The organism is Marinovum sedimenti (assembly GCF_054052205.1).
Genome location: NZ_JBSWBT010000002.1, coordinates 171,016 through 228,686, shown reverse-complemented (window position 1 = coordinate 228,686; position 57,671 = coordinate 171,016). Strand labels below are relative to the sequence as shown.

Annotated in this window: 44 protein-coding genes and 1 pseudogene (2 of these 45 only partly in view); 29 read left to right on the top strand and 16 right to left on the bottom strand. The window is 62.9% G+C overall.

Features of this window, described 5'->3' with window-relative positions; genetic code table 11:
* Together gspM and gspD are read left to right on the top strand one after the other, a co-directional pair.
* Positions 1–50, top strand: partial view of a type II secretion system protein GspM gene (gene gspM / locus ACW9UO_RS18395; RefSeq protein ID WP_457088780.1) — the final stretch only. Its footprint begins 550 nt before the window's first position; the window shows 50 of its 600 coding nt (coding positions 551–600); its start codon lies off the left edge, out of view; the stop codon is at positions 48–50.
* A gap of 178 nt (positions 51–228) precedes the next feature.
* Positions 229–2,313: a type II secretion system secretin GspD gene (gspD, locus tag ACW9UO_RS18390; protein WP_457088779.1), complete on the top strand. Its 2,085-nt coding sequence runs from the start codon at positions 229–231 to the stop codon at positions 2,311–2,313.
* Between the two features lie 81 nt (positions 2,314–2,394).
* Here gspD and ACW9UO_RS18385 read toward each other — a convergent pair whose 3' ends face one another.
* Genes ACW9UO_RS18385 through ACW9UO_RS18375 form a run of 3 tightly spaced genes read right to left on the bottom strand, consistent with a single transcriptional unit; the run spans position 2,395 to position 5,331 of the window.
* Positions 2,395–3,063, bottom strand: coding sequence for a YdjY domain-containing protein (locus ACW9UO_RS18385; RefSeq protein ID WP_457088778.1), 669 nt, complete (start codon positions 3,061–3,063; stop codon positions 2,395–2,397).
* Positions 3,060–4,070 (bottom strand): methyltransferase, encoded by a 1,011-nt coding sequence (locus tag ACW9UO_RS18380; protein WP_457088777.1) that lies wholly within the window; start codon positions 4,068–4,070, stop codon positions 3,060–3,062. The genes ACW9UO_RS18385 and ACW9UO_RS18380 overlap by 4 nt, the downstream gene beginning before the upstream one ends.
* Positions 4,063–5,331, bottom strand: coding sequence for a radical SAM protein (locus tag ACW9UO_RS18375; RefSeq protein ID WP_457088776.1), 1,269 nt, complete (start codon positions 5,329–5,331; stop codon positions 4,063–4,065). The genes ACW9UO_RS18380 and ACW9UO_RS18375 overlap by 8 nt, the downstream gene beginning before the upstream one ends.
* A 413-nt stretch (positions 5,332–5,744) precedes the next feature.
* Between ACW9UO_RS18375 and ACW9UO_RS18370 the strand changes: the two genes are divergently transcribed.
* On the top strand, positions 5,745–6,194 hold the full coding sequence (locus ACW9UO_RS18370; protein WP_457088775.1) for a pentapeptide repeat-containing protein: 450 nt from the start codon (positions 5,745–5,747) through the stop codon (positions 6,192–6,194).
* Between the two features lie 44 nt (positions 6,195–6,238).
* Entirely contained in the window at positions 6,239–11,275 is a 5,037-nt protein-coding gene (locus ACW9UO_RS18365; RefSeq protein WP_457088774.1) for a PKD domain-containing protein, read from the top strand.
* 148 nt (positions 11,276–11,423) lie between these two features.
* Here ACW9UO_RS18365 and ACW9UO_RS18360 read toward each other — a convergent pair whose 3' ends face one another.
* From ACW9UO_RS18360 to ACW9UO_RS18340, 5 genes are all read right to left on the bottom strand, one after another.
* Complete coding sequence (locus ACW9UO_RS18360; RefSeq protein WP_457088773.1) at positions 11,424–12,818, bottom strand: carnitine 3-dehydrogenase; 1,395 nt, start codon at positions 12,816–12,818, stop codon at positions 11,424–11,426.
* The gene (locus ACW9UO_RS18355; protein WP_457088772.1) at positions 12,815–13,738 is read right to left on the bottom strand and encodes a beta-keto acid cleavage family enzyme; all 924 of its coding nucleotides are present in this window, start codon (positions 13,736–13,738) and stop codon (positions 12,815–12,817) included. The genes ACW9UO_RS18360 and ACW9UO_RS18355 overlap by 4 nt, the downstream gene beginning before the upstream one ends.
* Before the next feature lie 62 nt (positions 13,739–13,800).
* Positions 13,801–14,586, bottom strand: a complete 786-nt coding sequence (locus ACW9UO_RS18350; RefSeq protein ID WP_457088771.1) for a carnitinyl-CoA dehydratase — start codon at positions 14,584–14,586, stop codon at positions 13,801–13,803.
* Positions 14,583–16,613: an acetate--CoA ligase family protein gene (locus ACW9UO_RS18345; protein WP_457088770.1), complete on the bottom strand. Its 2,031-nt coding sequence runs from the start codon at positions 16,611–16,613 to the stop codon at positions 14,583–14,585. The genes ACW9UO_RS18350 and ACW9UO_RS18345 overlap by 4 nt, the downstream gene beginning before the upstream one ends.
* A complete protein-coding gene (locus ACW9UO_RS18340) occupies positions 16,613–17,773 on the bottom strand; it encodes an acyl-CoA dehydrogenase family protein (protein ID WP_457088769.1) in 1,161 nt (386 codons plus the stop codon). Before ACW9UO_RS18340 ends, ACW9UO_RS18345 begins: the two co-directional genes overlap by 1 nt.
* Before the next feature lie 75 nt (positions 17,774–17,848).
* Here ACW9UO_RS18340 and ACW9UO_RS18335 point away from each other — a divergent pair, with 75 nt between their 5' ends.
* From ACW9UO_RS18335 to ACW9UO_RS18280, 12 genes and pseudogenes are all read left to right on the top strand, one after another.
* A complete protein-coding gene (locus ACW9UO_RS18335) occupies positions 17,849–18,793 on the top strand; it encodes a GlxA family transcriptional regulator (RefSeq protein ID WP_457088768.1) in 945 nt (314 codons plus the stop codon).
* A 610-nt stretch (positions 18,794–19,403) separates the two neighbouring features.
* Positions 19,404–19,853, top strand: coding sequence for a pentapeptide repeat-containing protein (locus ACW9UO_RS18330; protein WP_457088767.1), 450 nt, complete (start codon positions 19,404–19,406; stop codon positions 19,851–19,853).
* 10 nt (positions 19,854–19,863) lie between these two features.
* Complete coding sequence (locus ACW9UO_RS18325; RefSeq protein ID WP_457088766.1) at positions 19,864–24,567, top strand: PKD domain-containing protein; 4,704 nt, start codon at positions 19,864–19,866, stop codon at positions 24,565–24,567.
* Between the two features lie 108 nt (positions 24,568–24,675).
* Entirely contained in the window at positions 24,676–25,350 is a 675-nt protein-coding gene (locus ACW9UO_RS18320; protein WP_457088765.1) for a hypothetical protein, read from the top strand.
* Positions 25,351–25,378: 28 nt separating this feature from the next.
* Positions 25,379–26,440: a prenyltransferase/squalene oxidase repeat-containing protein gene (locus ACW9UO_RS18315; RefSeq protein ID WP_457088764.1), complete on the top strand. Its 1,062-nt coding sequence runs from the start codon at positions 25,379–25,381 to the stop codon at positions 26,438–26,440.
* A gap of 12 nt (positions 26,441–26,452) precedes the next feature.
* Positions 26,453–27,766 carry a hypothetical protein gene (locus ACW9UO_RS18310; RefSeq protein ID WP_457088763.1) on the top strand — a complete coding sequence of 438 codons (1,314 nt, stop codon included), beginning with the start codon at positions 26,453–26,455 and terminating at the stop codon, positions 27,764–27,766.
* Positions 27,763–28,236 carry a hypothetical protein gene (locus ACW9UO_RS18305; protein ID WP_457088762.1) on the top strand — a complete coding sequence of 158 codons (474 nt, stop codon included), beginning with the start codon at positions 27,763–27,765 and terminating at the stop codon, positions 28,234–28,236. The genes ACW9UO_RS18310 and ACW9UO_RS18305 overlap by 4 nt, the downstream gene beginning before the upstream one ends.
* Positions 28,215–29,177 carry a hypothetical protein gene (locus ACW9UO_RS18300; protein WP_457088761.1) on the top strand — a complete coding sequence of 321 codons (963 nt, stop codon included), beginning with the start codon at positions 28,215–28,217 and terminating at the stop codon, positions 29,175–29,177. Before ACW9UO_RS18305 ends, ACW9UO_RS18300 begins: the two co-directional genes overlap by 22 nt.
* Before the next feature lie 12 nt (positions 29,178–29,189).
* Positions 29,190–30,197, top strand: coding sequence for an AAA family ATPase (locus ACW9UO_RS18295; protein WP_457088760.1), 1,008 nt, complete (start codon positions 29,190–29,192; stop codon positions 30,195–30,197).
* Entirely contained in the window at positions 30,194–31,060 is an 867-nt protein-coding gene (locus tag ACW9UO_RS18290) for a DUF58 domain-containing protein (protein WP_457088759.1), read from the top strand. The genes ACW9UO_RS18295 and ACW9UO_RS18290 overlap by 4 nt, the downstream gene beginning before the upstream one ends.
* Positions 31,061–31,064: 4 nt before the next feature.
* Positions 31,065–32,225 (top strand): hypothetical protein, encoded by a 1,161-nt coding sequence (locus ACW9UO_RS18285; protein WP_457088758.1) that lies wholly within the window; start codon positions 31,065–31,067, stop codon positions 32,223–32,225.
* Positions 32,194–33,597: pseudogene (locus ACW9UO_RS18280) on the top strand (VWA domain-containing protein); the annotation flags it as partial. The gene ACW9UO_RS18285 and the pseudogene ACW9UO_RS18280, both read left to right, overlap by 32 nt.
* A 988-nt stretch (positions 33,598–34,585) precedes the next feature.
* Here ACW9UO_RS18280 and ACW9UO_RS18275 read toward each other — a convergent pair.
* Positions 34,586–35,341 (bottom strand): prepilin peptidase, encoded by a 756-nt coding sequence (locus tag ACW9UO_RS18275; RefSeq protein ID WP_457088757.1) that lies wholly within the window; start codon positions 35,339–35,341, stop codon positions 34,586–34,588.
* 78 nt (positions 35,342–35,419) lie between these two features.
* Between ACW9UO_RS18275 and ACW9UO_RS18270 the strand changes: the two genes are divergently transcribed.
* On the top strand, positions 35,420–36,313 hold the full coding sequence (locus ACW9UO_RS18270; protein ID WP_457088756.1) for a hypothetical protein: 894 nt from the start codon (positions 35,420–35,422) through the stop codon (positions 36,311–36,313).
* Here ACW9UO_RS18270 and ACW9UO_RS18265 read toward each other — a convergent pair.
* Together ACW9UO_RS18265 and ACW9UO_RS18260 are read right to left on the bottom strand one after the other, a co-directional pair.
* Positions 36,290–36,802, bottom strand: coding sequence for a hypothetical protein (locus ACW9UO_RS18265; protein WP_457088755.1), 513 nt, complete (start codon positions 36,800–36,802; stop codon positions 36,290–36,292). The two genes, ACW9UO_RS18270 and ACW9UO_RS18265, sit on opposite strands and share 24 nt — an antisense overlap.
* Entirely contained in the window at positions 36,799–37,878 is a 1,080-nt protein-coding gene (locus tag ACW9UO_RS18260) for a PilN domain-containing protein (protein WP_457088754.1), read from the bottom strand. Before ACW9UO_RS18260 ends, ACW9UO_RS18265 begins: the two co-directional genes overlap by 4 nt.
* Before the next feature lie 333 nt (positions 37,879–38,211).
* Between ACW9UO_RS18260 and ACW9UO_RS18255 the strand changes: the two genes are divergently transcribed.
* The 5 genes from ACW9UO_RS18255 to ACW9UO_RS18235 all read left to right on the top strand — a co-directional run bounded on the left by ACW9UO_RS18255 (position 38,212) and on the right by ACW9UO_RS18235 (position 46,555).
* Positions 38,212–39,099 carry a LysR family transcriptional regulator gene (locus ACW9UO_RS18255; RefSeq protein ID WP_457088753.1) on the top strand — a complete coding sequence of 296 codons (888 nt, stop codon included), beginning with the start codon at positions 38,212–38,214 and terminating at the stop codon, positions 39,097–39,099.
* Positions 39,100–39,238: 139 nt separating this feature from the next.
* Complete coding sequence (locus tag ACW9UO_RS18250) at positions 39,239–40,912, top strand: alkaline phosphatase family protein (RefSeq protein ID WP_457088752.1); 1,674 nt, start codon at positions 39,239–39,241, stop codon at positions 40,910–40,912.
* On the top strand, positions 40,902–43,022 hold the full coding sequence (locus tag ACW9UO_RS18245) for a TRAP transporter permease (protein WP_457088751.1): 2,121 nt from the start codon (positions 40,902–40,904) through the stop codon (positions 43,020–43,022). The genes ACW9UO_RS18250 and ACW9UO_RS18245 overlap by 11 nt, the downstream gene beginning before the upstream one ends.
* 29 nt (positions 43,023–43,051) lie before the next feature.
* Positions 43,052–44,023: a TAXI family TRAP transporter solute-binding subunit gene (locus tag ACW9UO_RS18240; RefSeq protein WP_457088750.1), complete on the top strand. Its 972-nt coding sequence runs from the start codon at positions 43,052–43,054 to the stop codon at positions 44,021–44,023.
* A 228-nt stretch (positions 44,024–44,251) separates the two neighbouring features.
* Entirely contained in the window at positions 44,252–46,555 is a 2,304-nt protein-coding gene (locus ACW9UO_RS18235; RefSeq protein ID WP_457088749.1) for an Orn/Lys/Arg family decarboxylase, read from the top strand.
* Between the two features lie 45 nt (positions 46,556–46,600).
* Here ACW9UO_RS18235 and ACW9UO_RS18230 read toward each other — a convergent pair whose 3' ends face one another.
* A complete protein-coding gene (locus ACW9UO_RS18230) occupies positions 46,601–47,347 on the bottom strand; it encodes a FadR/GntR family transcriptional regulator (protein WP_457088748.1) in 747 nt (248 codons plus the stop codon).
* A 236-nt stretch (positions 47,348–47,583) separates the two neighbouring features.
* On the opposite strand from ACW9UO_RS18230, the gene ACW9UO_RS18225 reads away from it, so the two are divergent.
* From ACW9UO_RS18225 to ACW9UO_RS18215, 3 genes are all read left to right on the top strand, one after another.
* On the top strand, positions 47,584–48,339 hold the full coding sequence (locus ACW9UO_RS18225) for an SDR family NAD(P)-dependent oxidoreductase (protein WP_457088747.1): 756 nt from the start codon (positions 47,584–47,586) through the stop codon (positions 48,337–48,339).
* 141 nt (positions 48,340–48,480) lie between these two features.
* Entirely contained in the window at positions 48,481–49,230 is a 750-nt protein-coding gene (locus ACW9UO_RS18220; RefSeq protein ID WP_457088746.1) for an SDR family oxidoreductase, read from the top strand.
* Positions 49,230–50,327, top strand: coding sequence for a CaiB/BaiF CoA transferase family protein (locus tag ACW9UO_RS18215; RefSeq protein WP_457088745.1), 1,098 nt, complete (start codon positions 49,230–49,232; stop codon positions 50,325–50,327). The genes ACW9UO_RS18220 and ACW9UO_RS18215 overlap by 1 nt, the downstream gene beginning before the upstream one ends.
* Positions 50,328–50,353: 26 nt before the next feature.
* Here ACW9UO_RS18215 and ACW9UO_RS18210 read toward each other — a convergent pair whose 3' ends face one another.
* The 3 genes from ACW9UO_RS18210 to ACW9UO_RS18200 form a co-directional block, all read right to left on the bottom strand.
* On the bottom strand, positions 50,354–51,529 hold the full coding sequence (locus ACW9UO_RS18210) for an acyl-CoA dehydrogenase family protein (RefSeq protein ID WP_457088744.1): 1,176 nt from the start codon (positions 51,527–51,529) through the stop codon (positions 50,354–50,356).
* A 12-nt stretch (positions 51,530–51,541) separates the two neighbouring features.
* Positions 51,542–52,621 carry a phosphotransferase family protein gene (locus ACW9UO_RS18205; RefSeq protein ID WP_457088743.1) on the bottom strand — a complete coding sequence of 360 codons (1,080 nt, stop codon included), beginning with the start codon at positions 52,619–52,621 and terminating at the stop codon, positions 51,542–51,544.
* Positions 52,622–52,734: 113 nt separating this feature from the next.
* Positions 52,735–53,136, bottom strand: a complete 402-nt coding sequence (locus tag ACW9UO_RS18200) for a rhodanese-like domain-containing protein (RefSeq protein ID WP_457088742.1) — start codon at positions 53,134–53,136, stop codon at positions 52,735–52,737.
* A 111-nt stretch (positions 53,137–53,247) separates the two neighbouring features.
* Between ACW9UO_RS18200 and ACW9UO_RS18195 the strand changes: the two genes are divergently transcribed.
* From ACW9UO_RS18195 to ACW9UO_RS18185, 3 genes are all read left to right on the top strand, one after another.
* Positions 53,248–54,522: an NAD(P)/FAD-dependent oxidoreductase gene (locus ACW9UO_RS18195; protein ID WP_457088741.1), complete on the top strand. Its 1,275-nt coding sequence runs from the start codon at positions 53,248–53,250 to the stop codon at positions 54,520–54,522.
* Between the two features lie 272 nt (positions 54,523–54,794).
* A complete protein-coding gene (locus ACW9UO_RS18190) occupies positions 54,795–55,544 on the top strand; it encodes an SDR family NAD(P)-dependent oxidoreductase (protein WP_457088740.1) in 750 nt (249 codons plus the stop codon).
* Between the two features lie 186 nt (positions 55,545–55,730).
* Positions 55,731–56,018, top strand: coding sequence for a DUF2933 domain-containing protein (locus ACW9UO_RS18185; RefSeq protein ID WP_457088739.1), 288 nt, complete (start codon positions 55,731–55,733; stop codon positions 56,016–56,018).
* Positions 56,019–56,173: 155 nt separating this feature from the next.
* Here ACW9UO_RS18185 and ACW9UO_RS18180 read toward each other — a convergent pair whose 3' ends face one another.
* Complete coding sequence (locus ACW9UO_RS18180) at positions 56,174–56,761, bottom strand: L,D-transpeptidase (protein ID WP_457088738.1); 588 nt, start codon at positions 56,759–56,761, stop codon at positions 56,174–56,176.
* Between the two features lie 358 nt (positions 56,762–57,119).
* Here ACW9UO_RS18180 and ACW9UO_RS18175 point away from each other — a divergent pair, with 358 nt between their 5' ends.
* A protein-coding gene (locus ACW9UO_RS18175) for a L,D-transpeptidase (RefSeq protein WP_457088737.1) crosses the window boundary here: on the top strand, positions 57,120–57,671 show its 5' portion. 12 nt of this gene lie beyond the right edge of the window; 552 of the gene's 564 nt are visible here — the first part of the coding sequence; the start codon lies at positions 57,120–57,122; its stop codon lies off the right edge, out of view.

Below are 57,671 nucleotides of genomic sequence, written 5' to 3'. Positions count from 1 at the left end.
AACTCCAAGCCACAAGTTTCTTACCGCCGCGTGAGAAAAATGCTGGCTAGATGATGCGAAATTGAAACGTTTTGGCCGTTCCGTCAAAAAAACGTTAAAAAAAATGCTTTGATTTGGCTTACATAGGTTAAACAATAGGCAAAACGACAAGCAGACCATAATAATAATCGAGTAGGGCAGGTCGTGCGAATTAAAGAAAAAAGTGCCGTTGGTCGGCTGACCAATGGCGTGTGGCGTACCGTTGTGGCTTGGCTGTGTGTCGGGTTGCTGGTGTCTTGTTCCGGAACAAATTTACAAGAGGGCGCGCTGGTCAAAAAGGCGTCTCTTCCGGCACCGCTGACACGATCCCACAATTCCTTTGACGGTGCCCCCCAGCGGCAATTTCGCGGCGATCTGGTGACGGCCGATGCGCAGGGCAATGCCCTTAGCCGGGCGGAATACTTTGACGGCACCGAATGGGAACAACGGCTCGGGGTGCAGGGGCAGGGCGTGGCCGCGGGCGATATCGCCGATACGGTCAGCCTTAATTTCGTTGATGTCAGCATCCGCGAAGTGCTTGACGTGATCCTGACGCAGACGCTGAAAAAGAACTTTTTCCTTGATGCCCGCGTGCAGGGCAAGGTCACGGTGCGCACCTCTCTGCCGATCCAGCGCAGCGCTTTGTTGCCGATGCTCGAAAACATTCTGGCGCTGAATTCTGCCGCTATTGTCGAGGCGCAAGGCGTGCTCAACATCGTGCCGGTCTCGGCTGTTCCGGTGCTGTCAAAACAGATCGTGGTCGATCCGAGCGACGCAGCCCTGCGGCCCGGCATAGGCGTTTACCTGTTCCCAGTGCGTTACGCTTCGGTTGAATCGGTGGCGGAACTGATCACCACACAGGTCAGCTCGGGCAACGACCTTAAGGTCGACACCGGGCGCAACATCCTGATCTACACCGGCTCAAGCGTCGAAGCCTCGGTGATTGCCGATCTCGTCGATGTGCTGGACGTCGATGAATTGCGCGGCATGTCCTTTGCGCTGTTCCCGCTGCGCTCCGCCGATCCTGATGAGGTCGCCGGGGAGTTGCGCAGCCTGCTGAGCAGTTCCGGCCTGAACGGCGTCGGCAAGGCGATTGATGTGGTGGCGGTGAAACGCATGAACGGCATTCTGGTCATCGCACAGCAGCCCTCGCACCTGCGTCAGATCGCGGCCTGGGTGCGCAAGCTTGATAAATCCAACGCCCGTACCGGCAGCCGGGTCTATGTTTATTACGCCCGCAACACCCGCGCCAAGGATCTGGTCGAGGTGCTGTCCGAAGTGTTTGAGGCCGACAGCCTGCCGCAGGCCGCCGAGTCCTCGCTCTCGGTTGCGCAGCAGGGCGATACCTCTGCCGAACTCGGCAGCGCGCCGACCGTCGCGGACGCCGGGCGCACGGTAAACACCAGCGACGAGCGCATACGGATTGTCGCGGACGCCAAGCGCAACGCCTTGGTCATCGTCGCCACGGCCAAGCAGTTCGAGCTGGTGGAAGCGACGCTGTCACGGATCGATATTCCGCCGCTTCAGGTGATGATCGAGGCCACCATTGCCGAAGTCACCCTGACCGATCAGCTGAGCTATGGCCTGCAATGGGCGTTCAACCATGGCAACGTCGGGGCCTCTCTGATCTCGGGCGCGGGCCCCTCGCCAGCCGAAACCTTCCCCGGCTTCAATCTGGCGTACCGAACGCCGAATGCCCAGGTCGTGCTCAGCGCGCTGGCCGATGTGACCGAGGTCAAGGTCGTGTCCTCGCCGCAGGTCATGGTGCTCGACAATGAAACCGCGCGGCTTCAGGTTGGCGACACGGTGCCGATCTCGACCCAGACGCAGCAATCCTCGACCAACGCAGGCGCGCCCATCGTCAACACCATCGAATATTTTGACACCGGTGTGGTGCTTGAAGTGACCCCGCATGTGAACGCCAGCGGTCAGGTCACAATGGAGATTGCGCAACAGGTCAGCGACGCTGTCGCAACCAGCACCTCGGGCCTGAATTCGCCGACCATCAACCAGCGCAGCTTTCAAAGCACGGTGTCGGTTGCCAGCGGCTCGACTGTGGCGCTTGGCGGGTTGATCCGCGATGCGGCAAGCGAGAGCGAGTCGGGCATTCCGCACATGCGCAAAATTCCGGTGCTCGGCAATCTCTTCAAATCCAAGCGCAACAAGTATGACCGCAAAGAGCTTATCGTGCTGATCACGCCGCGTGTGGTGCGCAATCCGCATCAGGCCCAAGCGGTGACGGCCGAACTGCGCTCGCGTCTGCGCGGGATCAATGATTTGGGAACCAGCTACTGATTGGCCGGGCCTGAGGTGTCCGCGTCCGGGCGGTCCAATGCAAACTGGCGCGCTCGGAGTGGCCACCTAAATCCGGAGCTGTCAGGATCGGGGCAGGGCACTCACGCGCAGCTCGAACAATGCCGGGATTTCGCCGGTTTTGGGCGACATCTGCACCATGCCGTATTGGTCCAGCCCCAGCCCGGCCCCGTGCTGAATAATGCTTTCGGGGTCATGTGAGAAGCCGACGATCAGCTGCATCACATCCGCCGCATAAGCACCGTCTTCAAACAGGAACGACCCGGCATAGACCCAGTCATCCGTCGCGCCTTTGCCCTCGCCAATCTGCATGAATTCGGAGATCGGCGCGCTGTGTTCGGTGCCGCTGTCGTCTTGCCACACCAAGTCGAGCGCGACCGGATCGCCCTGCGCCGGGGTCGGGTCGAAGACACCTTTGCCAGGCACGCCATTGGCCGGATCAAGCCCGATCAACAGGCAGGCCACGTTGAACTCGGACGGCAGGGCCATCACCTCGATCAGCGACTCATAGCTTTTCGCCGCGCCAAACGGGACAATCAGAAACTCCATCGGCACATCCGCCGCAGGGTGCGGGATGAACCGGGCCTGCACGCGAAAGCTTCGGCTCTCGCGGTCGACCTTGAGGCCGCCAATCCGCAGGTTTTCGTCCACCCCGTCTGCCGCCTGTTGCGCCACCAATGGCCCCGATGTCAGACCGGCCATTGCCGCCAAGATCATCGCGCGGCGGTTCATGGCAACTGTCCGATGGCAAGGCTATGGGGCAGGGGCGGCGGCAGCGCGGCGGTTTCAATCCCACCAAAGCCCGCCGCTGTCATCCAACGACAGATATCCTCAAGATCATGCACACAGCCATCGGGCGCGGTGAGCGCCATGTTCAGCCCGAACAGCGGCGCAAACGCCCGGCTCGCCTCGTCCTCGTGGCGCAGGAACACATCCGCAAGGATCAGCTTGCCGCCGGGGTTCAACGTGGCCTTGGCCCGCGCGATCAGCTCCTGACAGAAGGTGCCGCTTTCACGGTGCAACACGCCCGAGATCAGCACCGCATTCTGCCCCTTGGGAAAGTCGATTGCGTGGAAGTCGCCGGGCAACCCGGTGACCGCCTCGGGGGTGCCAAGGCGCGCCATGATGTCGGGCAGATGCGCCACCACGCCGGGCAGGTCCAGCACCGTGGCCCGCAGGCCCGGATTGGCCTGAACGAACATCGAGGCATAGGTGCCCGGCCCGCCGCCCACATCCAGAAGCGTCGCCGCCCCGCGCAGATCAACCAGATCGACCATCGCGGCGGCAATCCCAAGCGCGCGATCATGCATCGCATAAACGAATTCGCGGGTCTGCCGGGGATCGTCGCCGGTATAGACTTCAAACGCCATCTCGGGTTCGCCGGTTGTCAGGGTTTTGCCCAATCCACCCCACGCGGAATAGAGGTTTTCGGCGTAGTGAATGGCGTTGCCCATATATCCCGGCTGACCGGGAACAAGAAACATCCGCGCCTCGTCGGATGTGGCATAAGCTGTGTCCTGGCGCTCTAATAGCCCCTGACCGACCAGCGCATCGAGCAGCATCTGAAGCACCCGCAGATTGCACCCAAGGCTGGCGGCCAGATCCGGCGCGCTTTGCGCTTTGGTCAAAGTTTCAAACAGGCCCAAGCGGTTGGCGGCAAACAGCGCCTGACTGCGCCAATAGGCGGTCGCCAAGTCCATGACATTGCGCGGCGAGGGTGTGCGGGTCCCGTCATGCATCGGCGCTCTCCCGAACGCGGGCGTCATCAATATCGCACTCCACTTGCATATAGGCGCATTTGCGGCACATGAAATCGGGGTTGAAGTGCAATTTGTGCCGGGCGCGAATATCGGCGTATCCATTGCTCAGCCACTCGAAATATTGCCTGAGGTTGCGCAGATAATCCGGGTGGTTGCGCCCGCCAACCGGCCAGTACAGCGAATAAATCGGGATAACGCCGCGGCTGCACAGCGCCTCGGCCCCCTCTAGCGCCAGTTCGACAGCGGCCTCGTGGCTCATCTCATGTTCCGGCTCAAGCTCGATCCCGGCCACCATCGCGGAATAGACCCGCCCGCGGCCAAAAACGGATACCGCCTTTTCCAGCGAGGCGATCCAACGGTCATAGCCGACAAACCGGTCCTTGCCGGGGCAGATTTTCTGAAACAGCGGCTTGGACCAGATTTCCAAGTTAAAGCTCACGTTCTGCACCAGATCTTCGCGGTGCAAGGTCTCAATCACATCATCGGGCAGCGCGCCAGACCCGCAGGTCATCGGCACCCGCCGTTGCACCACCTCCTGAAGCTGTCGCGCGATTTCGACAAAGCGTGCGCCTTCCTGCGCCCAATCCGTCAGCGAACCGCCCACCAGATAGATGTGGCTGATGCCGCCTTCTGCAAGCGCGGCGGCCAGCGCCTCTTTGGCCTTATCATAGGTCGCGGCGGGCAGTTCGACCTGCCACAAATCCTGCCCCAGATTGATCGCCCGCATGTCGGGCGCGCCATAAGTGCAAAAGCTGCACCGCAGGGATTTGCCGACTTCCTTCTTGTCAGCAAGGAAATACTGGCAGCCGGGCGCGATGTTTACCACCGCCATATCGGCGTGCAGGCTCACCCCGCATTGTGCCAGTGGCGTGCCGTCGCTGGCCGTGGCGCGCATCCAGTTCGGCAGCGGCTCAAACGACACCGGCATCGCGCGGCCGTCATCGTGATGGAGCGTATAGCCCGCATCGAGACTGCCGGAAATCTGCCAAGGCGCGGCGCTGTTGCCCTGAATGCGAATGTGGGTCTCGTCCTCGAGCACCATCATATAAGGAATGCGCGCAGTGGGCTGGCCGGTAGGATTGTCCTCGCCCTCGGCAAATCGGTAGGGCGCAAAGTTCGGGTGGGCGTGGGCAACGGCATCACCCAAAGCCTGGGAATATCTCACGCCGTCGAACATGATTTCAATCTTCAACGCGGCTTGACGCGGCAAAGCCCGGCCGCCGGAAATCTGGTCGTGCATGCAAAATTCTCCCCTAATCGGCAAGAGGTTGGGCGGCGGTTTCAACAAAGTCAACTATTCGATTTATGCACACGATACTGCGGCGCAGCGAATCTGGAAATTGAATTGGGAGGATGCTGCAAGTGAACTAACTTATAAGGTGAATTAAATTAGGACGATCAATCTCAAGGATGTGCGTGTGATGATTCTTTTCCGTTTGCGCGGAGAGTCAATTCCCAGAAGCTGAATATTCTTCGTCAGTTATGACAATTTTGCGTTATCATTCCGCAATATATCACCGAGCGGGTTTGCCCCACGTTTTATAGCACTTGTATTGATTTTTATCGCTGAGGCTGTTCCGCCCAATTTAACCATATGCCCCCGTTTTATTTCGAGGGGATGGCAATTGTTTTAAAATTCGGAGGAGAGCCGAGATGGCTGCGCTATGGAAACACCCGAAATCATTTTTAATTGGAAGTCTGGCTTTATTATGCGCTGCAACCAGCGCGCCAGCCGCGGACGATGCATCAGTTGAGGCGGTCATCGCTGGGAACGATTGTTCCGGATGCGATCTGACTGGGGCCGTTCTGATGGGGATTCACGGAGATGACCGCAACTTCAGTTTTTCCAACATCTCAGGCGGCGATCTTTACCGTGTGATCCTTCCGGGGGCGAATTTCGCCGGCGCGGTGCTCACAGACGTCAATTTCAGAAAGTCGGACCTTGGCAATGCTGATTTCCAAGGGGCCATGTTGAGTGGCGCGAACCTTGAGGGGGCCAACCTCGAAGGGGCCGCTCTTGGTGGAGCTCTGACCGACGAACTTACATATTCCGACGAGACCACGATCTGCCCTGATGGCAGCTCTGGTCCCTGCGACTTTTGAGAGGGGGGGATATCACAATGCTTTTCCGAAATAATCTATCCCGCATGTTCCGGGCGATATCTGCAGCGACATTGCTGCTGATCCTTCTGCCGCTGTCCGCGATGGCGCAGACGACGGTTGCCACGGTGCCTTGGCTCGGCGATCCGAACAATCCGCATCCGGCTGTCTCGGGCGAGCCGATCTTTTTGCAAGGCTCCGCCTATGACGCCAACGGCAATGCCGTCGCGCTGTCCTCGGCCAGTTGGGACCCCGGTGATGGCAGTGGGGCCGTCGCGGTTGGTGTCGGCAATTCGCGTGTGTTGAAGGTCGATCATACTTATTCGGGGTCGGTTGGCCAGCCCTTTACCGCGACACTCACGGTGACGGACGCGGCGAGCACCGTTTACGTGCGCACCTTCAAGGTTCGGATCGAACCGAATACAACCGACACCCAAGCCAACGTCGCAATCGATAAGTCGCTTTGGCAGCTTTATACGCGGGCGACACCCGTGGGATCAAACCCCACTTACGTGCGGAACTACCGTTGGCAAGGCCTCAGCAGCTTCTACCTGTCTGCGACCGCCTCGACCGTCCAGGCCTTTGCGATCAATGGCCACCTTGAGGCCGGCGATCCCTCTGTCGATCCGTATGTCTTGGCGGTTCGGCGTGGCATGGGGTACCTGCTCTCGGGCATGAATCCCATTTCCACCACGCTGCAAACCTCCGGCACGGGAGGAGCTGTGGACCCCGACGGGAATGGCAATCGTCGGGCACTTGTCGTTAATGAAGGCGATCAGGTCTACCAACAAGGCAGCGTGATCGACGCGATCATTGCGGCAGGGGAACCGACGGATATCGTCGCATCCACGAATGCTCAAACCAACGGCCGGACGTATCTGACCATCGTACAGGACCTGCTGGATGGCTACTCTTGGGGGGCATTTGATTCAATCAATGCAAGTCAAACCTACGGGTCTTGGAACTATAACTTTAACAGTGGCGGCGGCGATGCGTCCTCATCGCATTGGTGGGCTATCGGTGTGCTTGCAGCCGAGACCTGGGGGCTCGACGCTCCCCAGTGGCTGAAAAGCGATAATATCGGTTATGCCATTCCAAGTTGGCAGTTGGGAACTTTCCCTTGGGAAGCCTCCTCAACGCCAAACGACCAAAAATGCAAATGCACATACCGTCCCTATTATACGGACGACAGCAGGTGGGAAGGAGCATACACAACGACGGCTGCTTGCTTGATCATGATGAACGCGGACGACGTTCAGAGAACACTTGATCGTTGGCAATGTGCTGCGGATGTTCTTGAGCGCGACTGGAGCAGTTGGATGGGCAACTACTATGTCATGTACCAATTTGCCAAGGCGATGCGGACGGCCCAGACCGGCGGTGCTCCTGCACCAATCGAGAGCCTGAACGGACGCGACTGGTCGAAGGAGTTCAACGACTATCTTGTCGATCAGCAGACCCCAACCGGAACGTTCGGGAATGGCAATGGTCAATCTCATAATAGAAATTGGGTTGGTCCCACCCGCGCGTTCGACATGAACACTGCCTGGGGCGTGATCATGCTGTCGCCGCAACTGTTTGAGCAGGGGCCGATTGCCGCTTGTACCTCGGATCCGCAGATCGCCGGGCTGAATGCCAATGTCAACTTTGACGGCACCGGCACCAGCCATCCGGACGTCGACAAAACCATCGTGTCCTACTCTTGGGATCTTGATGGCGACGGCACCTTTGGTGATGCCATGGGCGACACCGCCAGTTCGTCTTATGGCAGTGTTGGCGTGGTCAACGTGCAGCTGCGCGTGACCGATGATGGTGGCCTCACCGACACCACGACCTGTCCGGTCGAAGTGTCCGATCTGGATCTGCCGCCAAACGCCAATATCGTGATCCAAGGCGCGCAGAACGGCCAGATCTGCCTCGGCGATACCGTCATTCTTGACGGCACAACCTCGTTCGATGCGGAAACCGCGCTGGTGTCTTACGAGTGGGATTTCTCGGTGCCGATCACCTTCTCGCCGGTGGATGCCTCTGGCGATACGGTGGATGCAACCGCGGCCTTCGGGGCGCTTGGGACCTATGATTTCGCGCTTCGGGTCACCGACAGCGATACCATTCCCAAGCAGAACACCGAGTTCCGCACCCTCACTGTGATCGAAGCCACAAATCCGATTTGTAATCAGGCACCTGATGCCGTTGCAGGCGGGCCTTACAGTGGTGACGAAGGCAGCATGGTGGCGCTTGACGCCGGGGCCAGTTCCGACCCGGATGGCGATGCGATCACCTTTGCCTGGGACCTCGACAACGACGGTCAGTTCGACGATGCAACCGGAGCTGCGGCGATGTTTGATGCCTCGGCAGTCGATGCACCGGCGGGCGGCTCGGCCTTCTTGGTGGCGGTCGAAGTGACCGATGCCAAGGGTCTGGCAAGCGTGGCCAATTCTTCGATCACGATCCACAATGTAGACCCCGAGGCAGACGCCAACGGACCCTACAGCGTGGACGAAGGCAGCAGTGTCGATCTAATGGCTTCCGGCAGCGATGCCGCGCCCGCAGACGAAGCCGCTCTGACCTTCGCTTGGGACCTCGACAACGACGGCACCTATGAGGCCGTTGGCCAGACCGTGAGCTTCGATGGCACCGACGATGCGGTCGTGACTGTGGCGGTTCTGACCGAAGACGATGACGGCGGGGCGGGCACAGCCAGCACTGACGTGACCGTCAACAACGTGGCTCCGACCGTGGTGGCGGGGGCGGATCAGGTGATCGACGAGAACGATATGATCACCCTTGCGGCCACCTTCACCGATCCCGGCACGCTCGACACGCATGTGGTGTCGGTCGACTGGGGGGATGGCTCTGCGGCGGGCTCCGGCCTGACGGGCAGCCACACCTATCTCGATGACGGTGTCTATACCGTGACCGTAACGGTGACGGATGACGACGGAGGCATTGGCGACGATACGCTGACTGTGACCGTCAACAACGTGGCTCCGACCGTGGTGGCGGGGGCGGATCAGGTGATCGACGAGAACGATATGATCACCCTTGCGGCCACCTTCACCGATCCCGGCACGCTCGACACGCATGTGGTGTCGGTCGACTGGGGGGATGGCTCTGCGGCGGGCTCCGGCCTGACGGGCAGCCACACCTATCTCGATGACGGTGTCTATACCGTGACCGTAACGGTGACGGATGACGACGGAGGCATTGGCGACGATACGCTGACTGTGACCGTCAACAACGTGGCTCCGACCGTGGTGGCGGGGGCGGATCAGGTGATCGACGAGAACGATATGATCACCCTTGCGGCCACCTTTACCGATCCCGGCACGCTCGACACGCATGTGGTGTCGGTCGACTGGGGCGATGGCTCTGCGGCAGGTTCCGGCCTGACGGACAGCCACACCTATCTCGATGACGGTGTCTATACCGTGACCGTAACGGTGACGGATGACGACGGAGGCATTGGCGACGATACGCTGACTGTGACCGTCAACAACGTGGCTCCGACCGTGGTGGCGGGGGCGGATCAGGTGATCGACGAGAACGACATGATCACCCTTGCGGCCACCTTCACCGATCCCGGCACGCTCGACACGCATACTGTGTCGGTCGACTGGGGCGACGGCTCTGCGGCGGGCTCGGGCCTGACGGACAGCCATACCTATCTCGATGACGGTGTCTATACCGTGACCGTGACGGTGACGGACGACGACGGTGGCATTGGCGACGATACGCTGATCGTGACCGTCAACAACGTGGCTCCGACCGTGGTGGCGGGGGCGGATCAGGTGATCGACGAGAACGACATGATCACCCTTGCGGCCACCTTCACCGATCCCGGCACGCTCGACACGCATGTTGTGTCGGTCGACTGGGGCGACGGCTCTGCGGCGGGCTCGGGCCTGACCGACAGCCATACCTACACCGACAACGGCACCTATATCGTGACCGTGACGGTGACCGACGATGATGGTGGCGTGGGCGATGACAGCCTCACCGTGACCGTCAACAACGTGGCACCGATGGCACTGGCCGGCGGACCCTATACGGTGAACGAGACGCAGGACGTCGCGCTCGCCGGATCGGGCTCTGACGTGTCGCCGGACGATACGCTGACCTTCGCTTGGGACCTCGACAACAATGGCAGCTTTGAAATCGCCGGGGCCACCCCGACGTTCAGCGCGGCTATCATTGACGGGATCGCGGGCGGCACCGTTCTCTCGGTTGCGCTTCAAGTGACCGACGATGACGGTGGTGTGACGGTCGACGGGACCACGGTGACGGTGCTCAATCTGGCACCAACAGCGGTGGCCGGCGGCGATCAGGTGCTGGAATGCGAAGCCGACAGTATGGCCTTGGCCACGCTCGATGGGTCCGGATCGTTTGATCCCTTCGTGGGCGACATGCTCAGCCACGCCTGGACCGGACCGTTCGGCAACGCCTCTGGCGTGAGCCCTGCGGTGCAGATGCCGCTGGGTGTCAGCACGGTCAGCCTGACAGTGACCGACGACGATGGCGGTGTCAGCATGGTCAGCACTGTGGGCATCACGGTTGAGGACACCATCGCACCGGTGGTGACAGCCGATGTCAGCCGCGTTCTGAGCGGGTCTGGCAAAGAGAGCAACGACGTGCTGATCAGCTATGGGTACGCCGAGTCTTGCGACGTTGCGCCTGCGGTGACGGCGGTTCTGGAGATGGGCGATTGTACCCAGACCATAGCGGTGGCCGACGGTGAAACCGTGCAGTTCAAGGTCCGTGCGGGCCGCGCCTGTAAGGTTGCGCAGGACGACAGTGGCATGTGGGAGGTTCAGGCCGAAAGCATGACGCTGGTTGTGACGGTTGTTGATGAAAGCGGCAATGTCGGCACCGCGAGCGCGATTGCTCCGGACCGTGCCAGCCCGTCGAGCAGTGATCAGAACAACGGCTTTGGCAATGGCGATCAGGATCCTCCGGGCAACTCGGCCTGCAACAATAATGCCGAGAATGCTGATTTCTGTGCGGAGGAGGACGACATGGCGATGGCCGACGACGGCGGATCTTCATCCGGCGGCAACGGCAAGGGTAAGGGCAAAAAGAAATAGCCTGACCTGACCTTGCAGGGCGGCCCCCGCCCTGCGCCCCAAACATCACAGAGGCCCGCATTCGCCGGGCCTCTGTTTTTTCGTGCGGATTTAGGCGCGCTGCGTTACAGCCTGTCAGCCCGCCGGTTTGCCCGAGGAAGTGACGGCCTCATGCCGTTCCGGGCCGTGGCAATCCCGCGTGCTGCGCTGCAAAGTCACCCAGTCGCCGCGCGACATCTTCGGTGGGCAGGGCGGTCTTGCGGGCGTTGAGATCCATATGCAGCAACAGCGTCTCGACCGTGGCGGCCAGAGCGCCGTCCGCCTTGGCGAGACGGTGAAGCAGATGCATCTTTTTGCCCGCCCCGGCCAGCACCTGCGTGGTGACCGTCAGCGTTTCACCGGCCAGCACCTCATGCAGGTACTGCACGTTGTTCTGCACGGTGAAATAGCTGCCACCCGACGCGATATACGCACCATCGCAGCCGATCATCTCCATAAAGCGATCCGTGGCCTGCGCCGACACCTCGACATAATGCGCCTCGTTCATGTGACCGTTGTAATCGGTCCAGCTTTGCGGCACGACGCGGTCCACCGTCACCGGCAGATCCTGCGGGGCCGGGTCGGGCAGGGTGGCCTCATGCGCGAGGATCGTGCCACCCGCGCCACTACCGGATTTGCGCAACGCGCGCATCATGCCCACCAGATTGTCATCGCGCAGCCGTTCGAGCGCGCGGATCGATAGATGCCCCGATTGCGCGTCCGATTGCCCGGCGATCAGATCGACCAACTCGGGCGTGAACTCGGGCACATCCATCAGCTTGGTCCAGGGCCATTCCAGCGCCGGACCGAACTGTTCCATAAAGTGCGCCATCCCCGCCTCGCCGCCAGCAATCCGGTAGGTTTCGAACAGGCCCATTTGCGCCCAGCGAAGGCCAAATCCCATGCGGATCGCTTCGTCGATTTCCTCGGTGGTGGCGACGCCGTCCTTGACCAGCCACAGGCTCTCGCGCCAGACCGCTTCAAGCAGGCGGTCGGCGATATGGGCGTCGATTTCCTTGCGCAGGGTCAGGGGATACATGCCGATGCCGCGCAGGATGTCGGCGGCGCGGGCGCAGTGATCGGCTTCGCCCACCAGCTCGACGAGCGGCAAAAGATAGACCGGATTGAACGGATGCGCGACGATCACCCGCGCGCCTTTCGCCGTCAGTTCCGAGGGCTTGAAGCCGGAGGTCGATGAGCCGATGACGGCGGTGTCGGGGGCAAGGCGGGTGAGGTCGGCGTGGACCTTGTGCTTAAGTTCCAGCCGCTCGGGCACGCTTTCCTGCACCCAATCGGCCCCCGCCAAAGCGCTGGCGAGATCGTCATGAAACTGCAACTGTCCCTCTGCGGGCAGCGCCTTGTCATACAGCGCAGGCAGGGCGCGGCGGGCGTTGTCCAGCACTTCGCCAACCTTGCGCGTGGCCTCGGGGTCGGGGTCGAACATCGCCACGTCCCAGCCATTGAGCAGAAACCGCGCGGCCCAGCCGCCGCCGATCACACCGCCGCCGACAATCGCCGCCTTCATGCCGCACCGCCTTTCGGCGCGCGCTTCACCAGCCCCAGTTTTTCGCGCACCTCTGCCGGGCCGATCACTTTGGCCCCCATGTTTTCCACCACGCTCACCGCCCGTTCGACCAGTTGCGCATTGGTCGCCAAAACGCCTTTGTCGAGGAACAGATTGTCCTCTAACCCGACGCGCACATTGCCGCCCGCCAGCACCGAGGCCGCCGCATACGGCATCTGATCGCGGCCAAGCGAAAACGCCGACCACGTCCAATCCTCGGGCACGTTATTGACCATTGCCATCAAAGTGTTGAGGTCATTCGGCGCGCCCCACGGCACGCCCATACACAGCTGCACCAGCGCGTGCGGGGCCAACGTGCCCTCGCGCACCAGCTCTTTGGCGAACCACAGATGGCCGGTGTCAAACGCCTCGATCTCGGGCTTCACGCCAAGTTCGGTCATCATCGCGCCCATCGCGCGCAGCATGCCCGGCGTGTTGGTCATCACATAATCGGCCTCGGCGAAATTCATCGTGCCGCAATCGAGCGTACAGATCTCGGGCAGGCACGCGGCCACATGCGCCATGCGTTCGGCGGCCCCGATCATATCGGTCGCCTGCGCGTTCAGCGGCAAGGGCGCGTCGGGCGACCCAAACACCATATCGCCGCCCATCCCGGCGGTCAGGTTCAGCACCACATCAACATCCGCCGCGCGAATGCGATCCGTCACCTCGCGGTAGAGGTCAAGCCGGCGCGACGGCGCGCCGCTTTCGGGGTCGCGCACATGGCAATGCACCACGGCGGCCCCGGCTTTGGCGGCGTCAATCGCGCTGTCGGCGATCTGTTGCGGCGAGCGCGGCACATGGGGCGAGCGGTCCTGCGTGCCGCCCGATCCGGTCACAGCGCAGGTGATAAAGACGTTGCGGTTCATCGTCAGTGGCATTCAGCTTCCTTTCTGTCGCGTCTTGCGGGCGCAAAACCGGTGCACCTTTGGGCTGAGAACACTCATTTCCCTGTCCACACCGGGTCACGTTTCTCGGCAAAGGCGCGCGCGCCTTCCTTTTGATCCTCAGAACGATAGAGCGTTTCCACCGTGGCAAACTGGCTCTTGGTGATGCGGTTCATCGCGTCCTGAAACTTCATATCCTCGGCTTCGCGCACCACTTCCTTGATCGCGGCCTGCACCAAGGGCGGACCGGCGGCAAGCAGGTCGGCAAGCTTGCGCGCCTCGGCCAGCAGATCGGCGGCGGGATAGACATGGTTGATCAGCCCCCAGCGCGCCGCCTCTTCGGTATCAATCCAGCGCCCGGTCAGCAGCATCTCCATCGCGATGTGATAGGGGATGCGCTTGGGCAGCTTGACGCTGGCGGCATCGGCCACGGTGCCCGAACGGATCTCTGGCAGGGCAAAGCTGGCATGATCCGCGGCAAGGATAATGTCCGCCGACAGCGCCAGTTCCAGCCCGCCGCCACAGCAGATGCCGTTGACGGCGGCAATCACCGGCTTGTTCAATCCGCGCAATTCCTGCAACCCGCCAAAGCCGCCAACGCCGTAATCACCATCCACCGCATCGCCCTCGGCGGCGGCTTTCAGATCCCACCCGGGGCAGAAAAACTTTTCGCCCGCGCCGGTCAGGATCGCCACCCGCAGGTCGGGGTCATCGCGGAAATCGGCAAAGACCGCGCCCATGATGCGGCTGGTGGCCAGATCGATGGCATTGGCCTTGGGCCGGTCAAGCGTGACCTCAAGCACATGGCCGCGCCGCTGGGTCTTGATCGGGGTGTCTGTCATGTCGGGTCTCCGGTTCGGATCAAGGCATCCGCCACCGTCGCGCCCAAGGGGCCGCACATCAGCGGATTGATTTCAATTTCCTGCGGCAAGGCCTGGGCCACATAGGCCTGTAGCGCCATCACCGCGTCAAGCACGGCATCGATATTCGCCGGGGCCGCGCCGCGATAGCCGTTGAGCACGGGCGCGACACGCAGGCTTTGCAGGGCATGTTCGACGTCGCCGCGCGAGGCTGGAACCAACAGGGTGGCGCTGTCGTTCATCAGCTCGGTCAAGGTGCCCCCGGCGGCCAGCGTCAGCACATAGCCATGCGCCGGGTCGGCCACGACGCCGATCAAAAGTTCGGCCACGGTGCCGGTGATCATCGCCTCAACCAACACGCGTTTCGTGGGCATGGCATGGGCAGCGCGGGCCACATCCTCAGCGCAAGTCAACCCCAGCGCAACCGCTCCGGCCTCGGTCTTGTGGGCGATGCCTTCGCCCTTGAGCACCACGGGAAAGCCGATCTGCGCCGCCGCCTGCGCCGCCTCCTCAGGGCTGTTGGCACGAACCGAGCGCGGCACCTTAAGCCCGGCCCGGGCCAGCGCCGCCTTCGCCTCGGCCTCGCTCAACACCTGCCCGGCACCGGGGGCAGGGGGCAGGAGCAGCGGCCCCGGCGGCGTTTTGGGCGCTGGCAAAACCGTGGCCGCCAGCGCCGCAATCGCCTCGTCCATCCCGGCAAACGGCACGATCCCCAGGGCCACCAATCGCGTGGCGATGGCCTCGGGCATGGTCTCGGCCAAGGACGACACGATGGCCATTGGCCGCCCGGTGGCCGCCTTGGTGCGCACCACGGCCTCGATCACCGGCTCCCAGGCGCTTGGATCACAACGATCCGACCGGGGGAAATCAAGCACCACACAGCCAAGCGCCACATCGCCTTGCATCATGGCGCTGAAACAGGCGGTCATCGCTGCAACATCGCCCCAGATGTAAGTGTGATAATCCAACGGGTTGGCCAGCGCGACGCGCGGCCCCAACGCTGCCTTCAGCGCCTTAGTCTGCGCCCCGTCCAAGGCGGGAAACACGACACCCGAACCATGCGCCAGATCCGCCATCAGGCTGGCCTCACCGCCTGAACAGGAGAGCGAAGCGATGCGGTTGGACGTCGGTTTGCCCGCCACATGCAGCAGCTTGAGCGTTTCCAGCAGCACCGGCAACGTGGCAACCTGCGCCACCCGCAAACGCCGCAGCAGGGCCGCCGCGCCTGCATCGCTGCCCGCAAGCGACGCGGTGTGCGAAATCGTGGCGGCGCGCGCCTGATCCGACCGCCCGATCTTGAGCGCGACGATGGGTTTGCCGTGCATAGCCGCCTCTTCCGCCAGCGCCTCAAACCCGCGCAAATCATCGATGCCCTCGATATGCAGCCCCAGCGCCGTCACCCGATCATCGCGCAACAGCGCGCGCGCGACCTCCGACAATCCGGTCTGCGCCTGATTGCCCACAGTCACCACATAGGCAATCGGCAGGCCGCGCGCCTGCATTGTCAGATTGAGCGCGATGTTCGACGATTGCGTCACCAGCGCCACGCCGCGTTCGACCCGCACACCGCCATGCTGATCGGGCCAAAGCGCCGCCCCGTCGAGGTAATTCACGAAACCATAGCAGTTGGGGCCAAGCAGCGTCATCTCGCCCGCCGCCGCCAACAGCGCCGCCTGTTTCGCCGCGCCATCCGCCGTCTCCGCCTGCGCCTCGCGGAACCCCGAGGCAAAGCACACCGCCCCCCCCGCGCCGCGCGCCGCCAAAGCGCGCACCACGTCAATCGTCAGGTCACGGTTTACCCCGATAAAGGCCGCGTCCGGCGCACCGGGCAGGGCGGCGACATCACGGTAGGCGTGCACCCCGGCCAGCGCGGTGCGCGCGGGATGAACTGGCCAGATTTCGCCCGAAAAGCCAATCTTGCGGCATTGTTCGATGACATTTTCACACCACGTCCCGCCGCCGATCACAGCAATGGACTGTGGGCGCAGCAGCCGCTCCAGCCCCGACATCACGCCCCCATTGGCCGCAGCAAATCGCGGCTGATGATGTGGCGCTGGATCTCGCTGGTGCCGTCCCAGATCCGTTCGACCCGCGCATCGCGCCAGAACCGCTCAATCGGGAAATCATCCATCAGCCCCATGCCGCCGAAAATCTGCAACGTGGTGTCTGTCACCCGCGCCAACATCTCTGAGGCGTAGAGCTTGGCGCTGGCAATCTCGCGGTTGGCCGGCAGCCCCTGATCCAACCGCCACGCCGCTGCCAGCGTAAGCCAATCGGCGGCGTCAATCTCGGTGATCATATCGGCGATCTGAAAGCTGACGCCCTGAAACTTGCCAATCGGCTGGCCAAATTGCTTGCGCTCGGCGGCATAGTCCAGCGCCAGATCGAAACAGCGCCGCGCCCGCCCGATACAGAAGGCCGCAACGGTGAGCCGGGTGGCATAAAGCCAGGTGTTCATCACCTCAAATCCGCCATCAACCTCACCCAGAACCTGCGCGTCAGGCAGGCGGCAACTGTCGAAATCAAGGATGTAATTGCGATAGCCGCGATGGCTGACCGAGCGGTATCCCTCGCGCACGTCAAACCCCGGCGTGCCCCGATCAACCAGAAATGTGGTGATCCGTTTCTTTGGCCCGCGCGGCGTGTCATCCACCCCGGTGGCAATGAAAACAATAAAGAAATCAGCGTGTTCCGCGCCAGAGATAAAGTGCTTGGAGCCATTCACCACCCAGTCGCCACCGTCGCGCACCGCCGTGCATTTCATGCCGCGTACATCCGATCCGGCATCGGGTTCGGTCATCGCCAGCGCGTCCATCTTCTCGCCGCGCACCGCCGGGAGCAGATACCGGTCGCGCTGCTCGCCTTCGCAGGCCATCAGGATGTTTTGGGGCCGCCCAAAGAAATGCGTAAGCGCCATCGACCCGCGCCCCAGCTCGCGCTCCACCAGCGTAAAATCAAGATGGCTGAGGCCCGCGCCGCCGACCTCTTCGGGGAAATTACAGGCGTAAAACCCCAGATCGATGCACTTGCGCTTGATCGCGTCGCCAAGCTCCGGCGACACCTGACCGCTGCGCTCGACCTCGGCCTCATGCGGGTAAATCTCGTTTTCAACAAAGCTGCGGACGGTCGTGACAATCATTTCCTGTTCTTGGCTCAGTCCAAAATGCATCGCGTGCGTCCTTCTTTGTTTGGCCCATTGGTAGCTGGCTTGACGGGCGACATCATGCTGATTTAGACAGGAATCATGCGGAAATGGACACGCGCCCCCTTAGAAACCCAGAACGTTGCGGTGCTGTTGTTTCCGCGGTTTTCGAACCTGTGCCTCGCCAATGCTGTCGAACCGATGCGCGCGGCGAACGAGCTTCTCATGCGCGAGGCGTATCGCTGGAGTTTCGTGACGCTGGACGGCGCGCCAGTGGAGTCCTCGAGTGGCCTGCCGGTTCTGCCCAATTGCCCGCTGCGCGATCACCCCGGCGGCGCGTTTCTGTTCGTTCTGTCCAGTTACGACGTGCGCGCGCATGCGACCCCGGCCGTGAACACGGCGCTTTCGGCGGCGGCAAAGCGGTTTGACTGCGTGGTCGGCATGGACACCGGGGCCTGGCTTATGGCGCAGGCCGGGCTGTTGGACGGGGCGCAGGCGACCATCCATTGGGCGGAAATAACGGCGTTCTCGGAACGCTTTGATACGGTCGATGCCCTGTCGGACCGGGTGGTGATCAGTGGCAACCGGGTTACGTCGGGCGGTGCGATGGCAGCCTTTGACACGGTGCTCGAGATGATCCGGCGGGACCACGGCGCAGCGCTGCACCTCGAGGTCTCGGCGTTTTTCCTGCACCGCTCCGCCGAACCTCCGTCTCACAATCCGTGGCAGCCCCGCGGCTCGCCGCTTGTCGAACGGGGGATTGCGTTGATGTCGGCGAATATCGAAACGCCGCTGTCCATCGGGCAGTTGGCCACGCATTTGCAGACAACGCAAAGAAGCCTGACACGAGCGTTTCAGGCCGAATTCGGTGCCGCGCCCAAAGCGGTTTACAAATGGTTGCGACTGGCCGCCGCCCGCCGATATGCGCAACAGTCGGACTATTCGATCACCGAGATTGCCCTGCGCTGTGGCTATGGCAACGCGGCTGCGATGACCCGTGCCTTCGTTGCACAATACGGTCGTCCCCCGCGCTCATTTCGCGCGTGATACCGTCGGGATTTCGGGCGTCACGCAAGCGGTTTTTGGCTGCGTGAAACGCCCCGTTCGCTGTATCTTTAACGTGCGTGTCGGGATCTGAAATCCGCTCTAGTTTGCAATCTAGCGGTTGAGTGAGGCTGGTGAAGTTCGCCTTACACCCTTTACAAGTGTGCAGGTTCGTGAGCCGAAACTCTGAGAATCGTGCAGCTCCTCGCGTCCAGCATCGTGCCCGAAAAGCCCGTGCCTCCGCAATTATATCGTCAAGAATCTGTCAATTTGACCATCGAATGGTCCGGTCGCCACACGAATCAGTTAAAAATTGAATCCATCGCCACGTAACTCTTGCAATTCTACGCAGTCTTCAAATCAATTTTTGACAACCCTAGGGATGATTCGGATGGTGAAATGTGACGAACATCACTGGTCAATCCCAATACAGAAAAGATTCCGTACAATTTTTCAGCAGTTCCCGTGCTTAACTTCCTCACATTCGCGTGTGCGGACGCACCTGAGCTTTTGTTCATATTCCATTTTTACTGTGCCCAACGTTCCGCGCCCCAACCCGCCCAACTGAGCAGGGCGGCTGCATCAAGTGCTCTAGTCTGCGGAGGAGACGTTCATGACCGGTACGAAGCGACTATCGAAATCCATAGTGCTCGGGGGGATGTTGTACAGCATCACGGCCTTGGGCGCATTTGCTGCTGACGAGGCGGCGGTGACAGCCGTCAAGTCGGGGGCGAGCTGCCCCGGTTGCGATTTGACCGGTGCGAAGCTCACGACGCTGCAAGGTATCAAGCTCGATTTCAGCTTCATCGATTTGTCCGGCGGCGATCTCTATCGTGCTGTTTTGCCAGAGGCCAATTTCGCGGGGGCGATTTTGACGGACGTCAACCTTAACAATTCAAACCTCAGTAACGCTGAATTTCAGGGCGCGATGCTGCAGGGCGCAAGCCTCGTTGGCGCGAACCTATTGGGGGCCTCGCTCGGCGGGGCCATAACCGACGAATTAACCCTCACCGATGAATCAACGACCTGCCCCGATGGGACAGCAGGTCCTTGCCAATTCTAGGAGCACTCTCATGATCAGTTCACGACACATGATGCACCGCTTTGGTCAGGGCCTTCGCGCGCTGGCCTTTGCCGGTGCCGCACTGCTGCCGGCGATGGCCGCGGCGCAAGACGAACCAACCGAAGTCCGCCTGAGTTCGCTTGACATTGGTCAGTGCAGTTCCGGTGCCACGTATTCCCTCGATATCGACGGGGTCGCACTCGGCAACGCGTCGATCACCGGGGCTTGCTCTTGCGCGGCAACCTCTTACACGCCGCTGACGGTGACGAATTCTGCGCTGTTGTCGCAGATCACCGCGCCTGCAAATGAAAATACCATTTCCGTGACGCAGAACAATTTCACTTATGTGAGCTGGGTCAAAGTGGACGTGGTCCGCCCGAGTGGCACAGACAGCCGGTGTCTGTTTGGGGACTGCAGCAACACCAACGCCTGCTCGTATTCCTCTGGCGCGGACCGCACATGGACATCCGCGCCGCCCGATCTTGACGGCGATGGTGATCCTGATTTCAGTGATCCCGATGATGACAATGATGGCGTCATCGATACCGCGGACAACTGTCCGCTAAACGCAAACGCCGATCAGGCGGACTCAGATGGCAACGGCACTGGCGATATCTGCCAACCAACCGTTATTGCCGTCCCTTGGCTGGGAAATCCTAACCTGCCTCACCAAGTGATATCCGGCGAGGCGCTCACGCTTCAGGCCGCCGCTATGGCATCGTCTGGCGAAAGTGCTTCCTTGGCCTCGGCTACCTGGGATCCGGGTGACGGGTCTGGACCGCAAGCCGTTTCCATCTCCGAGGCGCGAGCGTTGGAATTGAGCCACACGTATACTGGGTCAGTTGGGCAACCGTTTACCGCAATTATCGAAGCTGTCGATACCGCTGGGAACGTCTATACCGATACATTCCGTGTGGCGATTGCACCGAACACTCTGGACACGCAGTCAAACATGGCACGCGACCACGCGCTGTGGAGCCTTCATAAGGAAGCCGTCGTTAACGGCAACAGTATGAATTGGGTCAACACGTCTTCGCAATATCCCGTCGCAGCAACTGCATCTGCGGTCCAAGCCTTCGCGGTGAACGGCCATACCGAGTATGGCGACGCGACAGAGGACCCCTATGTCAACAATGTGCGCGGCGGCTTGAACTATCTCTTCGACGCGCTTCTGACGCGGACTCCCGGTCTGCAGGGTGGCAACGATCCTGATGCGAACGGCAATGGTATCGCATATGGGTTGATAAATACCGCCAACAACGGCGACGGCGACCATGAAGTCTATATCATGGGCCAGGTGATCGACGCGGTCATCGCGGCCGGACAAGAGACCTCGATTGCCACAGCAGGCAATGCCGATGTTGCCGGGCGTCAGTTTGTCGATATCGTTCAGGACATGCTGGATGGCTATAGCTACGGTGCCAGCGATTCCAGTGTGACAGGCGCTTGGCACTATACCTTTGCGCAAGGCGACCAGCGGTCGGCTTCGCCAGATTCGTCGTCCTCACATTGGTGGGCGATCGGTGTACTGGCTGCCGAAACCTGGGGGCTGGACGCGCCGCAATGGCTGAAGGACCAGAACTGGTCGAGCGCCATTCCCAATTGGCAAGCCTATCCTCCTGCCAACGGCGTTGGTGGTGCCCCGGCCGGAAACGAATGCAAATGCGGCTATACGTCTTCGACCCAGTTGCTGTGGGACAATGGTTATAACACCACCCCGGCCTGTCTGATCATGATGAACGCGGATGACATTCCGGCCTCGAATGATCGGTTCCAATGTGCGGCCAAGGTTATGGCGCGCGATTGGGCCAATTATGATGGCAACTTCTATGCCATGTACCAACTTGCCAAAGCCATGCGCACCGCGATTGGCGATGACGGCACCACCGAACCGATCGACATGACCGCGGGCACATTCAACTGGGAGGAAACCTTTACCCAGTACCTCGTGGACAATCAGAATGCGGATGGGTCGTTTACACCCGCGGGGGGCTACACGACCTCAAACTATACCGGGGCGGGGCTTGGCACGGCGTGGGGCGCAATCATCCTTTCGCCGCAACTGTTCGAGCAGGGGCCGATTGCCGCCTGTACCTCGGATCCGCAGGTTGCGGGGCTCAATGCCAATGTCGACTTTGACGGCAGCGGGTCAAGCCATCCTGACGCCGACAAGGCCATCACCACCTACTCTTGGGATCTTGATGGGGATGGCACCTTTGGCGACGCCACCGGCACCACCGCAAGCGCATCTTATGGCGCGGTCGGTGTGGTCAACGTGCAGCTGCGCGTGACCGATGATGGTGGCCTTACGGACACCACGACCTGTCCGGTCGAGGTGACCGATCTCGATCTGCCGCCGAACGCCAATATGGTGGTGCAAGGGGCGCAGAACGGGCAGATCTGCCTCGGCGATACCGTCATTCTTGACGGCACGACCTCGTCCGATGCGGAATCGGCGCTGGTGTCCTATGAGTGGGATTACTCCGCACCGATCACCTTCTCGCCGGCGGATGCCTCTGGCGATACGGTGAACGCAACCGCGGCCTTCGGGGCGCTTGGCACCTATGATATCGCGCTTCGGGTCACCGACAGCGATACCATTCCCAAGACCAACACCGAGTTCCGCACCCTCACTGTGATCGAAGCCACAAATCCGATTTGTAATCAGGCACCTGATGCCGTTGCAGGCGGGCCTTACAGTGGTGACGAAGGCAGCATGGTGGCGCTTGACGCCGGGGCGAGTTCCGACCCGGATGGCGATGCGATCACCTTTGTCTGGGACCTCGACAACGACGGTCAGTTCGACGATGCAACCGGAGCTGCGGCGATGTTTGACGCCTCGGCAGTAGATGCACCGGCGGGCGGCTCGGCCTTCCTGGTGGCGGTCGAAGTGACCGATGCCAAGGGTCTGGCAAGCGTGGCCAATTCTTCGATCACGATCCACAACGTAGACCCCGAGGCAGACGCCAACGGACCCTACAGCGTGGACGAAGGCAGCAGTGTCGATCTAATGGCTTCCGGCAGCGATGCCGCGCCCGCAGACGAAGCCGCACTGACCTTTGCTTGGGACCTCGACAATGACGGCACCTATGAGGCCGTTGGCCAAACCGTGAACTTCGATGGCATCGACGATGCGGTCGTGACTGTGGCGGTTCTGACCGAAGACGATGACGGCGGGGCGGGCACAACCAGCACCACCGTGACCGTCAACAATGTGGCTCCGACCGTGGTGGCGGGGGCCGATCAGGTGATCGACGAGAACGATATGATCACCCTTGCGGCCTCCTTCACCGATCCCGGCACGCTCGACACCCACACGGTGTCGGTCGACTGGGGCGATGGGTCGGCGGCGGGTTCCGGCCTGACCGACAGCCACACCTACACCGACAACGGCATCTATACTGTGACCGTGTCGGTGACCGATGACGATGGCGACGTGGGCGACGACACCCTCACCGTGACCGTCAACAACGTGGCGCCGATGGCAATGGCCGGCGGACCCTATATGGTGAACGAGACGCAAGACGTCGCGCTGGCCGGAACGGGCTCTGACGTGTCGCCGGACGATACGCTGACCTACGCCTGGGATCTCGACAACGACGGCAGCTTTGAAACCGCCGGGGCCACCCCGACGTTCAGCGCAGCCATCATTGACGGGATCGCGGGCGGCACTGTTCTCTCGGTTGCGCTTCAAGTGACCGACGATGACGGTGGTGTGACGGTCGACACGACCACGGTGACGGTGCTCAATCTGGCACCAACAGCGGTGGCCGGTGCCGATCAGGTGCTGGAATGCGAAGCCGACAGCATGGCCTTGGCCACGCTCGATGGGTCTGGATCGTTTGATCCCTTCGTGGGCGACATGCTTAGCCACGCCTGGACCGGACCGTTCGGCAACGCCTCTGGCGTGAACCCTGCGGTGCAGATGCCGCTTGGTGTCAGCATGGTCAGCCTGACAGTGACCGACGACGATGGCGGTGTCAGCATGGTCAGCACTGTGGGCATCACGGTTGAGGACACCATCGCACCGGTGGTGACAGCGGCCTTCGATCCCTTCGTCGACTACAAAGGCAAGGAGAAAAAGGAACTCGTGGTAAACTTCTCCGCCGCGGATTCCTGTGATCCTGCCGTGGTGGTCAGCGCCGTGCTCCAGATCGGCGAATGTGTTGATCCGGTTGCGGTCAGCACCGGCCAGGTTGTCAAGTTCAAGGGCAAGAAGTCCAAGGACGGCAGCAAATATGCCGAGAAAGCGGCAGAGTACCGGGCCAAGTACGACGAGACCGGCAAGCAGAGCTACCTCGAGAAAGCCGAGGAGTATGAAGCGAAAGCCGCCGAGAAGGACTCCAAGTACAACTCGGGCAAGTACTGCGACGTGAAGGTTAAGGATGATGGAACGTGGGAAGTCAAAAGCACGAGCCTGACCCTGATCGTGACGGCGGTGGACGAATCCGGCAACGTCGGAACGGCCTCAGCCATCGCACCGTCAAAGTACGACGATGACGATGACGACGACGACAACAAGGGCAAGAATAACGGCCACGGCAACGGAGATCAGGACGCCCCTGGCAACTCTGCTTGCAACAACAATGCCGAAAATGCCCAAGATTGCGATGACGACGAAGAAGACTTCGCAATGGTTGACGACGACGATGACGATGATGACGACGACGATGACAAGAAGGGCAAAGGTAAGAAGAAGGGCAAAAAGAAATAGCCTGACCTGACCTTGCAGGGCGGCCCCCGCCCTGCGTCCCAAACATCACAGAGGCCCGCATTCGCCGGGCCTCTGTTTCTGTCTCAGGTGCCGGAGGTTTAGAACGCGATGCTACGGACGACCCGAACGGATTTTACCCTGTACCTGACGTTGACACCGCTCTGCGCCGTGGCAATCGCCGGGGCCTTTCGCGCGGTCGCTTCGGGCCTGTCCGCCCCCGATGTCTGGGGTCTGTCGGCACTGTTGGCTTGGGCCGTCGCGGCCCTCGCCCGTCCGATATATCCGCCGCCGGGCGGCAAGCCGGCCCTTTTGCGCGCACTCTCCGCAGGCCTCTCACTGGTCGCTGCTTTGATCGTGCTTGAGGCTCTGCCGCCCGTCGCGATCCTGATGCGGCTGTGCGCCGTGGTCTTGTTGATCGCGCTGATCGCGGATCTCGCCGCCTGCCTGCCCCGCAAGGGGCAAACCCCGGCCATGGCGCTCTTTGTGCTTGTTCTGGCGCTGGCGACCGCACCAATCTGGGCGGGGCCGTTTTTGGTCCAGTCGCCCATCGCGATGAACGCCGCCGTCGCCCTCAATCCTTTGGCGCATCTTTGGGTGCAGGCCGATGTCGATCCGTTCCGCACCGGTCTGTTTTATGGCCGCACGCCGATTGGCGACATGCGCTATACCCTGCCGGATAAAAATGCCGTGCTGGCGGTTCAGTTAGCAGTTGCCGCAGGGCTTTGGGCGGGCCTAAGCTTGTCCCGCCGGACCACGATGAAATTCACGATATCAGGGACATAGAATGATCTTTAGCCACGCCCGAGCGGCCATGCTCACCCTCACCCTGACGGGTTTCACCGCCACCGGCGCCGCGCCACTTCTGGCGCAGGACATCGACCCCGGATTGAAGCAAGAGGCCGAGGCCGCAGTCGACAGCGGGCTCGATTATCTGCGCGGCCAGCAGGGGGAAAACGGCGCCTATCTCGACAGTGTCGGGGTGACGGCGCTGGTGCTCAACGCTTTTGTCACCCAGCCCGGCGGCACCGATCAGAGCGCGCCACTGGTGCAAAACGCCACCGCCTATCTGCTCAGTCAGGTGCAAAAGGACGGCTCGATCACCGAGAGCATTCAGAACCGCAATTACAACACCGCCACCGCAGTGACCGCGCTTTCGGCGCTTGATGATCCGGCGGTGGCCGAGGCGATTGCCGGCGCGCGCGGCTTCCTCGGGCACCTGCAACTGAGCGAAGCCAATGATTATCCGGCGGACCATCCGTATTACGGCGGCATCGGCTATGGCGGCGATGAACGCCCCGACCTGTCCAACATCTATTACGCGCTCGAAGCGCTGGAGGCCGCTGGCGTGCCCGACGATGATCCGGTGGTGCAACGCGCGATGCAGTTTGTGTCGCGCTCGCAGAACAACTCGGAAACCAACGATCAGGCTTGGGCGGGCAATGACGGCGGCTTTACCTATATGCCCGGCGAAAGCGAACATGCGGGCACCGGCAGCTATGGCGGCATGACCCATGTCGGGTTGATCTCGCTGATTTACGCCGGGGCCGACAAAAGCGATCCGCGGGTGCAGGCGGCCTATGACTGGATTCGCGCCAATTACACTGTCGAGACCAACCCCGGCACCGTCGATGATCAGGGGCTATTCTTTTACTACGAGGCGTTTTCGAAAAGCATGACCGCGTATGGCGAAACCACTGTGACCGACACTGCCGGGGTGGCGCACAATTGGCGCGATGATCTGGCCGGTCAGATCGTGTCGATTCAAGGCGACGATGGCGCATGGGTCAACACCAGCCCGCGGTGGTGGGAAGGGTTAAAGCCGCTGGTGACAGCGCGGGCGATCAACGCCTTGAACCTGACGCTGACACCCTGATCCGGGATCGCTGTGATCCGTCAGATCGGGCGAAACGCGCTTGCGGCGCTGGTGGCTGTCTTGGTGATGGCTGTCTTGATGGTGGCAGTCCTGACGATGGCTGGCGCGGCGCAGGCGCAATCGGTCGAGGTTGATCTGCGGGCGGCCTGGGGGGGCTTTGCTGCCCAGAACCGCTTTTCCGAGATCGAGGTCGGGGTGAGTGCGGCGGTTTCGATGCCAGTGACACTCGATTTTCCAGAGGCTGCCGTCGCGATACGCGCGCATCTGCGCACCCGCGCGGGCGAACGGGTGGCGGTGGCGATCCCCTACGCCGTGGCCGGTCCGGCGGATGTGCTGTGGCGCTTGTCGTCCGAGGGGCGCGTGCTGGCCGAGGGCCGGGCGCAGGTGTTTGGCGATGTCGACGGCGGGCAACGCAGCTTTGATCTGACCGGGGTCGGCGGTGCAACGCGCCTTCCTGCCGCCGCCCTGCCGCAGACGGCGATGGCCTATGACACAGTCGAGAGGCTGATCGTCACACAGTCCGATTTGCGCAGGCTCGGGGCGGCGCAGATGACGGCACTGGAGGGGTTTTTGCAACGCTGCGGTGCCTTGACGATCGCCGAGGCCAACCCCGCAGTCTTGCATCGTTTACAGGGGGTTGCGGGCTGCGGCGGGCGCAATATCGGCACCGATCCGACGCAGCCGATCCTGTCGGCTTTGCCGCTGGCGCGCGACCTGGTCAAACTGTCGGACTGCCGCGATTGCGGCGGCCAATGGGGCTGGCTGGTGGCGCTGGCCACGGCCTGCGCGGCGCTCTTGCTCGCCGCTGCGGTGTTTTTCGGCCTATGGGCGGCGTCGGCTGTGGGGGTGGTGTTCGCGGCGCTGTTGCTGGTGGGGCCGCCCGACAAACGCGCTTTTGTCGAGTGGATCGAATGGACCCACGCCACCCCCGGTGCCGCAACCGGCGCGCAGAAGATTGCCCTTGTGGTGCATGGTCGCGGCAACGCGCCCTTCGCCCTGCCGCTGCCGCAAACGGCGATCCCCGACCTGCCATTGCCGCCCGGTGCGCGGTTAGAGGTCGGGCGGCGCGCAGGCGGCGGCGGGGCCACGCTTTTGACGCTTCGCCAGCGGTGGATGGGGCGTCAGCAGGTCGGTCTAAGCAGCGTCGGCACCGTGTCGGCCACGACGCCAATCGGGTCAGACCCGCGCCGCGCCGAGGCCCGTCTGGCCGCGCGAATTGGGCGACGGATCGGGGTGGAGCTGCGGCTGGTGGGCAATCAGACCGAGCTGAGCCAGCCCTTTCCTGGCGTCCGACGCGCGTTGCGCGCCGAGGAGGTGGCGCAATGATCAGGGGGTTGTTTGATAAGGCCAGTCGCGGTCGGCTTCAGGCCGCAACCGTCGTCTTGGCAACCTTATGCGTCGGCACATGGCTCCTGGCGATTTTGCAAGACCCGCGCCCCGATCCCTCGCCGCGACTTCGCGCCGCCGAACTCGCGGCGGTTTTGCTAGTCGTGCAATGCGGCTTGGTGGCGCTCTTGGCGCAGGGCAGCGGCGCGGCGGTGCTGCGGCTGGCGATTGCGGCACTCGCGGTGCCGGCCCCACTTTGGGCCGTGTTATACAAGGCCGGGGCCGTAAGCCGGTGGGATGTGTTGACCACCCAAGGCGCGGTCTTGGGCTGGGGGCTGTTGGTGGCGCTTCTCTGGCACGCTCTGGCAAAGAGGCCCGCGGCAGGGGCGGTAAGGCTTGTGGCAAAGACAGCGCTTGCAATTGCGCTGATTGTGGTGAGCATGAGAGCATGGCCGATATTTCCTGTCTGAATACAAGGCACTCGGGGTCACAGGCGATGGCGTCAATCCCGCCGTCGATGGCCCGACTTTTGCGGCTAGCGCATCGGCAACTGGCGCGGCAGGTGGCGTTGCGTGCGGGCCGCAGAGGGCTTGCACTCGCGGCGATTTGTGTGGCGCTGGCCTGTCTGATCACATGGCTGCTGGCCCCGCTCCCGCGCGAGGTGACATTTGCGGTGGCCCTGTCGGCGGGCGGCGCGCTTGCGTTGATGATCTGGTTTCGGGCGCGCCCGGACATGCGCGCAGCGGCCAATCTGGTCGATGATTGGGCGGGCCAGCCCGACCTTGCGCGCAGCGCGCTTGCGGCCCCGCGTGGTGGATTGGCCGGGGCGTATCTGGCACAGGTCGAACAGGCCGCCGCCCGCGTGCTGACTGCGCCCCCCCGTGCCACAGACGATCCGCAGGCATCGGTTTGGGCGGTGTCGGCGCTTGTCTTGGCGCTGGGATTTGGTGTGTTGCCGCCCGTGTCAGGGCAGCCCGGAACGCAGGTTCTCAAAGGCAGCAGCTCAGGATCGCCGCAAGCCACCCAAGACTCTGCGCGCAAGGCACTGTCGCTGGCGGATGCCTTGTTTCCGGTCGAGTCCAAGGCCGACGATACCGCTGATATGCGCGCGGTGCCGGGGCAAGCGACCGCTTCGGGCGGTTCGGGCACCACGTCAGATCTGCGGGCCGGCGGCATGACAGGCGGCCACACCGAGATCGTCAAACCTCTGGACACCGGCGACAGCATCGCGCTGCCCGGAGGGGCTTTGGCGGGTGATGCGACCCCCCTTGCGGCCCCACTTTCGGGCGATGTCAAAGTTCTCGCCCCCATAGTTCCCAAAGCCGCGCGCCGCATCACCACACCCGCCCCGCTGGCCGATCTGATGCCAGAGCAACGTCGGTTGATCCGGCGCTATCAAACCCTGCAATAGGAGCGCGTTCCCGTGTTCGACACCCCGTCCACGCCGCCCACCCAAGACGACATTGACCAATTCCAACGCGACGCCGCCGCGCTGATCGACGGGTTGAACAACATCGTCGTCGGCCAGCACAGCGTCGTGCGGGACTTTGCAATTGCGCTGTTGTCGGGCGGGCATGTCTTGCTCGAAGGCCTGCCCGGTCTGGGCAAAACCGAGCTGGCGAAAGCGGCGGCGCATCTTCTTGGCGCGCCTCTGGCTCGGGTGCAGGGCACGCCCGATCTGATGCCGTTTGATATCCTCGGCTCCGAAATTTTGCGCACCGAGAGCACCGGCGGCACCCGGCTGGAATTCTCGCCCGGCCCGATCTTTTCGCCGCTTGTGTTGCTCGATGAGGTTAACCGCGCCCCGCCCAAAACCCAATCGGCCCTGCTGGAAGCCATGCAGGAGGGGCAGGTCAGCGCCGGTGGCCAGACCCGCAAACTGCCCGCGCCGTTTATGGTGATTGCCACGCAGAACATGATCGAATTTGAGGGCACCTATCCGCTGCCCGAGGCCCAGCTTGACCGCTTTTTGATGAAGATCGAGGTCGCCTTTCCAGATCGCGCCGCCCTGTTGCGGATTGCGCTTGGCGATGTGCACTCGGGTGACCCTGCGGCGGTGCTCGATCTGCCGAGGTTGGTGGCGATGCAGGGTCTTGGCCGCGCCGTGGTGATCGCGGATCATGTGGCGCAAGCGGCGGTCGATCTGGTGCTGGCCACCCATCCCGGCCCGAAGGCCAGCGCTGAGGTGTCGGAACACGTCGCCTATGGGGCCAGCCCGCGCGCGCTTCAGGCGTTACTGCGCGCCGGGGCGGTGCATGCGCTGATGCAAGGGCGGGCGCATTTAGCGCGCGAGGATTTGGCGCAGGTGGCGCTGCCGATCTTGCGCCACCGCGTATTGCTTGACGTGACCGCTGGTTTAGACGGCATTTCCGCCGATAGCATCCTGAGCGCCGTGCTGGCGCAGTGGCGACAGGATGTTGCAGCGCGATGACGCTTGGCCGGGCCGAGCTGACTGGTCTGGCACGGCTCGCCGAGGGCCGCTTTGGCCTGCCCGGACGGCTGGGGGCCGAGGGCGAAATGACCTCTCGCGTGGGCGGCACCGGCAATGAGTTTCGCGATGTCGCGCCGTATCAACCGGGCGATGATCTGCGCGCCGTCGACTGGCGGGCCAGCGCCCGCCGGGGCCAGCCGCTGGTACGGCGCTATGCGCAGCGTGCGGCGGGAAACTGGCTGATCCATCTCGATTGCAGCGCCTCGATGCGCTTTGGTGCGCGGTGGACCTGTGCCGCCGATCTGGCCGGAGCGCTGGCGGGTTTGCTGCTCCATCAAGGCCACCGCGTCGGGCTGGTCACCTTTGACAGCGCCGCGCGCAGCTTTGTGCCGCCACGGCCGGGAACGCGCCATTTGGCCACCATCCTCGACAGGCTTTCTGCGCCGCCCTTGGCCCAACCGGGCACCGGGTCGCTCCGCTCTGCGTTCACCCATGCTGACCGGGGCGGCGGCCTTGTGGTGATCAGCGATCTGCTTTGGGGGGCGGAGCTTTCGCCTGCGTTGCGCACCATCGCGGCGGCGTGCCGGCGGGGGCATGTGTTGCGATTGGGGGTCGCTGATGACACCCGCCTCCCATCCGGGGCGCAGCTGTTGTGCGATGCCGAAAGCGGGCTGCGGCAGGGTGTGGCCGATGCCCCTGCCGCGCTGGAGCAGGCAGCGCAGAACCGGCTTGCGGACCTTGAGGCCGAGGCGCGACAGGTCTGCCGCCGCAAGGGTCTGGCCTATTCGTCCTGCGATTCGGCAGAGGGCTGGCGCAGGGTGTTGACCCGCCATCTCTCGGCCTTGCCTGCAAGGGGGGGGTGACAGCGTGACGGTCGGTTTCGCAGCACTGGAGTATAGCCTGGCGTTTGGACTGGCGCTCGGTCTGGCCGCCTACATCTGGTGGCTGCATCGTGATGCCGACGCGGGGCCGAGCGCTCTGGTTCCGTCGCTGGCGCTTTGGGGATTTGAGGGCGGAACCGCTGCGAAGCATCGCCGCTCTGGCCTGTGGTGGCTGGTGCGCACGGCTCTGGTCTTGGTGCTTCTGGCGGCTGTTATGAACCTAGATATGTCGAAGATTGGCGGGCCCACGCCGCAAGCGAATTCCGCTGAAGCCCCCGGACCCGAGGTGTTGCGGGCCTCGGCCCGGCGCAGCTTGACTGCGGAGCCAGGACTGTCGGTGCTGATCACCGTATCGCCCGAGGCCGGGGCGGCGGGTCATGAGCTTGTGATCCGCGACGGGGCGCTTGTGCTCGGTCAGATGCGGCTGCCAGAGGCCTCGCTTGCGCCGCTGCGCCTTGATATTCCGATGCCCGGTGGACCGGCGTTAACGATCAATCTCGTGGGGCCGTCAGGCGCGGTATCACGGCTCGAATTGCCTGTCACAGCGCTGATCGCGACACCCAAAGTTGTGGTGGCACAAAGCTGCGGCGCGGGGATGGCGCGGGCGCTGCGGGCCAGCGCATGGTATCAGCCAGTCCCGGCGGGGGCGGACCTCGCCATCGATTGCGCAGCAGTGCCACGGCCCGGCGCCGACCTGCGGATCTGGACCGGCGGTCAAACGCCGGTTCAGGGCGGTTGGTCATGGCACGCCCCGCTGGGCCAAGGCCAGACTGTCCCGGAGCTGCCGGGCATTGCGCTTGTCGCCGGAACCGATACGGGAAACGACGGCGCTGCCCTCAAAACCGTGCCGATCTGGCGGGCAGGCACGCAGATCCTTGCGCGCGGTCAACCCGGAGCGGTGGACGTATTTGTTGACCTCAGTCGGCCCGAAGCGCAGGCGGATGCACGGTTTGCAATGCTCCTCGCGCCCCTGATTGATCTCGCGGCAGGCGCACCGCCTTCGCGGATTGTCACCGCAGGGCACACCCCGCGCCCGGCTGGCACCGTCGCCGTGCCGGACGGGGCGGACCCGCGCATCTGGCTCATCGGGCTGGCGCTGGTTTTGCTGCTCGCGGATGGGCTGCGGGGGCTGCGCCGTGGCGATTAGCAGCGCGCGATCATGGGGCCTCATCGCCCGCGCCACGGTTGCTGCGCTGCTGCTCCTTGCCCTCGCGGAGCTGCCTTTGGCGCAGCGTCCGGTGCCGGCAGCGGTTGACCTGTTTGTCGATGGATCGCTGAGCATGGGGCAGGCCCCCGATGCCGCCGAGCGCGCCGCCATCGGCCAAACACTGCGCGCCTTGCCGCGTGGCAGCACGCTGCGGCAAATCAATTTCGCCACCGAAGGCAGTGCCGCGATCCGTCTTGCCACCGGCCAGCAGCCCTTGGCCCCCACCTTGCAAAGACGGCGCGGGAGCGATCTCGCGGCAGCCGTGGCCGCCACGCCGGATGCCGAGGGCGCGCACCCCCTGCGGATTGTGGTGTCTGACGGCGCTGTGTCGACTTGGCCGGACCGGCAGATGCACGGGTGGTGGCCGATTGCGCCGCGACCAATGGAAACCGAGGCGGGCATCACAACTCTCACCGCGCAAACGAGCGGCGAGGGCGGGCAGCTGCGCGCCGGATTGCGCGGGCCGCCGGGGCAGCGCCTCACCGTTGAGATCACCATAAACGGCAGCCGGATTGCGCGGCGTTCCGTCCGGCTGGGGCCCGATGGAACCGCCTGGATTGACCAGCGGTTCGAGGTGCCCCCCGGCCCGCGCCTTGCCGTGGCGGCGACCTTGGCAGAGGGTCCCTGGGGCATCCCGGACAATGACAAACGGGCGCTGGTGGTGCCCCTGTCGGACCCGGGCCGCGCCTTGGTGTTGGGTGCCGGTCTGCCGGGTCCGGTCTGGCCCTTGCTGAGCGATTGGGGCTTTGCCCCGGTTGCCCGCGCACCCGAGCTGGCACCGACCGATCCCGCCGCATTCGCAGAGTTCGCGCTGGTCGTCCTCGACAATCTGCCGGCGCATCAGCTGTCTGGCCCCTCGGTCGCGGCGCTGAAGCGGGCGGTGGCGGGTGCCGGTGTCGGGCTGGTCGTTCTGGGCGGACCGTCGGCCTTTTCGGCGGGCGGCTACCTCGGGTCCGAGCTTGAGACGATGTTGCCGCTGATCTCGGAGGACGGCGGCGGCGATGCGCCAGCCACGGTGGTCTTTGCCGTCGACGCGTCGGGCAGCATGGGCGACACCTCGGGCGGCGGCACGCGGTTCCTGCGGGCGATGCAGGCCACCGAATTGGCGCTTGCCGGATTGGCCGCGCGGGACCGCGCTGCATTGGTGTTCTTTGACAGCGCCGCCACGGTCTATCACCCGCTTGGCCCCAAGCCCGAGAGCTTTGCCAACACCGCCGGGGCCGTCGCGCGGGAAGGCTCGGGCGGGACTGATATTGCCGCCGGTCTGCGTGCGGCGCTGGCGCAGTTCGACGCGGCACCGGGCAAGAAAGTGGTGATCCTGATCACCGACGGGGCGGACGACGCGTCCGGATTGGCCCCCGCCGCGCTGCGCCGCGCTTTCGCCACTGCCGGGGCGGAACTGTTGCCAATTTTGATTGGCCCGCCAGAGGAGGCGACCGGCCTAAGCGGGACCCTGACTGAAATCGCCGGGCGCGCGCCGGTGGCGGTGCGCCGCGATGCGGATTTGCCACGACTGACCCGCGAGGCACTGGACCAAGAGGTGCAGGCGATCCGGCTTGGACGATGGGATGCGGTGGCGCGCGCCCCTTTGCCGGGCGGGTCCGAGGCGCGCTCTCTGGGGCCGGTCACGGGCTATCCGGTGACGCGCCCCGCCGACACGGCGACGGTGCATCAGGCCACTCCGGACGGCGCGCCGCTGGTGGCGAGCCAGGCATTTGGCGCGGGTCGGGTGCTTGCGGTTGCGCCGGGGTTCAACGGCTGGACGGCGGATTGGTTGCAGGATGTCGCTGCGCTGGAGGCGCTGGGGTCTGCGATGGGCTGGGCGTCGGGCGGGCTTGGGGCGCGGCCACTCTCGCTGCGCATATCACAAGACGGGCGCGGCCTGTCGCTGGTGGTCGAGGCCGTCGATGCGGCAGGCGATTGGCGCAGCGGACTGTCGCCGCGCGCCACGGTGCGCCACCCCGAGGGCCATGTGACCGAAGTTGACCTGCGCGAAACCGCGGGGGGGCGTTATGTCGGCGCGGTGCCGATCACAAGCGCGGGTCTGCGCGACGTGACTGTTCAGGCAGAGGATGCGCGGCTTCGGCGGTCGCTCTGGCTGCCGGTGTGGGAGGCCGAGGAAGTTCTGACGCCATCGCCGCCGCATCCCCGCCTGTTACAGCTGCCAAAGCTCGGGCCGGGCCGCTCTGTTTTGCCACCCGATTGGCCAACCGCCCGTCTTGACCTGCGGCCATGGCTTCTGACCTCCGCGCTGCTGCTGTACCTTGCGATCTTGACGGTGGAACGCCGCGCGGCATGGCTTACCCCGACCAGACAAGTGGCCCGTAAAGCCAGGTCAGCCATGTCCCGGCGCAGAGGAAAGGGCCAAACGCCACTGGCCCGGCAGGACCCCGGTGGCGGGCGCGCAGGGCGGCGAAGATCAAGCCGCTGACCCCGGCGATCAACAGCACCGAGGCCAAGGCACCCGGCCCAACCCACGCCCCGGCGGCGGCAAACAGCTTGACGTCGCCCAAGCCCAGACCCTCGGTGTGGCGCAGCCGGAAATAGACCGCCCGCAGCGCCCAAAACGACGCCGCCCCAAGCGCGGCTCCGGCGAGATGCACACCGGGGGGCAGGCCCGGCAGCCACAGGCTCGCGCCAAGGCCCAAGGCGATCAGCGGCAGGGTCAGGGCGTCTGGCAGGATCATGTGGCGCGCATCAATCACCGCCAGCGCCAACAGGCTCCAGCCCAGCAGGCAGGTCCAGAGCAGCACGCCATTTGGAACGGTAAGCCAGCCCCAAAGCGCAACCGCGAGTGCGGCCCCTTCGATCAGGGGCAGGCGGGTGGGAATAGGGGCGCGGCAGTTGCGGCAGCGCCCGCGCAGGGCGAGAAAACTGAGGATGGGGATGAGATCAAGCGGGGCCAGCACACGCGCGCACCCCGCGCAGCGCGACCGGCCCGCGATGAGGGGCAAACCGGCGGGCAGACGGTCGATGACCACGCCCAGAAAGCTGCCGATCGCGGGCGCGAACAGCAACAGAAGGGCGGGGGCAAGGACGGGAATCGGGTCAAACACCCCAGAAGGTTAGCCGGAATGTTGCGTCGGCGGAAATGCCGTCTTTGCCGGCGTCGCGGGGGCGGCTACAGTCCGGATATGTCAGACAGCGCCATCCCCCGAAAGTCCAGCCAGCGTGGCATCGCCTTGATCCTCGTCCTGTGGTTCTCCGTGCTTCTGGCGCTGATTGCCACCGCCGCCAACCAAGCCAGCCGCAATGACATCGCGCTGGCGCTGAACACCACCGATGCCTACGGTGCCGAATTGGCCGCCGATGGCGCGCTCGACACGGCGCTGTACATTATCATGACCGGCGAACCCGAGGATTGGTTCCTTGACGGCACGCCGTATGCTTGGGGGATGAACGGGGCCGAGGTGCGGGTGGCGGTCTGGGATGAACGCCAGCGCACCGATCTTAACACCGCGTCTGAGGCGGCGTTGGTGGCGATGTTTCTCAACCTGCGGGTGACGCTGGCCGAGGCGACAACGCTGGCCCGTGGCGTCACCGAGTATCGTGCGGCGGCGCGGTCGGACTTTCGCAGCACGGTGACGGATGAGCGGCTACAGGCCAGCGGCCATTTCGCCTTTGGGCTGGTCGAAGAGATCGGCGCGGTGCCGGGTGTCTCGGCCGACCTTGCCCAGAGGATCGCGACCCAGGCCACGGTCTATACCGGTCTGGCCACGCCCAAGCGTACCGAGCTGGGCGCGCCGCCGCGCCTTGCGACCGGCGCCCTGCCGCCCGCGCGCTTTCCCGCCACCACGCAGCCTTTGCCGCTGACTGCACTTGCGACGGATGTGCCCGACCGATCCAATCTGTTGCGGCTGCGCGCCGAGGCGGTTCTGCCCGGTGGCGGTGCCTTTGCGCGAGAGGCGGTGGTGATGCTGGGGGGCGCGCAGTCAACGGCCCCGTATGATCGGCGGCTGTGGCGGCGGGTTGATGGGGCGCTGTTTCCGGCGCCCGAGACCGATCTATTCGAGCAGCAGCTCGAGTGAGGTGATGCGCTCGCCCGACTGGAACTTTGCCCCCGACGAGGTGATTTCGACCAACTCCCAGCCCTGTACCGCGTCGCCGACAGAAATCCGCAGCGTTGGCGCGCTCGGGGTGGTTTGCATCACAAGGATGTCTTTGCCGTCCTGAAGGATCGTGCCCAGAATGCGCGCCGTCAGCTCTTGTTGCGGGGCGGGCGCGGTGGCGGTTGCCGGGGCTGAGGCGGCGGGGGCCTCGGCACGCGGCGGGGCGGGGCGTTTGCGCGTCGGCTCAAACACCGCCCGGTCAAGCAATGCGGTCTCATTGGGCGGTCGCGCCTCATACACCGCAGGCGGCAGCGTGACGGCGAAATCGGCCTTGTCGGGCGCGGCCTCGGGGAGGGCGGTGCCTGCAGGAGCCACGTCTTCCCCCCGCAATGACGCTTGCAGTTGCACCCCGGTCCAGACCAGACCGCCGCCGAGCACCGCAAGGATAAGAAGCAACCGCAGGATCATTCGCCGCCCCCCGTGCGCACCAGATCGACCGAGACGAAAAAGCGCTGTCGCCCGGTGCGTTCGTCCCGCGTGGTGGGGGCGGTGAACCGGGCATTTTCCAGCGCAGGGTTCTTGTCGAGCAACAACAGCATCGCGGTTGGATCCTTGGAATAGCCCGCCATGGATATCACGCCTTGGGCGAGATCGAAACTGGCGAGGTAGTCCGTGTCGGTCAGCGACGCCGTGACGGTTTCCAGCGCCGCCCCCACCGAGGCGCTCTCGGCCTTGCGGGTTTCCACCAGACTGGCGGCCGTGCGCAGCGCTTCAAGCCGCTGTTCCATCGCCGCCGCGCCTTGCGCTCCGCGACGCAACTCGCGGGTCTCCGCGCGGGTCTGTTCCAGCGCGGCTTGCCGTCCGGTGTATTCCAGTCCGGCCAGCGCCATCAGCGCCACTACCAACAGCAAGGCTGTCCCCTGGATCAGCCGCGGCAAGATCCGTTTCGGGCGGTGGCGTTGGAGCGGCGGCAGCAGGTTCAACTGCGGGTCGCTGGCGTCATCCGTCACCCGGGTCGGGCGCAGCCCGATCGAGCGGGCCAAAGCCACCAACCGCGTCACATCCGCGACTTGGGCGATCAGCATGACAACTTTTATGGTTTCGCCCTCGGCCTCGACATTGTCGACCCGTGCATCGAAATAGACGTCTTTCGGATTGAAGGGGGTATAGCGATTGATGTCTTTTTCGATCTCGCCGTGCAGGTTGATCGCGGCCCGCGCCGGCAGGTCGATCCGTGTCTTGAGCACCTGATGGCGGGGCAACTGCAGCACCACCTCGCCGGCGTCTATGCTGCGGGCACGCCGCACCGCCCGGCTGCGCGCAATCTTGGGCGCGGCGTCATCTTGGGCGGCAATGACCGGCTCGTCGAACAGTTCAACCTGCTCGGTGCCGCTGTCGAGCATCAGCTGCGCGCGGGTGTCCGAGGTTTTCAGCACCAGCGTAGAGCGCGGACCAAACAGCAAGCTAGAGAGCCATTCGGGCAACCCGTGGCGCAACCCATCGGACCACCAACCCAGCGCGCGGCCAAGTGTAGAGCCGCTCATGGCCACGCCTTTGCTGCGCGCGCGGGGGCGAACCCGCCTGTCCTGTTCAAATTCGACGTCATCACTTTATACAGTCGATCACACCCGGCCTGATATGCCAATGGCGAAATCCATGCCTGCACACTTTGCAAGGAACCGCAATCACTTGGCCTGTGTGCCGGGCGGTTCGGACGACACAAGAGCAAGCTGCATATCAGGCCGCTGCGGCCTTTAATCGGACCTGCGCAGAGCGGCCTACAGGTCCGCCGACAGCTTGGCCTACTGAGCGCGGATTTTCGCGGCTAGTGCGCAAAGCATCAGGGGTATAACCTTGGGGCATAGGGGGCGCGCAGAATGATCAAATTACAGCACATCGAAATGCTTTTGGCGATACAGGACTGCGGCAGCATTCGTGCGGCGGCCAAGGCCATGGGCCGGACCCAGCCGGCATTGACCAAAGCGCTGCGGCAGGCCGAGGCCGATTTGGGCGCGGTGATTTTCCAACGCGGGCCGTCGGGGGTGGCTGTCACGGAACTGGGCGCGCCGGTGCTGAAACGGGCGACCGTCATTCAGGCGGAACTGCGCAAATTGCAGGAAGAGGTTGACCAGATCAGCGGCATTTCCGGCGGGCGGATCAATGTCACGGTCTCGCCGCTCGGCGCGATCCGCTTTGTGCCCGAGGCGGTCAAACGGTTTCGGCGGCGCTATCCCGACACCCATCTTCAGATCAGCGGCGGGCATGAGCCGATGGCCTTTGCCCCGCTGCGCGATGGCAAAACCGATGTGGTGATCGGGCCGGCCCCGTCGGGCAACAACGCCCTCGGGCTGCGCAGCGAACCGCTTACGATGACCTCAATTGTCATCGCCACCGGGGCCACGTCGCGGTGGCTGGCCGCGCGCAGCCTGCGCGACCTTGAGGGGGCCGAGTGGATCATGATCGGCGCACGCGGCCGTCAGCCGCTGTCGCAGCAAGCGTTCCTTGATCTGGGCATCCCGCCGCCGCGCGCGGTGGTGCATTCGGATTCGATGTTCAGCGTGCTGGCGATGATTCAAGACAGCGATTACCTCTGCACCTTTCCCGGCCAGGTGATGACGGAATTCCAGCGCCATTGGCGCATCGCAACCGTGCCCGTGGCCGAAACGGTGGGCCCGGCGCAGATCGCTGTCACCACCGCATCAGACCGGCCACTCACGCCCGCCACGCGCTATTTCTGCGATTGTGTGCTGCATTTGGGGGACTGACGCAGGCGCAATCGCCCTATGCCCGAAAGTTATCGGTATGATAACATAGGTTCTATCCTCGCGGCGTGCGCGTACAGTACCCTGTCGGTGGAGAGGCAGCCTTTGGCTGTCGGGAGAGACGACCATTGGGGGGGACGAGATGAACATTCTGTTCGTCATGTATGACCAGTTGCGCTTTGATTATCTAAGCTGCGCGGGCCATCCACATCTGCACACGCCAAATTTCGACCGGGTCGCGGCGCGCGGTGTGCGGTTTACCAACGCCTATGTGCAATCGCCGGTCTGTGGTCCGTCGCGGATGAGCTTTTACACTGGGCGCTATGCGGCGTCACATGGGGCGCAGTGGAACGGCTATCCGCTGCGGGTGGGTGAAGTGACCTTGGGCGATCACCTGCGCGAGGCGGGGATGGACTGTGTGCTGCTGGGCAAAACCCACATGAAGGCCGATGCCAAGGGGATGAAGCGCCTCGGGCTGACCACCGACACCGTTATTGGCGCGCGTCAGGCCGAATGCGGGTTCGACCCATGGACCCGCGATGACGGCCTTTGGGGCGAAGGCCCGGACGGGTTTTATGACGCCAAGCGCTCGCCTTATAACGCCTATCTGGCTGCGCGCGGCTATGACGGCACCAACCCCTGGGCCGATTACGCCAATGCCGGGGTCGAGGACGGCGCGATGGCGTCGGGCTGGATGTTCGACAACGCCGACAAACCCGCAAACATCCGCGAAGAGGACAGCGAAACGCCCTGGCTCACCCGCGAAACCATGGCGTTTATCGATCAGGCCAAGAGCGATTGGTGCGCGCACGTCTCGTTTATCAAGCCGCATTGGCCTTATATCGTTCCCGCCCCCTATCACGACATGTACAGCGCCGCCGACATCAAACCACCGGTGCGCGACACCGCCGAACTGGACGATCCGCACCCGGTGCTGAACGCCTACCACTCCATCCGCGTGTCGCGCGCGTTTCAGCAGGATGCGGTGCGCGAAAAGGTGATCCCGGCCTATATGGGGCTGATCAAGCAATGCGATGACCAGCTTGGCGCGTTGCTCGATCATCTCGAAGCGACGGGCAAGATGGACAACACGATGATCGTACTGACCTCGGACCACGGGGATTATCTGGGCGATCATTGGCTCGGCGAAAAGGACTTCTTTCACGACGCCAGCGTCAAGATCCCGATGATCATTTGCGATCCGCGTGCCGAGGCCGACGCCACCCGTGGCACCACCTGCGACGCATTGGTCGAGGCCATCGATCTGGCCCCCACCTTTGTCGAGGCGGCGGGCGGCACGGTGGCCGATCACATCCTTGAGGGCCGGTCATTGATGCCGTGGCTTCGGGGTGAGGCGCCCGAGGATTGGCGCGACTATGTGATCAGCGAATACGATTATTCGGTGACGCCACGCGCCGAGGCGCTGGGGGTGTCTGTGCGCGATGCGCGGATGTTCATGGTGTTCGACGGGCGCTGGAAGCTGATCCACTTTGAGGGCGGATTTCGCCCGATGCTGTTTGATCTGGCCAATGATCCCGAGGAACTGAGCGATCTGGGGGCGGTGCCTGCGCATAAGGGCGAGGTTGACCGTCTGTATGGCAGCCTCATGCAATGGAGCCTGCGCATGTCGCAGCGGGTGACACTGTCGGACGACGATATTCGCGGCATGCGCGGACGCTCTGCGCGGCGCGGCATCCTGCCGTTTATGGTGGATGGCAGCGAAGTGCCTGCCGAACTGACCGAGAAATATCGCGGTCCCGCGCGGCAAAACTACACCAACGAAAGCGCAGTCGGGGAGACGGTCCATGACGGGTGAAACCACAGAGCACCTGAGCGACGCCGCCGCCGGACGGCTGTTTGACAGACGCATCGGCGACATCGTTGCGGTGATTTTCGTCGCGGTGATCGTGCTTTACGCGGCCTCCGGCCCGCTTAGCGAGCTGGTGCGCTGGTTCATCGAAACCACGACCCCTGCGTTTGACGAGATGAGCCGCCGCGACCAGCGGGTGTTTTTGCGCGAACATTGGCTTGGCTCGGCCTATCGCAGCTTTGAGCAATCCTTTCTGCTGCCCACCGGCCTGATCATTGGCCTGCCAATTGTCCTGAGCTTTTGCATCACGCTGTTAACCTTGCACCGGGGCGACGGCATGCGTTGGGTGAACTGGGCGATGACCGCGTTGGCGGTTCTGGCCTACAGCAGCTGGATCGTGGTGATCTTTGCCAGCGACGCGGGTGTTTTGCCCTCGGCAAGCCCATGGGACTATGTGATGTTTCCGCTGGCCACGGCGATCACGCTCTACCTGACATGGCGGCTGTTTGGCGGCTTTATCGTTGGCTTCTGCCTGTTCTGGGTGATCTATTTCTTCGTCAAAGGATACCTGCCCGACTGGACCGGCATCCTTGCGGGGTCTGAGGCCACCTTTAGCCAGAACCTGCGCCAAATGGTGCTTCAGTTCTGGGCACAGACCGGCGGCATGTTTGGCCAGCCGATCCAGGTGGTGACGGGCAACGTGCTGATCTTTATCGTCTTTGGCGCGGTTCTCATGGCCTCGGGGGCGGGCGACCTCTTGATGAAGATCGCCAACCGGCTGACCGGCGGATTGACTGGCGGCGCGGCACATGCGGCGGTGGCCTCATCGGCGCTGTTTGGCACGCTGTCGGGCGCGGCGATTTCCAACGTGGTGTCGACCGGGGTGATGACGATCCCGGTGATCCGCAAATCCGGCTTCAAACCGGCCTTTGCCGGGGCGGTTGAAGCGGCGGCCTCGACCGGTGGACAGATCATGCCGCCGGTGATGGGCGTGGTGGCGTTTTTCGTCGCCGGGCAGATCGGGCTGGAGTACCGCTACATCGTGGTTGCCGCGATCCTTCCGGCGATTTTCTACTACCTCGGCACCTTTCTTGCGGTGTATTTCGAGGCGCGCAAATGCGGCATTGGCGCGTTGCCGGAGGCAGAGCGCCCCAAGTTGACCGGCGCGGACTGGGTGCAATCTCTGGTCTTTGTGATCCCGCTTGGCACGCTGTCCTACTTTCTATTTGCACAGCCGTCGGTGCCCAAGGCCGGGTTCTATGGGCTGGTGGTGGCGATGGCTTCGGCTGCGGTGCTGTTTCGCGAATTCCGCTCGGGGGCGCGGATCTGGCGCGCCTTGGTCGATGCCGGGCGCATGGCGGGAACCATTGTGGTGATCGTGACGGCCATCGGGTTGATCGTCGGGCTGATCCAGACTTCGGGCTTTTCGGGGCGTTTGTCCTTGCTGTTGGCGCAGGTGGCGGATGGGCCACTGCCAATCGTGCTGATCGTGGTGGCGCTGGGCTCTATCGTGCTGGGCATGGGGCTGCCGCCGGGGGCGACCTACTTTATCATCGTCATCGCGCTTAGCTCGGGGATTGATACGGTGGGCATCGCGCCGCTGACGCTGCACCTGTTTGTGGTGGTCTTTGCGATGATGTCGACGGTGACGCCGCCGGTGGCGCTTGCGGCTTTTGCCGCCGCGCCGATTGCCGGGGCCGATCCGATCAAGACCGGGTTCGAGGCGGCCAAGATCGCACTCGCTGGTTTCCTGATCCCCTTCGTCTTTGTCTATCATCCGGCGGTGCTTTACAAATTGCAGGTGCTGTTTGAGTGGTTCGGCGAAGACCCGGTCAGCTCGAGCGCGATGATCGACATCACCACCGTGACCTGGTTCGATTTCTTCTGGATCATCGGGGCTTTCACCCTGGCGATGTGGTTGATTGCATCTGCGCTCGCAGGGTTTGACCGCACCCGGCTTACAGGGGTCGAACGGGTCACACGCGTTGCATTGGGAGGTGCAACGCTGCTGCCGCAACTGGCCTTTGCGGCCCCGGCTGCCGCGCTTGGGCTTGCTGTGATCATCGGTGGTCCGCTGCTGGCGCGCAAAGCCGCATTGGCCAAGGTACAACACTAAAAAACAACGACATAATCGGAGGAGACACCATGAAGACCACGACTTTTGCAGCCGCCGCGCTGATGCTTGCGGGCGGGATTGCGAGCGCTGAAACGCTCAAGATGGCAACGATTGAACCGAGCCTTGGGCAAGCTGTCACCATGGCGACCTTTGCCAATGTGGTGAACGGCCATCTTGACGGGATCGAGATCGAAGTCGCCGGGGGCGGTGCCGCCACCCTGCACCAGATCGAAACGGCGCGCGGCAATCTTGACATGTATATGGCGTCACCGACGATTTATAATTTCATGTCGACCGGCAAAGCGATGTACGCCAAAGAGGCCGACGCCGCCGCGTTGTCAGAGAACGTGGCGCTGCTGATGTGGTTCCCTTACGGCCAGTATCACTACGCTGTGCGCGGCAACAGCGACATCGAACTCCTCGATGATATCGAGGGCGCAACCGTCTTTCTTGGGCCAGCGGGCGGCGGTGCGTTCAATGCCGCCAAAGGCTGGATCGAGGCGACAACCGGGCTGGTCGCGGGCGAAGATTATGAGGCGATCACGGCGAACTGGGCCACCGGTTTCCAATCCTTCCTCGATGGCAAGATCGACATGTATGTGAACGGCTGCCTTGATCCGTGCCAGCAGTTCATCCAGTTCACCGAGACCGAAAGCCTGCGCTTTATTGGCCCCGAGGATCACAGCGGCGAGGCGGTCACCAAGTATCTTGGCAACTTCCGCTACCTCGCCGAGGTGCCTGCGGGTCTTTATGGCAATCAGGTCAACGAGAGCGCGGTGATGTCGAATGACACCGCCGTTGGCATCGGGGTGCGCGCCGGTCTGGACGAGGAAACCGTCTATCAGGTGACCAAAGCGTTCTGGGACAATATCGACACGATTTCGACAGATGCGCCCTGGGCTAAGGCGCTTAACCTTGAGTTCGCGGTGCAATCTTTGGCTGACATGCCGCTGCATCCCGGCGCAGAGCGGTATTACCGCGAAGTTGGCGCATTGAAGTAACCCATATGGCCCCGGCGCGCGCGTGCTCCGGGGCCGTATCTCTTTGGGCAAAGCACATTGCTTGGCGACAGCGGCCATCGGGCACTCGGCCAAAACTGGCCGACAGGACCGCTGCATAAGTCGGGAACGGATCGAATTTCATCGGCCGCGCCTGAGGTAGTCCTTGACCTTGCGGGCGGCGGCGGAAACAAAGGCCGGACGCCGCGAGTATGCCCCAAGGAGGGACCTATGAAGTTCCGTTTTCCCATCGTCATCATCGATGAAGACTTCCGATCCGAAAACACCTCTGGTTTTGGCATCCGCGCCTTGGCCGACGCCATCGAAAGCGAAGGCTTCGAGGTGCTTGGCGCCACCAGCTATGGCGACCTGTCGCAATTCGCCCAACAACAAAGCCGCGCCTCGGCCTTTGTTCTGTCCATCGACGACGAGGAATTCAGCCCCGGTCCCGATCTTGATCCCGCGGTGGTGAACCTGCGCAAATTCATCGAGGAAGTGCGTTGGAAAAACGCCGACGTGCCGATCTATATCTATGGCGAGACCAAGACCTCGCGCCACCTTCCAAACGACATCCTGCGCGAGCTGCACGGCTTTATCCACATGTTCGAGGATACGCCGGAGTTTGTCGCCCGCCACATCATCCGCGAAGCCAAAAGCTATCTGGAATTCATCCAACCGCCGTTTTTCAAAGCGCTGCTGGATTACGCCGAGGACGGCTCTTATTCCTGGCATTGTCCGGGGCATTCGGGCGGCGTTGCCTTCCTCAAATCGCCAATCGGCCAGATGTACCACCAGTTCTACGGCGAAAACATGCTGCGCGCCGATGTGTGCAACGCGGTCGAAGAGCTCGGCCAGTTGCTTGATCACAACGGGGCCATTGGCGAGTCTGAAAAGAACGCCGCGCGGATCTTTAACGCCGATCACTGCTATTTCGTCACCAACGGCACCTCGACCAGCAACAAGATGGTCTGGCACCACACCGTGGCCCCCGGCGATGTTGTTGTGGTGGACCGCAATTGCCACAAGTCGATCCTGCACGCGATCATCATGACCGGCGCGATCCCGGTGTTCCTGAAACCCACGCGCAACCACTGGGGTATCATCGGCCCGATCCAACGCTCGGAGTTTGAACCCGAAACGATCAAGGCCAAGATCCGCGCCAATCCGCTGCTTGAAGGCTATGACGCCGAGGCGGTGAAACCCCGGGTCATGACCCTGACGCAATCAACTTACGATGGCGTGCTCTACAACACCGAAGAGATCAAAGGCCTGCTCGACGGCTATGTGGAGAACCTGCATTTCGATGAGGCGTGGCTGCCGCACGCGGCGTTCCATCCGTTTTATGGAAGCTATCATGCGATGGGCCGCAAGCGCGGGCGCACCAAACATTCGGTCACCTATGCGACGCAATCGGTGCACAAACTGCTCGCCGGGATCAGCCAGGCCAGCCATGTTCTGGTGCAAGACAGCGAAGAGACCAAGCTTGACCGGCACCTGTTCAACGAATCCTACCTGATGCACACCTCGACCAGCCCGCAATATTCGATCATCGCGTCTTGCGATGTGGCGGCGGCGATGATGGAGCCTCCGGGCGGCACCGCCTTGGTTGAGGAAAGCATTGTCGAGGCGTTGGAATTCCGCCGTGCGATGATGAAGGTCGACAAGGAATACGGCCCGGATGAGTGGTGGTTCCAGGTCTGGGGCCCCTCCGATTTCGACGACACCGAGGATGGCATGGGCCAGACCCGCGACTGGGTTCTGAAAAAGACCGACGCCGACGGCGTGCAACCCACCGGCGAAGACAGCTGGCATGATTTCGGTGATATGGCACCGGGGTTCAACATGCTTGACCCGATCAAGGCCACCATCATCACCCCCGGCCTGAACCTTGATGGCAGCTTTCACGCCACCGGCATCCCGGCCTCGATCGTGTCAAAATATCTGGCTGAACACGGCGTTGTGGTTGAAAAGACCGGGCTTTACAGCTTCTTTATCATGTTCACCATCGGCATCACCAAGGGCCGCTGGAACTCGCTTTTGGCGGCGTTGCAGCAGTTCAAGGATGACTTCGACAAGAACCAGCCACTGTGGCGGGTGATGCCAGAGTTCTGCGGCAAGCAGCAGCGCTATGAGCGGATGGGGCTGAAGGATCTGTGCCAGCACGTCCATACGCTGTATGCGAAATACGATGTGGCGCGGCTGTCGACCGAGATTTATCTGAGCGACCACATGCCGGCGATGACCCCGTCCGAGGCGTTCTCGCATATTGCGCGGCGCAAGACGGATCGGGTGGCGATTGACGATCTTGAGGGGCGGGTGACGACCAGTCTGGTCACGCCCTATCCCCCCGGCATCCCGCTTTTGATCCCGGGCGAGGTGTTTAACGCCAAGATCGTGGAATACCTGCGGTTCAACCGCGAATTCGCGCGCGAATGTCCGGGGTTTGAGACCGACATTCACGGGTTGGTGCGCGAAACCGGCGACTTCGGCGAAACCCACCACTTCGCCGATTGCGTGGCTCTGCCCGAGGCTTAGTCTATCCGGTCGTGATGGGGCAGGGTGGCTAAAACGTCACCCGCCCTATTTACCGGTCCGCGCGGGAAAATCTGCCGGGCCGGTGATGTCGAGGCTTGCAAGCTCATAGCCTTTGCGGAAGTCGTTCAGGTGCTTGATCATCCAGTCCTTGGCCTCCGCGCCATCGCCCCATTTTATCGCGTGCAGAATCTTTTCATGCGCGGTCAACAGTCGTTCACTGGCATTCAGGTTCGTCATTACAGTCTGGAAAGACGGGTAAAACAAGTCGCTGATTGGCAGTCTTAACGCCTGGATCACCCGATTGTTGGCCGCCAGCGCGATCAGTTCGTGAAACTCGATATCCAGCCGTACAAGCGCATCGGGGTCATTCATCGCCGCCTTGGTCCGGGCGAGATTGTCCTCAAGCGCCTTCACGTCGTCGGGATCACGCCGCTGTGCGGCCGCTTCGGCGGCCACCGGATCAAGCGCGCGGATTGCCTCCCAAATCTCCTCAAACGTCACGCCATTCATCACCAGCGGCGTCACCAACCGGCGTGACTGTTCCTCGGTGTTGGGGCGCGACACGAACAGTTTGCGCTTGCCCTCTTCACGATACAGCAGCCCTTGTTGCTCAAGCGCGCGGATGGCCTCGCGCACGGTCGACCGGTGAATGCCGTTCTCGCTGGCCAAGGCCGTTTCCGCCGGCATTCGCGCACCGGGCGGCAGCGCGCCTGAAAGGATCTGTTGCTGCAAGGCCCGGGCCAACTGGCGAAAAACCGGCAGGTCCGCCGCGGGATCGAGGTCTAATTTCATCGGATATCTCTTTGCGTCAATATCACCGGTCACTATACGATTTGACCGACGCAATGCGAGGGTATTTCCCGTATTCGGGGTTTGTGTCCGACACAAATTTGCCTGCCAGCGCGCCGCACGCACATTCGTCATCACCGATGCGCGGCATTTTCAGTCAGTCGATAGACATTGAAATATCATTGTTTACCATGCCTCCCCAGTTTACCGATCCGGATTAACAAAAGTGGGAGGGTGTCATGGACATCAATGGCAAAACAATTCTGGTCACGGGGGCAAATTCCGGGCTGGGCGCGGGTGTGGTGACCCGGTTGATCGCGGGTGGGGCCAATGTGGTGGGGCTCGATCTCAACACCGACAATGGCGACCGCTTTGGCGAGAATGCGCTCCTGGTGAAGGCCGATGTGACCGCGCCCACCGATGTGGCCGAGGCCGTCGCGACGGCCAAAAGCCGCTTTGGCGGGCTGCACGGGCTGGTCAATTGCGCTGGGATCGCGCCGGGGCAAAAGATCGTCGGACGCGACGGGCCGCATGATCTGGAGCTGTTTTCCAAGGCGGTTTCGATCAACCTGATCGGCACGTTCAACTGTATGCGGCTGGCCGCTGAGGCGATGGCCGAGGGCGAGGCCGGGCCGGACGGCGAGCGGGGCGTGATCGTCAACACCGCGTCGGTCGCGGCCTTTGACGGGCAAATCGGGCAGGCGGCTTATGCCGCTTCAAAAGGCGGTGTTGTCAGCCTTACCTTGCCCGCCGCCCGCGAATTGGCGCGCTCGGGCATTCGGGTGATGGCGGTGGCGCCGGGCATCTTTGAGACGCCAATGATGGCTGGCTTGCCGCAAGAGGTGCAAGACTCGCTTGGGGCCAAAGTGCCGTTCCCGCCGCGCCTTGGCAAGGCGTCGGAATTTGCCGATCTGGTGGCGGCGATCTTTGCCAATCCGATGCTGAATGGCGAGGTGATCCGGCTGGACGGGGCCCTGCGCATGACGGCGAAATAGGCGGCTGAGGCCTGTTCTCACCGTCAGCGCGGGGCGGCATTTGCGGGGAATGTGCGTGAAACCATGCCTCGGTTATTGTCCGACACTAAACCGCATGCTAGCGTCGCCCTATCAAAGACTGTCGCCGTGGAGGGGCTAGGGATGCTCGAGAACAAGATTGCACTGGTCACCGGGGCCTCTTCGGGCCTTGGGTATCAATTCGCGCTGACCTTGGCCGCGCAGGGGGCTGCTGTCGCGGTGGCCGCCCGCAGCGCTGACAAGCTGGCCAATCTGGTGGCCGAGATCGAAGGCCAGGGCGGGCGGGCGATGGCCTTTGCATTCGATGCCGCCGATCCTGCGGCCCCCGACGCCCTGATCGATGCGGTTGCCGCGCGTATGGGCGTGCCCGACATCCTGATCAACAACGCCGGGATCAGCCGACCCGCCCGCGCCCACAAGGCCACGCTCGATGATTTCGAGCAGACGATGGCGGTGAATGTGCGCGCGCCTTGGCGGCTGTCACAGCTTTGCGCCACACGCTGGATCGAGGCCGAGGCCCAAGGCTGCATCGTCAATATATCGTCGATCCTTTCGGCCCGCGTCGCCAAAGGCGTCTCGCTTTATACCATGTCCAAGGCGGCGATCCGGCATCTGACGGCGGGGCATGCGCTGGAGTGGGGCAGATACGGCATCCGGGTGAATGCGCTGTGCCCCGGCTACATCCGCACCCCGATCAACGACGCGTTTTGGGAGACTGATCAAGGCAAGGCCGAGCTGGCGAGGCTGCCGCGTGCAAGGGTGGGTGAGCCTAAAGACCTCGACAGCGCGCTGTTGTTCCTGGTCGATCCGCGCAGTCATTTCGTCAATGGCGAGGCGCTGACAGTGGACGATGCGCAGAGCTGGGCGATCTGATGACAGACCCGCGCAAACCCGGCGCGTTGGCCGGCATTCGCATCGTCTCGATGGCCGAGCAATATCCCGGCCCGTTTTGCACGCTGACGCTGTCGGATATGGGGGCGGATGTGATCCAGGTGGAGCGGCCCGGCGGCGATCCCGCGCGCTTTTTACCATCGTTTTATGAGGCACTGAACCGCAACAAACGCGCGGTGGCGCTGGATGCGCGCATCCCCGAGCAGAAGGCGGAATTGCTCGATCTGATTGCCAAGGCCGACGTGTTTATCGAGGGCTTTCGGCCGGGCAAACTCGCCAAGCTGGGGCTGGGCTATGATGATCTGAAGGCGCTTAATCCGCGGCTGGTCTATGCCTCGGTGTCCGGCTATGGCCAGACCGGCCCGTACAGGATGCGCCCGGCGCATGACCTTGGCTTTCAGGGTCATGCCGGTGCGCTGGACGAGCGGATCAGTGGCGCGGTAACGGGCCTGCCGCCGGCCGTCTTGCTTGGCGATACGATGTCGGCGCTTTATGCGGCGGTGGGCATACTTTCGGCGCTGGTGGCGCGCGACCGGACCGGGCAGGGCACCCATATCGACATCGCGATGAGCGAGGCGGTGGCGGCGTTGCAAACCTCTTTCGTTGCGGCGGACGCCGCCGAAGAGGCCACCCTGCCACAGCGCGATCCAGGTTATGATCTCTACGAAACCGCCGATGGCCGTTGGCTGACCACCTCGATTGCGCATGAGAACGCCTATTGGGATCAGCTGTGCCGCGATGTCGGGGTCGCGGAGGGCATTGGCCTGAACCGGACCGACCGGGTGGCGCGGCGCGAAGAGCTGGTGGGCAAGATCGCGGCCCGCATCCGACAACAGCCCTTTGCACATTGGCACGCGTTGTTCGAAGCCTCGGGCCAGATGTGGGCCCCCGCGCTGCGGCGGTCCGAACTGGCGGCGGATCCGCAGTTTCACGCGCGCGGGCTGTTTGCCGAAACCACCCGCGCCGATGGCACGCCCCAGCAGGTGATGCGCCAGCCGATCAAATTCTCCGCTTACGACAATGCCCCGCTGCGCCCCGCGCCAAAGCTGGGTCAACACACCGGCGAAACCTTTGACTGAGGTCCACGCGCCGGTGCCACAGCGGCCTAGCTGGTCTTCATGATCCGCCGTGAGATCGCCCATTTGTGCACCTCGGAGGGGCCGTCATAAATCCGAAACGCGCGGGTCTCGCGGAAGATCTGCTGCACCACGGTATCGCCGGTCACGCCCATGCCGCCGAGCACCTGCACACAGCGGTCTGCGACGCGAAACAGCGCCTCGGACACCGCCGTTTTGACCATCGAGCTTTCGTGCCGCCCGTGTTCGCCCTTGTCGAGCAGGGCGCAGGCCCACCAGATCATCAGGCGGCTCTGCTGCAACTCCATCTCATTCTCGGCCAGCATCGCGCCGACCTCGCCATGCCGCCCGATGGGCTGGCCAAAGGCCTCGCGTTTGCGGGCATAGTCGAGCGCGATCCGCTGCGCCCGAACGGCCCCGCCAAGCCAGCGCATGCAATGGGTCAAACGGGCGGGCGCCAGCCGCACCTGCACATAACGAAAGCCTTGGCCAACCTCGCCCAAAACGTTTGCCGCCGGGATGCGCAGATCGCTGAACGTCACCTCCCAATGGCCATTGGTGAACGAGCTGTCGAGCGTGTCAATCTCGCGGGTCAACGCGATCCCCGGCGTATCCATATCCGAGATCAGCATCGTTGGGCCGCCGGGCCTGTCGCCGTCGGGTTCGACGTCACAAAAGATGATGGTAAAGCCCGCGCCCTTGGCCCCGGTGATCAGCCATTTGACCCCATTCACCACAAAATCATCGCCGTCATAGCGCGCCTTGGTTTTCATTCCCGAGGGGTCGGCCCCGGCGCCCCAAGGCTCGGTCATTGCAAAACAAGAGCGGAACGCGCCGGCGGCAAACGGCTTGAGCCAGCGGTCCTTTTGCGCCTCGGTCGCCACCTTGTCGAGCAGGTTCATGTTGCCCTCATCGGGCGCGGCGCAGTGCATCGCAATCGGGCCAAGCGGCGACAATCCGCAGGCCTCAAAGGCAATCGCCATGCTGACGTGATCCAGCCCCAAACCGCCCCATTGCGTGGGCACATGCGGCGCAAACAGCCCAGCGTCGCGCGCCAAGTCATTGAGTTCGATGCGCAAATCCTCGGTCGGGCCGTGGGACGTGTTGCGCGGGTCTTTCTCATAGGGCGCGATCTGCTCCATGACAAAGGTCTCGATCCGGGCGCGCAGCGCGTCCTGTTCGGGGGTCGGGTCAAAGGCAATCATTGGCTGTCCTTGTCAAAAATGGCGGCCCGCCGCGACATCCGTGCCAAAGCGCAAAAGGCCAAGGGCAAGGGCATCGAAGCGGGCGAATTCGGGGTCATCGGTGCCGCCGGTTTCGTAGCGGCGGAACAGCTGTTGAAAGATCACCGCAAGGCGCAGTGTCGCGAGCACGCGGTAGAAGGTGAAGCCCTGCAAATCGCGCCCGCTGACCTGTGCATAAAGCGCGGCTGCCGCATCGCGGGTGGGAAACCCGTGGGTGGCGGTGGGCATTTGGCGCAGTTGGTGCATCGCCTCGGGGTCCGCCGTCTCGGTCCAGTAACTGAGCAGCACGGCAAGGTCGTAAAGCGGATCGCCAAGCGTGCCCATATCCCAGTCGATCAGGGTGCGCGGCGCGAGCGTGTCGGGATCAAGAATGAGGTTGTCGAGCTTGAAATCGTTGTGAATTAGGGTGGTGGGCGTCGCCCCGGTCGGTAGGTGGTTTTCGAGCCAGTCCAGTAGCGTGATAAGGTCGGCTGGTGTCGAGGGCGCCCAGCTTAGGTGGGCGCGTTTCGACCAGCCGCGCAGGGTGCGCGCCACAAAGCCTTCGGGGCGGCCAAGGTCGCCCAGACCGCAGGCGTTAAAGTCGACGGCGTGCAGCTCGGCCAGCACGTCAACGATCCGTGTGCCGAGACATGCGCCAATCGGGGCGGGGCCTGCCCATTTGGCGCTAGTGTCCGACGGTATCTCATCGCTGATCACAAGGCCGGGCCGATATTCCATGATGAAAAACGGCGCGCCGATGATCGCGGTGTCGTCGCAGAACAGGTCCGCTTTCGGCACCAGCGGCAAGGCCCCGTGCAGATGCGAGAGGATGCGAAATTCGCGCCCCATATCGTTGGCCCCCGGCGGCACCGGACCCAGCGGCGGCCGCCTGAGAACGACCAAACGGCCATCTACCCGGAGCAGGAAGTTCATGTTGCCAAAGCCCGCCGCGAACCGTTGCGGCGCGGTGTCTGTGTCCAGCACATGCCCGCGACTGGCCAGATACGCGTAGAGGTGGCCCCAGTTCAGGCCGGGCAGGTCCGCGCTGGAAGACGCGTCATCTGTGCGGGTCATCGACGCTCCCCTCGATTTATTGTCCGACACTAATAGGTATAATTGCGCCGGTTTGGAAAAGCAATTCATTCCAGGCCGTCACTGCGCCGGCGCACCGATCCGTGTCGCGCCGCCTAGGCCTTTGTGTCGGGAAATTCGATTGGCCCGCCGTGTTTTTCCCACGTCGAGAAGCCTTCCTTAAGGTGCGCGGCGTCGAAGCCCATGTCCTGCAAGGTGGCCGTGGTGATCGCCGACCGCCAGCCCGAGGCGCAGTGGAACACAAAGGTCTTGTCCTGCCCGAAAATCTCTTTGAAATAGGGGCTGTCGGGATCAACCCAGAACTCTATCATCCCGCGCGGCGCGTGAAAGCTTCCGGGGATATAGCCGCTGCGCTGGCGTTCGCGCACGTCGCGGATATCGACCACCACGACATCAGGATCATCGAGCATGGCAATCAGGTCGGCGGTCTCGATCTCTTTTATGCGGGCGCGCGCGGATTGAACCATCTGGGATGCGGATATCTTGAGCGGCGTCATGCGGTCTTTCCCTTTGATATATATAATTAATTTTACAAATATTGACACGTCTCGCGGCGGCGTGCAAGCTTCGCGAAAACCCGTCGTGCCAGCCCAAATCGGAGACCTGAGATGACCGCATCTGACGCCATTTCGCTCTGGGATGCTTCGGCGCTTGAGTCTGATTACACCGCGCCGCTGGATGCAGAGGGGGTAGTGGATGTTGCCATCGTCGGGGCCGGGTTCACCGGACTTTCAACCGCCCTGCATTGCGCGCAACGAGGGCTTTCGGCGCATGTGATCGAGGCCGAGCAGATTGGCTATGGCGGATCGGGGCGCAGTGTTGGGTTGGTGAACGCGGCGCTCTGGATCCCGCCGCAAGAGGTGCGCGAAAAGCTGGGCGAGACCTATGGACCGCGCTTTATCAAGACCTTCGGCAAGGGGCCGGAGCTGGTGTTTTCGCTGATCGAACAGCACCAGATCCGCTGTGAAGTGACCCGGACCGGCACGATCCATGCGGCCCACGGGCCGAGCGGCTTGGCCAATCTCAAGGGCCGTCACGCGGAATGGCAGCGTCTGGGCGAGCCGGTGGACCTTCTTAACCGCGACGAGGTGTCTGAGCTGATCGGCACCACGCATTTCCACGGTGGCCTTGTGGATCGCCGCTGCGGCACGATCAATCCGATGAGCTATTGTCGCGGTCTGGCGCGCGCCGCTTTGGCGGCAGGTGCCAAGATCAGCACCGGCGCGCGCGTCACCCGGCTTTTGCGCGCGGGCGATGTGTGGAAAGTCGAGACCGAGAAAGGCACGTTGACGGCCAAGGCTGTGGTGCTTGGCACGAATGCGTATACCGATGATCTTTGGCCAGATCTTAACCGCACCTTTACCAAGATCAATTATTTCCAACTTGCAACAACACCGCTTGGGCCCGAGGCCAGCTATATCCTGCCGGGCCGTCAGGGGCTTTGGGACACGGGCCGGGTTATGTTTGACCTGCGCCGCGACGCGTCTGACCGGCTGCTGATCGGCTCGATGGGCACGGTGGTTGGCACCAAGGACAGCGGGCTATCGCATCGCTGGGCGCAAAAGCAGATTGCGCGCCTCTTTCCAGCCCTCGGCCCGGTGGTGTTTGAGGAGGCCTGGACCGGCCAGATCGCAAAGACGCCAGACCATCTGCCGCGCATTCACCAACTGGCGCAGAACTTGTTTACGCCGATCGGTTATAACGGTCGCGGCATCACCACCGGCACGATTTTCGGCGCGGCGATGGCGGAGCTGTTAACCGGGATGGACCCGGCCGACCTGCCCCTGCCGATGACGAATCCTGCGACGGTACCGAGCGCGCCGCTGATGTCGCGGTTGTATCAGTCGACCTTTACCGCCAGTCAATTCCTCAAGGCGATCTGATCCATGAGCGTTCCCAAGAACCGCGCCGGCGTTGATGTCGGCGCCATCTTCACCGATGTTGCGCGGGGCCATGCCGGCGTTCTGGCGACCAGTAAGGTGCGGACCAAAAACACCCTGCCCGAGCAGGCCGCTCTGGGCGGAAACATAAGCGCGGGGGCTGTGGCTGCGCATGCCCGGCGACCACGATCCCGTGCGTGTGGGCCAAGACCTGCGCGCCGGGCGGATCACGCCGCAACTGGCGAAACAAAATTACGGACTTGAAGGATAAAACCATGACACAGAAACCACTTGCACTGATCACCGGCGCAGCCCAGGGCATCGGGTATGCCTGCGCCGAAGCGCTGTCTGAGGATGGCTATGACGTCATCCTGTCGGACATCAATGCCGAAGGTGTGGCCGCCGCGGGCGCAAAACTTGGCGCACAGGCCGCGATTGTCTGCGACATGGGCGACGCCGCCGCAATCGAGGCGATGTTTGCCCAGGTCGCAACAGATCATGGCCCGCTGAGCGCGCTGGTCAACAACGCGGGCGTTGCCCTGCCGGGCGATTTCCTGACCTATGATCTGCAAAGCTTTGACCGGGTGATCGACATCAATCTGCGCGGTGTTTTCATCGCCACCCAACTGGCGGCGCGTGTGATGGTGGAACACAAGATCGAAGGTGCGATTGTGAATATGTCGTCGATCAACGCCCAAGTCGCGATCCCGGCGATCCCGGCCTACTGCGCCTCAAAGGGCGGCGTGATGCAGCTGACGAAAGTGGCGGCGCTGGCGCTGGCCAAGCACAACATCCGGGTCAATGCGGTCGGCCCCGGCTCGATCGATACCGAGATGATGGCGGGCGTGAACGCCAATCCCGAAGCCTTTAAAACCGCCATGTCCCGCACGCCGCTGGGCCGTGCCGGCGATGCGCGCGAGATTGGCGATGTGGTGGCATTTCTCTGCTCGAAAAAGGCCAGCTATATCACCGGCGAAACGATTTATGCCGATGGCGGCCGGTTGGGGCTGAATTACACCTGCTGAGGGTGGGCGCGGGTTGGCCGAAGTCGGACTGGCGTGAAAATCGGCAGGGGCACTCCCGGTGCCACTGTCGAAGATGCAACTGACACGACAGTGAAATTTGTATCCGTTTGCATCGTTGACCTTCCCGTTCTGGAAGCCGGTAACGATCATCCGACAGATCACTTGGGACAGAAAAGAACGATGGACATGGACACCAAAAAGGCCGGGCAGACCGGATCAGACAAGCTCATGAAGTACGGCATGTGGGCCTGCTGCGCGGTGATGCTGTTGCCGGTCGGGGCCTATTTCGTGGCAGGTGGGGCCTTGGACGGGGCCGGGGGCCTCGCGACGTTTGCGCCGTTGGCCCTGTGCGTTGGGGCGCATTTGGTCATGCACCGGTTCATGGGTAAATCCTGCCACGGCAAGGCAAAAGAGGAGCCGGGCAACAGCAAAGCGCTGGACGCGCGGCCCATTGCGACACCCGCCGCCGAGTAGAGCGAACGCACCGCAGAGTTGAGGCCGGCAATTGGGGCAGTTGCCGGCCGAAATGCGTGGGGTTAACCGATTTGCCTGCAACGCGCCGCGCCCGGCAGGACAAACATCAGTGGCGCGGCTTGTCCCGGGAGCGCCGGAACAGGCCGCAGCGCTGATCAGGCAGTTGTGGGGTACAGCACGACACGCGTGTCCATCGGGACCCGGTCGTACAAATCTATCATCTGATCGTTCACCAGCCGCGCACAGCCGTTGGACACTCTGAGGCCCAAGGTCGATGGATCATGCGTGCCGTGGACCCGCAAAAACGTGTCGCCGCGACCGGGCTGGAACAGGTAGAGCGCGCGCGATCCAAGTGGATTGTTAAGGCCGCCGGGCATCCCATCGGCCCATTTCGAGTACTTCTCAGGTTCTCGGCGCAGCATGCCGGGGGTCGGCGTCCAGCTTGGCCATTCCTTCTTGGCCCCGATGTAAAATTCGCCTTCCTCGTACAGGCCCGGTCGCCCAATCCCGACAACATAACGCATCGCGGTGTTGCCCGGTAACGTCCAGTACAGCGCAAATTCCTGCGGAATCACGTGAATTTCATAGGGTGCCAGCCCCATCGACGTCTTGACCAAACGCGGCAGATGCTCTGGCGGCAGGTTGTAAACCGGCAATTTCTTGGGCGGATGAGCCGCGACCATTGTTCCGGTCCCAAGTGCGGCGGCGGTGAGCGCACCACTTACAAACTGTCGTCTCCTCATAGGATTTCCTTCTTTTTCTTCTGCGTGTTCCGGCCTCACAGATCGGGTCGTCCGCCTGCATGGCTTTTCCAAACACGGGCTCGGCGCAGGTTGTTCCATCACAAGATTGGCGCCTTGCCGCCGCGCGGGCCCCGGCGAGGGAATTTAAGGCAACAGCATAAAGTGATTTGCGTCAAAAACCGCTGCGCGCCGGGCGAAATGGCTCTGGGTTAACGAAATATTCATGTCGTTTCGGCAGCTTGGCATGACATCGGCGGGGAACTGCGCAGGTTTAAGCCGATTTACAAATTGATACATCACATCGCGCCGCAAGGGTGCTAAGTCGGGGGGCAGACGAACACAGTTAGGCATAACGCATATGACATATCCGAAATGGTCACGCCGTCAGGTTCTGGCCTCAGCGACGGCAACATTGGCGATGCCTTCTCTTGCTTTGGCGCAGGTTGAAAGCGGACCAACACGGCGGAATATTTCCTCCTTTAGCCTGCATGACTGGCGCGATCACTTTGATGCGCTCGGTGAAGGGATCATTGTGTCCGACACCAACACCAAAGTTCTGCAACATTGGACCTCGAACGGCGAAATGCGGGTCTATCCGACCTCGGTGCCCCTGACAGACGAGCTCACGCGGCGCGGCTATACCAAGGTGATCGAAAAGCGCGAAAACCCGACATGGCGCCCCACTCCGTCGATGCTGGAACGCAATCCGGAATGGCCGGCGGTTGTTCCGGGTGGCGATCCGCTGAATCCGCTGGGCACGCGCGCGCTGTACCTGTCGTGGACCTATTACCGGATCCACGGCACACAGGACACGCGCAAGATCGGCCGGAAGTCTTCGAATGGCTGCATCGGGCTGTACAACCGCCAGATCGAAGAGGTCTATGAGCGTACGCCGGTCGGCACCCAGGTC

Bases quoted from the DNA above. Each gene is read 5' to 3' on its own strand.
- ACW9UO_RS18250 (WP_457088752.1), top strand. From the start codon at position 39,239: ATGAACATTCTGTTCGTCATGTATGACCAGTTGCGCTTTGATTATCTA.
- ACW9UO_RS18345 (WP_457088770.1), bottom strand. From the start codon at position 16,613: ATGTCGGGGCTGGAGCGGCTGCTGCGCCCACAGTCCATTGCTGTGATC.
- ACW9UO_RS18325 (WP_457088766.1), top strand. From the start codon at position 19,864: ATGATCAGTTCACGACACATGATGCACCGCTTTGGTCAGGGCCTTCGC.
- ACW9UO_RS18185 (WP_457088739.1), top strand. From the start codon at position 55,731: ATGGACACCAAAAAGGCCGGGCAGACCGGATCAGACAAGCTCATGAAG.
- ACW9UO_RS18375 (WP_457088776.1), bottom strand. From the start codon at position 5,331: ATGCACGACCAGATTTCCGGCGGCCGGGCTTTGCCGCGTCAAGCCGCG.
- ACW9UO_RS18215 (WP_457088745.1), top strand. From the start codon at position 49,230: ATGACAGACCCGCGCAAACCCGGCGCGTTGGCCGGCATTCGCATCGTC.
- ACW9UO_RS18205 (WP_457088743.1), bottom strand. From the start codon at position 52,621: ATGACCCGCACAGATGACGCGTCTTCCAGCGCGGACCTGCCCGGCCTG.
- ACW9UO_RS18245 (WP_457088751.1), top strand. From the start codon at position 40,902: ATGACGGGTGAAACCACAGAGCACCTGAGCGACGCCGCCGCCGGACGG.
- ACW9UO_RS18210 (WP_457088744.1), bottom strand. From the start codon at position 51,529: ATGATTGCCTTTGACCCGACCCCCGAACAGGACGCGCTGCGCGCCCGG.
- ACW9UO_RS18235 (WP_457088749.1), top strand. From the start codon at position 44,252: ATGAAGTTCCGTTTTCCCATCGTCATCATCGATGAAGACTTCCGATCC.
- ACW9UO_RS18290 (WP_457088759.1), top strand. From the start codon at position 30,194: ATGACGCTTGGCCGGGCCGAGCTGACTGGTCTGGCACGGCTCGCCGAG.
- ACW9UO_RS18270 (WP_457088756.1), top strand. From the start codon at position 35,420: ATGTCAGACAGCGCCATCCCCCGAAAGTCCAGCCAGCGTGGCATCGCC.
- ACW9UO_RS18305 (WP_457088762.1), top strand. From the start codon at position 27,763: ATGATCAGGGGGTTGTTTGATAAGGCCAGTCGCGGTCGGCTTCAGGCC.
- ACW9UO_RS18225 (WP_457088747.1), top strand. From the start codon at position 47,584: ATGGACATCAATGGCAAAACAATTCTGGTCACGGGGGCAAATTCCGGG.
- ACW9UO_RS18335 (WP_457088768.1), top strand. From the start codon at position 17,849: ATGCGGAAATGGACACGCGCCCCCTTAGAAACCCAGAACGTTGCGGTG.
- ACW9UO_RS18385 (WP_457088778.1), bottom strand. From the start codon at position 3,063: ATGAACCGCCGCGCGATGATCTTGGCGGCAATGGCCGGTCTGACATCG.
- ACW9UO_RS18265 (WP_457088755.1), bottom strand. From the start codon at position 36,802: ATGATCCTGCGGTTGCTTCTTATCCTTGCGGTGCTCGGCGGCGGTCTG.
- ACW9UO_RS18350 (WP_457088771.1), bottom strand. From the start codon at position 14,586: ATGACAGACACCCCGATCAAGACCCAGCGGCGCGGCCATGTGCTTGAG.
- ACW9UO_RS18190 (WP_457088740.1), top strand. From the start codon at position 54,795: ATGACACAGAAACCACTTGCACTGATCACCGGCGCAGCCCAGGGCATC.
- ACW9UO_RS18220 (WP_457088746.1), top strand. From the start codon at position 48,481: ATGCTCGAGAACAAGATTGCACTGGTCACCGGGGCCTCTTCGGGCCTT.
- ACW9UO_RS18255 (WP_457088753.1), top strand. From the start codon at position 38,212: ATGATCAAATTACAGCACATCGAAATGCTTTTGGCGATACAGGACTGC.
- ACW9UO_RS18370 (WP_457088775.1), top strand. From the start codon at position 5,745: ATGGCTGCGCTATGGAAACACCCGAAATCATTTTTAATTGGAAGTCTG.
- ACW9UO_RS18365 (WP_457088774.1), top strand. From the start codon at position 6,239: ATGTTCCGGGCGATATCTGCAGCGACATTGCTGCTGATCCTTCTGCCG.
- ACW9UO_RS18315 (WP_457088764.1), top strand. From the start codon at position 25,379: ATGCTCACCCTCACCCTGACGGGTTTCACCGCCACCGGCGCCGCGCCA.
- ACW9UO_RS18230 (WP_457088748.1), bottom strand. From the start codon at position 47,347: ATGAAATTAGACCTCGATCCCGCGGCGGACCTGCCGGTTTTTCGCCAG.
- ACW9UO_RS18340 (WP_457088769.1), bottom strand. From the start codon at position 17,773: ATGCATTTTGGACTGAGCCAAGAACAGGAAATGATTGTCACGACCGTC.
- ACW9UO_RS18240 (WP_457088750.1), top strand. From the start codon at position 43,052: ATGAAGACCACGACTTTTGCAGCCGCCGCGCTGATGCTTGCGGGCGGG.
- ACW9UO_RS18300 (WP_457088761.1), top strand. From the start codon at position 28,215: ATGGCCGATATTTCCTGTCTGAATACAAGGCACTCGGGGTCACAGGCG.
- ACW9UO_RS18260 (WP_457088754.1), bottom strand. From the start codon at position 37,878: ATGAGCGGCTCTACACTTGGCCGCGCGCTGGGTTGGTGGTCCGATGGG.
- ACW9UO_RS18200 (WP_457088742.1), bottom strand. From the start codon at position 53,136: ATGACGCCGCTCAAGATATCCGCATCCCAGATGGTTCAATCCGCGCGC.
- ACW9UO_RS18195 (WP_457088741.1), top strand. From the start codon at position 53,248: ATGACCGCATCTGACGCCATTTCGCTCTGGGATGCTTCGGCGCTTGAG.
- ACW9UO_RS18320 (WP_457088765.1), top strand. From the start codon at position 24,676: ATGCTACGGACGACCCGAACGGATTTTACCCTGTACCTGACGTTGACA.
- ACW9UO_RS18330 (WP_457088767.1), top strand. From the start codon at position 19,404: ATGACCGGTACGAAGCGACTATCGAAATCCATAGTGCTCGGGGGGATG.
- ACW9UO_RS18360 (WP_457088773.1), bottom strand. From the start codon at position 12,818: ATGAAGGCGGCGATTGTCGGCGGCGGTGTGATCGGCGGCGGCTGGGCC.
- ACW9UO_RS18180 (WP_457088738.1), bottom strand. From the start codon at position 56,761: ATGAGGAGACGACAGTTTGTAAGTGGTGCGCTCACCGCCGCCGCACTT.
- ACW9UO_RS18380 (WP_457088777.1), bottom strand. From the start codon at position 4,070: ATGCATGACGGGACCCGCACACCCTCGCCGCGCAATGTCATGGACTTG.
- ACW9UO_RS18355 (WP_457088772.1), bottom strand. From the start codon at position 13,738: ATGCCACTGACGATGAACCGCAACGTCTTTATCACCTGCGCTGTGACC.